Annotated in this window: 57 protein-coding genes and 1 pseudogene (2 of these 58 only partly in view); 29 read left to right on the top strand and 29 right to left on the bottom strand. The window is 45.4% G+C overall.

The genetic code is table 11. From position 1 onward, the window contains the following. Positions 1-732 carry the 5' portion of a phenylalanine 4-monooxygenase gene (gene phhA, locus AC6I8U_RS23220; RefSeq protein ID WP_394150233.1) on the bottom strand. It extends 60 nt beyond the left edge of the window, so only the first 732 of its 792 coding nucleotides appear in the window; it begins with the start codon at positions 730-732; the stop codon falls past the left edge of the window. Positions 733-955: 223 nt separating this feature from the next. Between phhA and AC6I8U_RS23215 the strand changes: the two genes are divergently transcribed. The 4 genes from AC6I8U_RS23215 (at position 956) to AC6I8U_RS23200 (ending at position 6,093) form a co-directional block, all read left to right on the top strand. Continuing rightward, positions 956-2,974 (top strand): acetoacetate--CoA ligase, encoded by a 2,019-nt coding sequence (locus AC6I8U_RS23215; RefSeq protein WP_498018709.1) that lies wholly within the window; start codon positions 956-958, stop codon positions 2,972-2,974. Positions 2,975-3,208: 234 nt separating this feature from the next. Then, a complete protein-coding gene (locus tag AC6I8U_RS23210; protein WP_498019637.1) occupies positions 3,209-3,937 on the top strand; it encodes a glycosyltransferase family 2 protein in 729 nt (242 codons plus the stop codon). A 44-nt stretch (positions 3,938-3,981) separates the two neighbouring features. Then, on the top strand, positions 3,982-5,307 hold the full coding sequence (locus AC6I8U_RS23205) for an LssY C-terminal domain-containing protein (RefSeq protein ID WP_498018708.1): 1,326 nt from the start codon (positions 3,982-3,984) through the stop codon (positions 5,305-5,307). Between the two features lie 522 nt (positions 5,308-5,829). Then, the gene (locus AC6I8U_RS23200; RefSeq protein WP_128648690.1) at positions 5,830-6,093 is read left to right on the top strand and encodes a hypothetical protein; all 264 of its coding nucleotides are present in this window, start codon (positions 5,830-5,832) and stop codon (positions 6,091-6,093) included. Between the two features lie 91 nt (positions 6,094-6,184). Here the strand turns inward: AC6I8U_RS23200 and AC6I8U_RS23195 are convergent, their stop codons facing one another. The 5 genes from AC6I8U_RS23195 to AC6I8U_RS23175 form a co-directional block, all read right to left on the bottom strand. Further along, positions 6,185-7,156 carry a calcium/sodium antiporter gene (locus AC6I8U_RS23195; protein WP_498018707.1) on the bottom strand — a complete coding sequence of 324 codons (972 nt, stop codon included), beginning with the start codon at positions 7,154-7,156 and terminating at the stop codon, positions 6,185-6,187. A gap of 190 nt (positions 7,157-7,346) precedes the next feature. Then, positions 7,347-8,387 carry a metal-dependent hydrolase gene (locus AC6I8U_RS23190; protein WP_498018706.1) on the bottom strand — a complete coding sequence of 347 codons (1,041 nt, stop codon included), beginning with the start codon at positions 8,385-8,387 and terminating at the stop codon, positions 7,347-7,349. 111 nt (positions 8,388-8,498) lie between these two features. After that, the gene (locus AC6I8U_RS23185) at positions 8,499-9,182 is read right to left on the bottom strand and encodes a DNA alkylation repair protein (protein ID WP_498018705.1); all 684 of its coding nucleotides are present in this window, start codon (positions 9,180-9,182) and stop codon (positions 8,499-8,501) included. Positions 9,183-9,195: 13 nt separating this feature from the next. Then, positions 9,196-10,074: an SDR family oxidoreductase gene (locus AC6I8U_RS23180; RefSeq protein WP_498018704.1), complete on the bottom strand. Its 879-nt coding sequence runs from the start codon at positions 10,072-10,074 to the stop codon at positions 9,196-9,198. A gap of 2 nt (positions 10,075-10,076) precedes the next feature. Beyond that, positions 10,077-10,691, bottom strand: a complete 615-nt coding sequence (locus tag AC6I8U_RS23175; RefSeq protein WP_498018703.1) for a hypothetical protein — start codon at positions 10,689-10,691, stop codon at positions 10,077-10,079. Positions 10,692-10,833: 142 nt separating this feature from the next. On the opposite strand from AC6I8U_RS23175, the gene AC6I8U_RS23170 reads away from it, so the two are divergent. After that, complete coding sequence (locus AC6I8U_RS23170) at positions 10,834-11,379, top strand: TetR/AcrR family transcriptional regulator (protein ID WP_498018702.1); 546 nt, start codon at positions 10,834-10,836, stop codon at positions 11,377-11,379. 50 nt (positions 11,380-11,429) lie between these two features. Here the strand turns inward: AC6I8U_RS23170 and AC6I8U_RS23165 are convergent, their stop codons facing one another. The 5 genes from AC6I8U_RS23165 to AC6I8U_RS23145 all read right to left on the bottom strand — a co-directional run bounded on the left by AC6I8U_RS23165 (position 11,430) and on the right by AC6I8U_RS23145 (position 15,477). Then, on the bottom strand, positions 11,430-12,593 hold the full coding sequence (locus tag AC6I8U_RS23165; RefSeq protein ID WP_498018701.1) for a MalY/PatB family protein: 1,164 nt from the start codon (positions 12,591-12,593) through the stop codon (positions 11,430-11,432). A 67-nt stretch (positions 12,594-12,660) separates the two neighbouring features. Continuing rightward, a complete protein-coding gene (locus AC6I8U_RS23160) occupies positions 12,661-13,080 on the bottom strand; it encodes an N-acetyltransferase (protein WP_498018700.1) in 420 nt (139 codons plus the stop codon). A gap of 5 nt (positions 13,081-13,085) precedes the next feature. Then, on the bottom strand, positions 13,086-13,565 hold the full coding sequence (locus AC6I8U_RS23155; RefSeq protein WP_498018699.1) for a GNAT family N-acetyltransferase: 480 nt from the start codon (positions 13,563-13,565) through the stop codon (positions 13,086-13,088). A 78-nt stretch (positions 13,566-13,643) separates the two neighbouring features. Continuing rightward, positions 13,644-14,858: an L-2-hydroxyglutarate dehydrogenase gene (gene lhgD, locus AC6I8U_RS23150; RefSeq protein ID WP_498018698.1), complete on the bottom strand. Its 1,215-nt coding sequence runs from the start codon at positions 14,856-14,858 to the stop codon at positions 13,644-13,646. A gap of 34 nt (positions 14,859-14,892) precedes the next feature. After that, positions 14,893-15,477, bottom strand: coding sequence for a TetR/AcrR family transcriptional regulator (locus AC6I8U_RS23145; RefSeq protein ID WP_498018697.1), 585 nt, complete (start codon positions 15,475-15,477; stop codon positions 14,893-14,895). A gap of 100 nt (positions 15,478-15,577) precedes the next feature. Here AC6I8U_RS23145 and AC6I8U_RS23140 point away from each other — a divergent pair, with 100 nt between their 5' ends. Together AC6I8U_RS23140 and AC6I8U_RS23135 are read left to right on the top strand one after the other, a co-directional pair. Further along, the gene (locus tag AC6I8U_RS23140; protein ID WP_498018696.1) at positions 15,578-16,108 is read left to right on the top strand and encodes a dihydrofolate reductase family protein; all 531 of its coding nucleotides are present in this window, start codon (positions 15,578-15,580) and stop codon (positions 16,106-16,108) included. 186 nt (positions 16,109-16,294) lie between these two features. Further along, entirely contained in the window at positions 16,295-16,663 is a 369-nt protein-coding gene (locus AC6I8U_RS23135; protein WP_498018695.1) for an endonuclease domain-containing protein, read from the top strand. A gap of 125 nt (positions 16,664-16,788) precedes the next feature. Here AC6I8U_RS23135 and AC6I8U_RS23130 read toward each other — a convergent pair whose 3' ends face one another. Together AC6I8U_RS23130 and AC6I8U_RS23125 are read right to left on the bottom strand one after the other, a co-directional pair. Further along, positions 16,789-18,171, bottom strand: coding sequence for an IS4 family transposase (locus AC6I8U_RS23130; protein ID WP_498016788.1), 1,383 nt, complete (start codon positions 18,169-18,171; stop codon positions 16,789-16,791). A 425-nt stretch (positions 18,172-18,596) separates the two neighbouring features. Continuing rightward, positions 18,597-19,271, bottom strand: a complete 675-nt coding sequence (locus AC6I8U_RS23125; protein ID WP_498018694.1) for a fructose-6-phosphate aldolase — start codon at positions 19,269-19,271, stop codon at positions 18,597-18,599. A 190-nt stretch (positions 19,272-19,461) separates the two neighbouring features. Between AC6I8U_RS23125 and AC6I8U_RS23120 the strand changes: the two genes are divergently transcribed. The 3 genes from AC6I8U_RS23120 to AC6I8U_RS23110 all read left to right on the top strand — a co-directional run bounded on the left by AC6I8U_RS23120 (position 19,462) and on the right by AC6I8U_RS23110 (position 23,808). Beyond that, entirely contained in the window at positions 19,462-20,361 is a 900-nt protein-coding gene (locus tag AC6I8U_RS23120; RefSeq protein ID WP_498018693.1) for a glycyl-radical enzyme activating protein, read from the top strand. A gap of 5 nt (positions 20,362-20,366) precedes the next feature. Continuing rightward, positions 20,367-22,790: a formate C-acetyltransferase/glycerol dehydratase family glycyl radical enzyme gene (locus AC6I8U_RS23115; protein WP_498018692.1), complete on the top strand. Its 2,424-nt coding sequence runs from the start codon at positions 20,367-20,369 to the stop codon at positions 22,788-22,790. 277 nt (positions 22,791-23,067) lie between these two features. Beyond that, positions 23,068-23,808, top strand: coding sequence for a DeoR family transcriptional regulator (locus AC6I8U_RS23110; RefSeq protein ID WP_498018691.1), 741 nt, complete (start codon positions 23,068-23,070; stop codon positions 23,806-23,808). Here the strand turns inward: AC6I8U_RS23110 and AC6I8U_RS23105 are convergent. Further along, complete coding sequence (locus tag AC6I8U_RS23105; RefSeq protein ID WP_498018690.1) at positions 23,805-24,437, bottom strand: flavin reductase family protein; 633 nt, start codon at positions 24,435-24,437, stop codon at positions 23,805-23,807. The genes AC6I8U_RS23110 and AC6I8U_RS23105 overlap by 4 nt on opposite strands. A 169-nt stretch (positions 24,438-24,606) precedes the next feature. On the opposite strand from AC6I8U_RS23105, the gene AC6I8U_RS23100 reads away from it, so the two are divergent. The 7 genes from AC6I8U_RS23100 (at position 24,607) to AC6I8U_RS23070 (ending at position 30,755) form a co-directional block, all read left to right on the top strand. Continuing rightward, entirely contained in the window at positions 24,607-25,554 is a 948-nt protein-coding gene (locus tag AC6I8U_RS23100) for a LysR family transcriptional regulator (RefSeq protein WP_498018689.1), read from the top strand. A gap of 145 nt (positions 25,555-25,699) precedes the next feature. Beyond that, positions 25,700-26,728 carry a DUF1254 domain-containing protein gene (locus tag AC6I8U_RS23095; RefSeq protein ID WP_498018688.1) on the top strand — a complete coding sequence of 343 codons (1,029 nt, stop codon included), beginning with the start codon at positions 25,700-25,702 and terminating at the stop codon, positions 26,726-26,728. Between the two features lie 167 nt (positions 26,729-26,895). Further along, complete coding sequence (locus AC6I8U_RS23090) at positions 26,896-27,873, top strand: helix-turn-helix domain-containing protein (protein WP_498018687.1); 978 nt, start codon at positions 26,896-26,898, stop codon at positions 27,871-27,873. A gap of 120 nt (positions 27,874-27,993) precedes the next feature. Next, positions 27,994-28,479 carry a hypothetical protein gene (locus tag AC6I8U_RS23085; protein ID WP_498018686.1) on the top strand — a complete coding sequence of 162 codons (486 nt, stop codon included), beginning with the start codon at positions 27,994-27,996 and terminating at the stop codon, positions 28,477-28,479. Between the two features lie 291 nt (positions 28,480-28,770). After that, on the top strand, positions 28,771-29,040 hold the full coding sequence (locus AC6I8U_RS23080) for a PTS sugar transporter subunit IIB (RefSeq protein ID WP_128648995.1): 270 nt from the start codon (positions 28,771-28,773) through the stop codon (positions 29,038-29,040). 12 nt (positions 29,041-29,052) lie between these two features. Continuing rightward, positions 29,053-30,309 carry a PTS ascorbate transporter subunit IIC gene (gene ulaA / locus AC6I8U_RS23075; protein WP_498018685.1) on the top strand — a complete coding sequence of 419 codons (1,257 nt, stop codon included), beginning with the start codon at positions 29,053-29,055 and terminating at the stop codon, positions 30,307-30,309. Further along, positions 30,306-30,755 (top strand): PTS sugar transporter subunit IIA, encoded by a 450-nt coding sequence (locus tag AC6I8U_RS23070; protein WP_234497166.1) that lies wholly within the window; start codon positions 30,306-30,308, stop codon positions 30,753-30,755. The genes ulaA and AC6I8U_RS23070 overlap by 4 nt, the downstream gene beginning before the upstream one ends. Positions 30,756-30,822: 67 nt before the next feature. Here AC6I8U_RS23070 and AC6I8U_RS23065 read toward each other — a convergent pair whose 3' ends face one another. The 6 genes and pseudogenes from AC6I8U_RS23065 to AC6I8U_RS23040 all read right to left on the bottom strand — a co-directional run bounded on the left by AC6I8U_RS23065 (position 30,823) and on the right by AC6I8U_RS23040 (position 37,057). Continuing rightward, entirely contained in the window at positions 30,823-31,122 is a 300-nt protein-coding gene (locus tag AC6I8U_RS23065) for a hypothetical protein (protein WP_498018684.1), read from the bottom strand. A gap of 101 nt (positions 31,123-31,223) precedes the next feature. Then, positions 31,224-32,134: pseudogene (locus AC6I8U_RS23060) on the bottom strand (EamA family transporter). 80 nt (positions 32,135-32,214) lie between these two features. Beyond that, positions 32,215-32,922 carry a phosphonate utilization transcriptional regulator PhnR gene (gene phnR, locus AC6I8U_RS23055; protein WP_498018683.1) on the bottom strand — a complete coding sequence of 236 codons (708 nt, stop codon included), beginning with the start codon at positions 32,920-32,922 and terminating at the stop codon, positions 32,215-32,217. A gap of 58 nt (positions 32,923-32,980) precedes the next feature. Beyond that, on the bottom strand, positions 32,981-34,684 hold the full coding sequence (locus AC6I8U_RS23050) for a putative 2-aminoethylphosphonate ABC transporter permease subunit (protein ID WP_498019636.1): 1,704 nt from the start codon (positions 34,682-34,684) through the stop codon (positions 32,981-32,983). 46 nt (positions 34,685-34,730) lie between these two features. Then, positions 34,731-35,837, bottom strand: coding sequence for a putative 2-aminoethylphosphonate ABC transporter ATP-binding protein (locus AC6I8U_RS23045; RefSeq protein ID WP_498019635.1), 1,107 nt, complete (start codon positions 35,835-35,837; stop codon positions 34,731-34,733). A gap of 212 nt (positions 35,838-36,049) precedes the next feature. After that, on the bottom strand, positions 36,050-37,057 hold the full coding sequence (locus AC6I8U_RS23040) for a putative 2-aminoethylphosphonate ABC transporter substrate-binding protein (protein ID WP_498018682.1): 1,008 nt from the start codon (positions 37,055-37,057) through the stop codon (positions 36,050-36,052). Positions 37,058-37,302: 245 nt separating this feature from the next. Between AC6I8U_RS23040 and phnW the strand changes: the two genes are divergently transcribed. The 4 genes from phnW to AC6I8U_RS23020 all read left to right on the top strand — a co-directional run bounded on the left by phnW (position 37,303) and on the right by AC6I8U_RS23020 (position 42,083). Further along, positions 37,303-38,406, top strand: coding sequence for a 2-aminoethylphosphonate--pyruvate transaminase (phnW, locus tag AC6I8U_RS23035; RefSeq protein WP_498018681.1), 1,104 nt, complete (start codon positions 37,303-37,305; stop codon positions 38,404-38,406). Continuing rightward, a complete protein-coding gene (locus AC6I8U_RS23030; protein WP_498018680.1) occupies positions 38,406-39,764 on the top strand; it encodes an aspartate aminotransferase family protein in 1,359 nt (452 codons plus the stop codon). The genes phnW and AC6I8U_RS23030 overlap by 1 nt, the downstream gene beginning before the upstream one ends. A 30-nt stretch (positions 39,765-39,794) precedes the next feature. Next, on the top strand, positions 39,795-40,613 hold the full coding sequence (gene phnX, locus AC6I8U_RS23025) for a phosphonoacetaldehyde hydrolase (protein ID WP_498018679.1): 819 nt from the start codon (positions 39,795-39,797) through the stop codon (positions 40,611-40,613). Positions 40,614-40,757: 144 nt separating this feature from the next. Further along, a complete protein-coding gene (locus AC6I8U_RS23020) occupies positions 40,758-42,083 on the top strand; it encodes an IS4 family transposase (protein ID WP_498018678.1) in 1,326 nt (441 codons plus the stop codon). A gap of 39 nt (positions 42,084-42,122) precedes the next feature. Here the strand turns inward: AC6I8U_RS23020 and AC6I8U_RS23015 are convergent, their stop codons facing one another. Together AC6I8U_RS23015 and hisC are read right to left on the bottom strand one after the other, a co-directional pair. Continuing rightward, entirely contained in the window at positions 42,123-42,893 is a 771-nt protein-coding gene (locus tag AC6I8U_RS23015; RefSeq protein WP_498018677.1) for an ABC transporter substrate-binding protein, read from the bottom strand. A 13-nt stretch (positions 42,894-42,906) separates the two neighbouring features. Further along, entirely contained in the window at positions 42,907-43,992 is a 1,086-nt protein-coding gene (hisC, locus tag AC6I8U_RS23010) for a histidinol-phosphate transaminase (RefSeq protein WP_498018676.1), read from the bottom strand. Between the two features lie 171 nt (positions 43,993-44,163). On the opposite strand from hisC, the gene AC6I8U_RS23005 reads away from it, so the two are divergent. Beyond that, positions 44,164-45,039: a LysR substrate-binding domain-containing protein gene (locus tag AC6I8U_RS23005; RefSeq protein ID WP_498018675.1), complete on the top strand. Its 876-nt coding sequence runs from the start codon at positions 44,164-44,166 to the stop codon at positions 45,037-45,039. A gap of 71 nt (positions 45,040-45,110) precedes the next feature. On the opposite strand, the gene AC6I8U_RS23000 is transcribed toward AC6I8U_RS23005, so the two are convergent. The 5 genes from AC6I8U_RS23000 to AC6I8U_RS22980 all read right to left on the bottom strand — a co-directional run bounded on the left by AC6I8U_RS23000 (position 45,111) and on the right by AC6I8U_RS22980 (position 50,066). Beyond that, positions 45,111-46,040, bottom strand: a complete 930-nt coding sequence (locus tag AC6I8U_RS23000; protein ID WP_234497191.1) for an SDR family NAD(P)-dependent oxidoreductase — start codon at positions 46,038-46,040, stop codon at positions 45,111-45,113. A 73-nt stretch (positions 46,041-46,113) separates the two neighbouring features. Continuing rightward, positions 46,114-46,812, bottom strand: a complete 699-nt coding sequence (locus AC6I8U_RS22995) for a fibrobacter succinogenes major paralogous domain-containing protein (RefSeq protein WP_498018674.1) — start codon at positions 46,810-46,812, stop codon at positions 46,114-46,116. Positions 46,813-46,937: 125 nt separating this feature from the next. Further along, positions 46,938-47,831 (bottom strand): AraC family transcriptional regulator, encoded by an 894-nt coding sequence (locus tag AC6I8U_RS22990; protein WP_498018673.1) that lies wholly within the window; start codon positions 47,829-47,831, stop codon positions 46,938-46,940. Positions 47,832-48,272: 441 nt separating this feature from the next. Then, positions 48,273-49,541, bottom strand: coding sequence for a glycosyltransferase (locus AC6I8U_RS22985; RefSeq protein WP_498018672.1), 1,269 nt, complete (start codon positions 49,539-49,541; stop codon positions 48,273-48,275). A gap of 6 nt (positions 49,542-49,547) precedes the next feature. Next, entirely contained in the window at positions 49,548-50,066 is a 519-nt protein-coding gene (locus AC6I8U_RS22980; protein ID WP_498018671.1) for a GNAT family N-acetyltransferase, read from the bottom strand. Positions 50,067-50,330: 264 nt separating this feature from the next. On the opposite strand from AC6I8U_RS22980, the gene AC6I8U_RS22975 reads away from it, so the two are divergent. Genes AC6I8U_RS22975 through AC6I8U_RS22960 form a run of 4 tightly spaced genes read left to right on the top strand, consistent with a single transcriptional unit; the run spans position 50,331 to position 52,843 of the window. After that, entirely contained in the window at positions 50,331-51,113 is a 783-nt protein-coding gene (locus AC6I8U_RS22975; RefSeq protein ID WP_498018670.1) for an SDR family NAD(P)-dependent oxidoreductase, read from the top strand. Between the two features lie 51 nt (positions 51,114-51,164). Beyond that, on the top strand, positions 51,165-52,160 hold the full coding sequence (locus AC6I8U_RS22970) for an AraC family transcriptional regulator (protein ID WP_498018669.1): 996 nt from the start codon (positions 51,165-51,167) through the stop codon (positions 52,158-52,160). A gap of 9 nt (positions 52,161-52,169) precedes the next feature. After that, positions 52,170-52,466, top strand: a complete 297-nt coding sequence (locus tag AC6I8U_RS22965) for a hypothetical protein (RefSeq protein WP_498018668.1) — start codon at positions 52,170-52,172, stop codon at positions 52,464-52,466. Further along, positions 52,463-52,843 carry a hypothetical protein gene (locus AC6I8U_RS22960; protein ID WP_498018667.1) on the top strand — a complete coding sequence of 127 codons (381 nt, stop codon included), beginning with the start codon at positions 52,463-52,465 and terminating at the stop codon, positions 52,841-52,843. The genes AC6I8U_RS22965 and AC6I8U_RS22960 overlap by 4 nt, the downstream gene beginning before the upstream one ends. A gap of 217 nt (positions 52,844-53,060) precedes the next feature. Here the strand turns inward: AC6I8U_RS22960 and AC6I8U_RS22955 are convergent, their stop codons facing one another. Continuing rightward, the gene (locus AC6I8U_RS22955) at positions 53,061-53,918 is read right to left on the bottom strand and encodes a LysR family transcriptional regulator (RefSeq protein ID WP_498018666.1); all 858 of its coding nucleotides are present in this window, start codon (positions 53,916-53,918) and stop codon (positions 53,061-53,063) included. A gap of 104 nt (positions 53,919-54,022) precedes the next feature. On the opposite strand from AC6I8U_RS22955, the gene AC6I8U_RS22950 reads away from it, so the two are divergent. Both AC6I8U_RS22950 and AC6I8U_RS22945 read left to right on the top strand, forming a co-directional pair. Then, complete coding sequence (locus AC6I8U_RS22950; protein ID WP_498018665.1) at positions 54,023-55,087, top strand: HlyD family secretion protein; 1,065 nt, start codon at positions 54,023-54,025, stop codon at positions 55,085-55,087. 9 nt (positions 55,088-55,096) lie between these two features. Beyond that, positions 55,097-56,095: a DUF2955 domain-containing protein gene (locus AC6I8U_RS22945; RefSeq protein ID WP_498018664.1), complete on the top strand. Its 999-nt coding sequence runs from the start codon at positions 55,097-55,099 to the stop codon at positions 56,093-56,095. 24 nt (positions 56,096-56,119) lie between these two features. On the opposite strand, the gene AC6I8U_RS22940 is transcribed toward AC6I8U_RS22945, so the two are convergent. Further along, the gene (locus AC6I8U_RS22940) at positions 56,120-57,151 is read right to left on the bottom strand and encodes an IS630 family transposase (RefSeq protein ID WP_498016718.1); all 1,032 of its coding nucleotides are present in this window, start codon (positions 57,149-57,151) and stop codon (positions 56,120-56,122) included. A 45-nt stretch (positions 57,152-57,196) separates the two neighbouring features. On the opposite strand from AC6I8U_RS22940, the gene AC6I8U_RS22935 reads away from it, so the two are divergent. Further along, a protein-coding gene (locus AC6I8U_RS22935) for a patatin-like phospholipase family protein (RefSeq protein WP_498018663.1) crosses the window boundary here: on the top strand, positions 57,197-57,325 show its 5' end (the start). Its footprint extends 1,038 nt past the window's final position; only the first 129 of its 1,167 coding nucleotides appear in the window; the start codon lies at positions 57,197-57,199; the stop codon falls past the right edge of the window.

Genomic DNA, 57,325 nt, shown 5'->3' with positions numbered 1-57,325 from the left:
GCGAGCAACATCTTGGGATAAGTTTTGTTGTTTCAATTCATAAAGTTGTCGTATGTCGTCAAGCACAAAATAGGTGGGCTGCATAATGTCGATCCGATAGGGCGTTCGAAGCACATTATCAACATTAAACGCTTGGCGAAGCGGTCTCTCATCATCGAGGGCATACAGTGTTTCACCAGGGGATGAGAGAATACCGCCGCCGTATATCTTGAGATCACCATTCTGCTCAACTAGACCAAATTCAACCGTAAACCAATATAGCCGCGCCAAATACACACGCTCTTTACTGTCCGCTTGGTAACCAAGTTGGCCATAGTGCTGAGTAAACTGAGCAAAGTCTGGGTCAGTGAGCATTGCGCAGTGACCAAAAATTTCATGGAAGAAATCAGGCTCTTGGAGGTAATCAAACTCTTCTCTAGAGCGCAGAAACGTTGCGACAGGAAACTTACGCGCCGCCAAAAGCGCGAAGAATCGATCGAAGTCAATCAACGCAGGGACAGGCTCTACTTGCCAACCGGTCTCTCGCTTTAGCACATCATTAATCTCTGTTAACTGCGGAGCACGATCTATCGGCAGATTAAGCAGTTCAAGACCGCGCAAGTACTCTTTACACGCCCTGTCCTTAACAAGATCCAATTGGCGTGCGACTAAATCGTGCCAAATACGATCCTCATCCTCACTCCAATCAATTAATCCCTGTTCATTCACAGGTTTAGATACATACTGAGTCATGCCATTTCCTTTAACAAGCTCCTTACATAAAGCCTATGTGTTCGAGTATTCTCTGACAATAACCCAGTAGATCCTGTAGTACGCCCGCGGTGTAACATAAAATTTACATTTGTAATTTTTTAACTGAAAATTCAATCAATTGAAATTCACCATTAAGTTTGACTTCGCGAGCTAAACAACCAAAACTTAGAATCAAAACAACACCCTAAAGAGTGTAAGTAAAATGTTAACGCACCCAAATCTAAACCCGCCAATGTGGATACCTGATGCTAATAAAGCATCCAAGAGCCTGTTACAACAATTTATCAACCAGCTCGACCTTGAAGGCTCTACTCCTATCGATTATCAGAAGCTACACCAATGGAGCCTCGACAACGCTGAGCAGTTCTGGGAGCGGGTTTGGGACTTCTGTGGCGTCATTGGTTCAAAACAAGGTCCAATAGCGACATTAGGTGACGCGGCATGGGGAGCATTGGTACCGGCGAGAGATACCATTTGGCTTTCGAAGTCTCGGCTCAATTATGCTGAGAACTTGCTCGCTTATGGTGACAAAAATGGTGAGAGCCTTGCGATCATATTTCAAAACGAGCAAGGCTACACTGCCGAGCTTTCATGGCGGGAGCTGCAAGACCAAGTGTCACAAATGCAGCAGTGGCTAATCGAGGTAAATGTCGGTGAAGGTGACGTTGTAGCAGGGTACTTGCCGCACTCCCCTCACGCCGTCATTGCCATGTTAGCGGCAACAAGCCTTGGGGCAATTTGGACCTCAACTTCACCCGACTTTGGTGCTGAGAGCGTCATCGAGCGCTTCGGTCAGGTAAAACCTAAGGTGTTATTTGGCGTCGATGGGTATCAGTTTGGCGGTAAGTCCTTTTCAATGAATGAAAAGAATCAAGCCATCTGTCACGCGATCGAGTCAATCACCTATATTTGCACGATTGGCTATCAGCATTTGGGTCAACAAGAACCTTTGAAGGAAAGCGCTGAGATCGTTAAAAGCGACAAGGCTAACCATGTCGATTGGAACTCTATCTTTACTCACTACAAAAAACAGCCTCTTCGCTTTAATAGGGTTGCATTCAACTCACCTCTGTTTATTCTTTACTCGTCTGGTACCACAGGTAAGCCAAAATGCATCGTCCATTCCGTTGGTGGTATCACGTTGAATCACCTCAAAGAGCACAAGCTACATTGCGATATTCGCTCTGATGACCGAGTTTTCTATTACACTACCTGTGGTTGGATGATGTGGAACTGGCATGTGTCTGCACTCGCGAGTGGGGCAACGCTTGTTATTTATGATGGAAACCCCGTTTACCCCTCTGAAGAAGTCCTTTGGGATTTGGCCGAGCGTTCATCGGTGACCTTATTTGGTACTGCAGCTAAGTATCTGGAAGCTATCGAGAAAAACGGTTTTATTCCGAATAAGAAGTTTGCACTTACCCACCTCAAAACCCTTTGCTCAACAGGGTCTGTTTTGTACCCAGAGCAATTTGATTATGTCTACCAGACAATTAAATCTGACCTCCATCTTGCCTCTATTTCTGGCGGGACCGACATTTGTGGCTGCTTCGTCCTTGGTAACCCTATCTCTCCCGTCTATCGAGGAGAATGCCAAGCTCCAGGACTTGGTCTTGATGTTAACGTGTTTAACGCCAACGGAAAGTCTGTTTCAGAAGAGCGCGGCGAGCTCGTTTGTCTTAATAGCTTTCCAAATCAACCGATTGGCTTTTGGAATGATGACGGTGAACGCTACCATAATGCTTATTGGGCTGACTTTGAGCAGTGTTGGAGTCATGGTGACGATGTATTAAAAACAGTAAATGGTGGGATGCGTTTCTTTGGACGCAGTGACGCCACTCTTAACCCAGGCGGTGTGCGTATTGGAACCGCCGAGATCTATCAGCAGGTAAACCAGCTTGATGATATCGTAGACTCTATTGCTGTAGGTCGAACCCATCTTGGCGACGAAAGAATCGTTCTGTTTGTTCAGCTTTCACCGACAGCGGTACTCAACGAATCTTTGCGCGATTCTATCAAGCAGCAGCTTAAAACACATTGCTCTCCTCGCCATGTGCCTGCAGAAATCTATGCTATCAGTGAAATACCGAAAACAAAGTCTGGAAAGTTGGTGGAACTTGCGGTGAAACAAGTGCTGCATGGTAAAGAAGTTAACAACAAAGGTGCAATTGCAAACCCACACGTTCTTGACGAAGTTGCTAAGTTTGCACATAGCGTGTAGCACCCAATACACTTTACGTATAGCACATTGCGTATAACGCCTAGGCTTCTGTTCCATAAGCGCTTTTCGATAGAAAAGCGCGTCGTTCATCTAGATGAACTGATTCTGAACTCCCCACTCATTCTTCATTCAGTGCGCCCTTAGCATACTGGCTCCATCGAATCAGCCGCGCTTCGAGAATCATGCGGCTATCTGTATCAACTGATGGACCCCACAGACAAGAGGGAAAGAATGATGAAATCACTAAGCGTAGTTGTTATCACCTTAAATGAAGAAAAACGTATAGCTCGTCTTCTTAGCGATTTGAGCTGTCAAACCTATCAAGATTTCGAAGTCATTGTTGTCGACTCAAACAGTGATGACCGTACCCGCGAAGTTGCTGAAAAATACCACGCCGCACTGCCTAGTTTAACGGTACACCAAATGTCTGATCGTGGCGTAAGCCTAGGTCGAAACAAAGGAGCAAACCTGGCTAAAAATGAGCGCCTACTGTTCTTGGATGCTGACGTTCGTTTAGATAAGGATTTTCTTCAAAAGGCTATCGACAAACTTGAAGAAGAAAAGCTCGAAGTGGCTGGTGTTTACATGGGATCACGCAAACTCGCTCCCGCTTTCAAAGCTGGATACGGTCTTTTCAACGCCGGACTATTTGCTACTCAGTTCTTCTTCCCTACTGCGGTTGGCGCATGCATTTTCTCAACCAAACGAGTGCACCAAGAGATCGGTGGTTTCGACGAGGAGATCGTACTCTGTGAGGATTGCCACTATGTTAAGAAGGCTGCACAAACATGGCGTTTTCGATTCTTACCAATGAGCTTCCAGTTCGATCCGCGTCGTCTTGAGCAAGATGGCTTCTTTAAAATGGGCTTTACCTACCTAAAAGCGAACGTTCGCCGTTTCATGTTTGGTGAAATGCGCAACAACGAGATGGAATACAAGTTTGGACATTATCAGCAGCAGTAATGCTAGCGCAAATTTGTAACAAGTAAGCTAGGTAAGGATTGGATATGTTTGAAACATTAGGACTGTTTTTTGGATCGCTGTTAGACGCACTTATAGGACCAAACCTTGTCGTGCCTGGTGAGCCTTTCATGATTGCGGCAGGCTATCAGCTCTATTCTGGTGCCTACTTAGCCGTGTTTGCGGTTCTGTTAGGAGGTCTAATTGGCGACCAACTCAGTTTTCTAATTGGACGTCGCTATGGATTCCGCACCCAAAAATCTTTACTGCGCTGGCAACCTAAAATCCGTCGCCCATTAGCCCGCTGCCGCTTACTGATTAATCGTAACGCCTTTTGGGTGATAGCTTTTGCGCGCCTACTGGGACCAATCGCGTGGGTAGTGCCCTTTATGGCAGGTGCTAATCATATCCGATGGAGTAAGTTCTCTGCCTATACACTTATTGGGCTTGTCTTAGGTGTTGGTCAGTTTGTTACTTGGGGCTTTCTATTGGCAGCGGGTGTAGACAATGTGCCGATACTGGGTGAAGCCGCGACCTTTGTGTCTGAGCATAAGTATACGCTCGGGCTGACGTTGGTATCACTTGCTCTGCTCTACTTTGGCATTAAGAAGCAGTGGCGCAACTCCTGGCTAAAAGCGTCAAGTCTATTTCTCGCGGGTGCATTAGCACTCAACTACTCGCATTTTTTCTGGTGGAGTGATGACGCCGTTGTGCCGCTTACACAAACACAAAACGTTGAAGTAAACCTTGCTGAGCTTGATTACAAAGTCTACGCAGGACAGTCGACACTGTACGCTGCACAGGCCCTTAACGTAGTTTATTTAGGAGAATCACCAGTCAAGCTAATGGACGAGTTAGGTTGGATTCAAAATAAAACCTTCTCTCGAAGTGATATTGAGCTAGCAGATTATGTTTCTCTATTACAGCAGCGCACGCCACCCGTCTCTGACTTGCTTTGGAATGGTCAGCCTCAGCATTTCGCTTTTCAGCTACCAGGGACACTGACTCATCGCTCACACATACGATGGTGGTATGCGGGTATTGATGCTCAAACCAAACAACCCGTTTGGGTTGGCGCATTAAGCTACGATGACGGGCTTAAGTTAACACCCTATGGAGGAATTGTTACCGTACTACACTCTATCTCGCCCGATGTCGACGTTGAACGAGAGCAGTTAAAAACCGACGTATTCAGATTGAATGACCGATGGAACGCGGAAAACATTCAGCTTGCTTCTGTAACGAAGAACAACAGTCAACACGACTACTTTACAGATGGCCATGTGCTGGTGGTTTCTGAACAAGCCTCTTATGTGAATAATCTACAACCATCTGAAAGTATTGAGTTTATTACCATGAACACACAATCATAAATGAGCTAAGTCACTGATATTTAGATGTCATCCGTCGATTTGTTTAGAAGCGCGAATTATATTAATTAGCCGTGTCAAACATCGACGGTTCGTTAATTAGCATTTAGCTCTGTGACTGATTGTATCAACTAATTTCAGACACATTGATGTTACAAAGCCGCATACCTTATATTCACGTTCAGCAAAGACCTTCCAAGTTTTTGTAAAGTCAGCTCAAATAATAAAGGTAAAAAAATCCATGATCACTTTGGCCCGTTTCGCATCAACAAGCGATCCAAACCAACTGCGCAGCTCAACGCGCCCACAGCCTGCAGCGCCACCGGCACAGCATGCGAACCTTTCTTTCTTCCAATTAAATGCGCTTGTTCCATCCTCTCCACGCAGTACGCGAACCGTTCTTCATACTAAGTCATATCATTCTAAAATCGCTCAGCATAATGACATAGTAACAAGACAACTATCTTCCCAATCCTGTTTCAAACACTCTTTTTCAGCTCTCTCTTCCCATTGTGGAGGATTGGCATGATAGAAATTCACTGGACGGTCGCCCTAGCTATGAGTTTTTGCAGTATGCTCGGTGTTCTACAAATGTATGGTCGTCGTATCGACCGTTTCTTCAAACGTGTAGTAGAAAACATGCTTCGCGTCGGTAAAGGCTCAATGAAAGCGTCTAGCTACTCACAGCAGCGAACAGAGACAGAGCTATACCAGATTGGACATCAAGAAAGAAAATACGAGTTTGGCGATTACATTCGCCAGCAGAGTAGAAGAAAAGAAGACGATTAATTTCGATAGGTGAGCTTTCCTGTTTCGCTAATCAAGTACGTGACTCAAGACTAACGTTGAGTCACGTACCTCTCAATCTATGTTCTAACTGCTACGCCGTTACGGACAGAACAAGCCAAATGTTGTATGCACTGTAACCAGCTAACAGCAGCGCACCCTCAACTCGATTAATTCGGCCTTGGCGACCAAATCCATACGCCATAAAGAACAGCGCCACTGTCATCGCCATCATCACCAGCCAGTCACGAGATAGTACAGCTTCAGGCACGCTCGCGATTGGTGAGATCATACCTGCAATACCAACGACAGCTAGAATATTAAACATATTGGATCCAACGACGTTACCGATCGCAATATCATGCTCCCCTTTACGCGCTGCTGCGATGGAGGCGGCTAACTCTGGTAATGATGTACCAAGCGCCACTATGGTTAGACCAATAATTAGGTCACTGATGCCAAGAGATTGAGCTATCGTCACCGCACCCCATACAAGAATGCGTGAACTGACTACCAGCAGTACAAGGCCGAGTACCAACCAGAATATCGCCTTTCCTAGTGACATCGTCTTCTCTTGTAGCTCTTGCTCGGTATCGGTTTCTAGTGGGTCGCCTTTACCCTTGATTCCAGAATAAATGCTCCAGCTTATTAAGCTGAAAAAGCCAATAAGTAGAATCGCCGCTTCACCGCGTCCTAGCACACCATTCCAAAGTAATGCCCCCAGCAATAGACTAATAGCGAACAGTAATGGTAGCTCTTTCTTAACAATCACAGATTGCACCATAATCGGTGCGATCAGTGCAGTAACACCTAAGATAAGGCCAGTGTTAACAATGTTTGAGCCTAACGCATTACCCAAAGCAAGCTCTGGGTTCCCCTCTGCCGCCGCCATCGCTGACACCACCATCTCTGGTGCAGAGGTACCAAAACCAACAATGACCATACCAATCAGTAGTGGAGGCATCCCAGCGTGACTCGCCGTTGCCGCAGCACCGTCGACAAATCGATCTGCACTCCAAACCAATAAGATAAAACCAACCAGAATCGCCAATGCGGCAAGTGTCATATCTGTGTCCTCAGTAGGGAAAGATGTGTATGTTTGACAAGCAAGTCACTGTCTCCAGTGACAATTTTAGGACGGGAATAGTGAACTTACATGATTCGCTTCGTCAAATAATGATTTTTATCGTGGCGACAAAAAACGAACCCTTAAAGACTCGTTCTTTTGGTTACCAAACAAGGTAGGACCTTGTCGATCATTCTTGATGCTCGCGTGCCTTGTTGTAAGCCACTCTCTGTAAGTTGGCATCAATCCCTTGGTCACCCAACATTCGCTCCCAAAGCACGGAAATTTGGTCAAGGCTACGCTCACTAGGATAGCGAGTCGGAGCCTCCAATAACTGCCATTTTGAGTCGGCCGTAGCTTTAGCGAAAACGAACTCAAACGCCAAGCTATCCGCCATGCCTAACCGAAGATCAGACACAATCAGCTTTTCTCCATCTTGGCGATATCCCAAAAACCCATGTGAAAAGGCTTCTAAGCCAATGAGAGTCTGCGGCTTACTCTCGAGAGGCCACTCGCCACGAGAACGCTGAATGAAGTCAATTTGACGATCAGAATCAAGCAGAGATGCTAGCCCTTCGAAATACTGATCACCTTCAACGACAACAACGCGCCAAAGCAAAGTGTTAAATGGTGATGGAGTGATCAATACTTGATCATTGCTAATGTTTTGTGCCGCGAGGTTTTCCTCGACTCGGTCGGCGATGACCTGCTGGGCTGCAAAGCCCCACAAGAGATACAAGCTCGATACTAAAACAACGCCCTGGCACCAACGCCCACCCACACGCTTGGAAAACAACGCTACGACAATACCAATAAGCAGAGGTATGGTGTAAAGCGGGTCGATAATAAACACATTACCTACTTCAAAGTAACCGGGCAGTGGCCACAGCAACTGAGTGCCATACGTGGTCATCGCATCTATTGCGACATGTGTAACCAGCACACTGAGAACTAAAGCAAAGACTCGTTTAAACGACCAAAACGCATCAGGTCTAAGACGGCAATAGAGCCAACTGACAATAAGGGAAAATATTGGAATCAGCAGCAACGAATGGGTAAACCCGCGGTGCTTTATGGTGTTGCTTACGGCATCACCATAATCGAGTACCACATCCAAATCTGGCAAAGTACCAAGTGCAGCGCCTGTAAGAAGCACCTTTACATTACAGTGTTTGCCAGCTATCGCACCAGCAACGGTTGCCCCTAGGGCCGCTTGGGTAACGGAGTCCATTGAAAATTAATCAATCCTATTTCAGTTAACTATCTGTTTTAACTTATATAACTACTTCTAGTTTACGTAACTATTTTAAAAAAAGGCCACACGGATTTAGATTGCAACGGTCTAGATCTTATTGTGGGACTTTAGCCATTTCAGCCCTTCTCGCTTGGCCAGTCCTTCAATCTTTTGAGTATCGATAAACTCAATCACTGCTGCGGCGTTAGTCTTTGAGTATTCCCTCAAGCTCCAACCAATCGCCTTTTGAATAAAGAACTCTTTGTCTAGTTGGTTTTCAGAGATGATGGTAAACAGCAAACCTTGATCGGTATTTTGCTTGAACTTCAACTGGTAGAGAATTGCAGTGCGTCTCAACCAAGTATTGTTGCTTTCGCGCCACTGTTTTATCACACAAGCGGTTTCCATAGGGAATCGCTGGTACAAGCTAGCCACAATGTGAGTGGCTAGCATATCTACCGTGTCCCACCATGACTTTGTTGTGATCCAGCGCTCGACATGTTGAAGGAAAGACTCTGATAACACTTTCTTTTGCTTGATAAGTAAATCGACAGCAACGAGTTGATATTCTCTTTGAGGTAAAGCCCAAAGCTCATCAACAATAGCAGCCAGTTCATCTAAGCTGGGCAAATGCGGTTTCGAGAACAGCACTTTTAACGCGTCACGTCTTGGCCCTGATTGAATCCCATAGAACTCATACTGGTCTCGCATGTATGCCTTCATAAAAGTGGCATTGTCACTGTTTTTTAGAGGTTCTAATACCTGTTTAACTTCAATACTCCAATCGTGCATCACTACTCCGCATTCATTGGCTGTCGCTTTGTTCCTCATTAAAACAGCGAATGTAGTAGTCGCCAAGTGTTTGTTGACCGTAACGAGGAGCGATGGCATCTTGCGCCAACATGGTAAGGAAAAACTCCGCGGGCCCTCCCCATTTCTCTGGTAGTTGTTTCGCAATGACAAGCCCTAGCTTTCTAATAAAGTCTGGCAGAACAATTATTTTCGACTCTTTGCTCTGAGCGTTAAACGCAAGCTCAATCATTTCACGCGTAGACAGTACCTCAGGCCCACCTACGGTCAACTCCAGTTCCGTGCGATCAATCGCCTCAATACAAAATCGAGCGAGATCAGCGCCATGAATCGGGTTCACACGCACACCATCCTGCCCAAAAAGATACCCTTTTCCTTTGGCAGTCATGTTGTAGATCTCTTCTAAATCGGAAAAGAAACCATTTGGGCGAATAACACAAGGCTCCAGAACGTCTGTGTTTAACAGCCTGCGCGCGAATCGCTCTTTTGCGGCAAGCAATCTGACGTTTTGATGGTGCTCAGCACCGAAGGCTGAAATGTAGATCAACTTTTTCACGCCTGATTTTTCTGCTTCTTTAAGCACATTGAGATTCGCTTGATAGTCAATATCCATATAGGTGACATCATCACGTTGTCGAGTAATACCTAGGCATGTAATCACCACATCAACATCGTTAAAATGACCTTCCAATTGCTTAGGATCCGTCACCTGAGCCTCCACTATCTGCGATGCATCTAGCCCGATCACTTCTAACTTACTGCGATTTCGAGCTAACGCCTTGAAGCGAGCTTCTCGCATCAACAACTCTTTTATGATGTGCAGACCAAGGTAACCGGTCGCGCCAACAACTAAGATATTTTGGATTCGTGACATACCTATATCTCCTCATTTGCTGTCTGCTCTGATTCGGGACGATACGGCTCTTCTCGCAAGATATGGCTAACCAGTAATTTGAGATAAAAGAGTGGCAAGAACCACTCAAGTCCCACTGGCACCGCAAACCAATACAGGGACAACAACAACGCGCCAGCATACATAACGAGCGCGATCGGTCGCTGCAAGTAGAGCGGCGTCATCAGTACCACGCAACTCGCTATCATCATATAGCCACCTGTGACTGCTACCCACAACCAGTTTCCTTGCAAAAACATGCTAGCAACCAGTGATAGTTGCACGAAATGAACAGCCACAAACGAGAGATGCTGCCTAACCCCTTGCCCTTCGCGATGAAACCATCGCTTAGCACTAGAAGTCGCATTGGTAATAATGCCGCCCACGATATCTATCGTGAGCAAAAATAGTAGTGCGAGTTGCCCTATGCCCCACGAAGAGCTGACTTCCCTGCTAAAGCCAATGGCAGCGACTCCTGCTATTACCGGAATATAGAGCTGAATTCGCTTCTCAGCTTTAGTTGCGCCGGGACCGATCAACTTATCAATGTTGCCCCAAAAACCGCCTCTCACCCTTGGGAAGTTCCAATTGATATTCATAGTAAAACCCTTTTATAGACCACTTGGTCTTTTTAAAATATAACGCCAATCCGATCGAGTAAAGATCTTTTTTGACCGACTGGTCTAAATAATAGAAACTGTGTTACTATTATTGAATTGGTTCAGAGAGTTAGAGATACAAATGCCGAAAATCGTTGATCACGATAAGAGACGCCAAGAGATAGCCCTCAAAGCGACGACCGTGTTTTTAGAGCATGGTTACAAGAACGTAGGTATGCGCCAACTATGTGACTTATTAGGAATGAGCAAGAGTGCTGTTTATCATTACTATAAAAGCAAGGATGAACTCTTCAAGGCTGCGACCGAGGCTATGGTCAGTTATGATTCGGATGCTTTAATTGATTTCCCGAAAGCGAAAGACGCCTCGCGTTCTCAACGAATAGACAATTTTATCGCCATATTTAGGCAGCTTTCACCACGGTTTTTTCAAGAAATGCAGCTTGTCGCTGATTACATTGAAGTCATTGGATATGAGAATGTATCTAGTGACCCTAGTATGAATGTAGCGAATCAAAGGTACCTAGCGCTATTAGATGACTATGTCTGCAATACACTCTCGAACGAGCTCTATACCCTGATGCTTGGGCTCTTAAACCACCAACTAATGATGGGCGCAGAGCTCGAGGATGCTTATATATCTAGCTTAATTGAAAAGCATATTGCCTAAAGTCTTCACAACGCAAAGAGAGGCGAACGCCTCCCTTATTCAATCACACGCTAAGCGAAAACACGCTGCAATCTAGCGATCGCTTCTACTACTCTTGAACGTGGTGTCGCCATATTAAACCGAAGGAACTGCTCACCTCCCAAACCAAACGTCGAACCATGGTTGGCTGCGATTTTGGCTTCACTTTGTACCTTCTCAATTACCTCACTTGGTGCCAAACCTGTTTCTGAAAAATCGACCCAAGACAGGTATGTTGCCTCCAGCGGCATCGATTTCAACCCTTTGATCGAGTTGATACCTTCATCGAATATACGGCGGTTCTCATCTAGATATTCCACTAAAGCCTCTAACCAGGCTTCCCCATGTTCATAAGCCGCTGTTGCCATCAGCATGCCAATTCGGTTGGGTCCGATACCGGCAGCGTTGAGTACAAATTGAAACTTTTCGCGAAGCTCTGTATTGGGAATAATCGCAGCGCCTGTTAGTGCCGAGGCGATATTGAATGTCTTGGTTGTCGCAGCCAGAATGACCATGTTTTGCTCATGCTCAGGAGCGGCCAGAGTAGCAACGGTATGCTGGTGAGGAGGGAAAACGAGGTCGTGATGAATTTCATCGACAACCAATACCAGATTTTGGCGATGACAGAAGTCCGCGACTTCTCGGATCTCTTCCTTACTCCAAACACGTCCGCCTGGATTATGAGGAGAGCATAAGATAACGAGCTTTTCATGGCCTTTTAAGTTCGCTTCAAGCCCCGCTATATCCATTTCGTAGCGGCCTTGGTTCTCAACCAACGGACTTTCAACAACGACACACTGATTGGCTTTGATTACCCGCGAAAACGCATGATAAACAGGCGTAAAGAGTATAACGCCGTCATCCGGTTCAGTATAAGCTTGAACGCACAGAGCCGTGCCTTGAACAAGACCAGCACAAGTTAGGATCCACTCCGGTGATACTTCCCAGTTGTGTCTTTTTTGCATCCAATTAACCACAGATGCCTTATAGCGTGAGTCGTCACCGTAATAACCATTCACACCATTCGCTGCCGCATCGAGAAGGGCTTGGTTAACTTCAGACGGCGCTTTGAAGTCCATATCCGCGACCCACATGGGTAGACCATCGTCCGCAGACACTCCAAAGCTCGCTTCCATTTCATCCCACTTTGCCGAGTGGGTTCCTCTACGCTCTACAATCTCATCAAAATCAAACATGGTCTGCCTTCGCTCTAGCTAACAATGCAAACCAGTTTAAACGCCTGATTTAAAAAGAGCTAGAGGCTTAACTCGACATAGTTAATTGCAAGTACCCCGTATGAGGGTCGGTTGATTCATCAACGATAGTGAAGCCACAGCGATGGTAGAAGCCTATGGCACGGCAGTTATCTTTGTAGACACAAAGTGACAAGGCATCGCGTTTACGCCTCGCATCTAATAACAAGCTCATACCTATGCCGCCACCTTGTAGCTGAGGTTCAACAAACAATGCGGCAAGTTGTTTATCGACGAGGGAGTAAAACCCGACCACCCTGCCAGCTTGTTCAAACACATAAGTCTCTGAGTTAGGGAGATATTGCTCGCGCATATCATCAAGCTTCTGATGCCAAAACATAGGCTCAACAAAGTCATGGGCCTCTACAGAAGCGGCCAGCCAAACCTTAAGTATGCTCTCGGTATCTGCGTCGGTGTACTCTCTGATCATCGGTCCTATTCCATGTAGTATTTGAATCCAAAATGGCTCTTTTCAAACCCAAGTCGCTCATAAAAGCGATGCGCCCTTTCTCTGACTTGATTGCTTACCAGCTGAACGATCTTACAGCCTTTGTGTCTCGATTGTTCGATGGCAAACTTCACTAGCGCCGCGCCGACTCCTTGTCCTTGCGCGTTATTAGCGATAAACACGCCTTCAATATTAGCTCGTATTTCACCGTTGTAAGTAAATTGAGGAATAAAACTCAGCTGTAATGTGCCAACTACCACATTGTCTAACGTCGCAACGTAAAGAAAATGATCGCTTGAGTGCTCGAACAGCTCGAACAGCTCGAAAATAGCATGCATGCCATCGGTTATCTCGCCATGACATGCTTGCTTCAACTCGGGTTTGTCATCCCAGAAAAGCGGTAAAATGAAAGGTAGATCTTGCTGATTTGCTAGACGGATGTTTAAGGTTGGATTGTTAGTCATCATTGTGTTTGGCTTATCTGTAAACTGTCTTCAACCAAGCAGTATGTAATAGTTTCATTACCATAGATTGACAACCACAGCTCAACAAGTCTTCGCTTCTACTTTCTCGCAAATATACTGGCCAATAGGAATTGCCGAGGTTGCTGCTGGGGATGGTGCATTACAAACATGAAGACTGCGTGGTGTTTCAGCGAAGAGAAAGTCATGCACTAGCCGTCCATCAGACATCACCGCTTGCGCTCTGATACCCGCAGGATAAGGCTCTAGGTCATGCATTTCTATTGATGGGCAGTATTTGCGCACTAACTGCAAATAGCCAGGGCGCCAGAGTGAGTTTTTAAACTCTGTTAATCCTGTTTTGAAATGAGCGGCCGTTACTTTCCAAAAACCTTTAAAACGAAGCATTTGTAACGTGTCTTCGAGACTGACATTGAAGTCACCGTAGCCTTCTCGTTTAAAGCCTTGAACGGCATTGGGTCCAACCGTCACAGAGCCGTCAATCATTCTGGTTAAATGAACCCCCAGAAACGGCAATTCGGGGTCTGGAATCGGATATATCAAATGCTTGACGATTTGATTGTGACGCGCCGCTAGGCGGTAATATTCACCGCGATAGGGAATAATTTGAAAGTCTGGTGTTATACCGATCATCGTCGCGAGGCGGTCAGCCATTAGCCCGCCACACACAATTAGCTGTTTGCACTTCAATATCGATTTAGATGAACTCGATACACATTCGACCTCCACACGCTCTTTATGCTCGGTGAGATTGGTAACACGACTTGATAGGTAAAGTTTGCCACCCAATTTGGTAAACGCCTGCGCCATCCTTTCAGTGACTAGCCGATAGTCAACAATACTGGTCGAATGAACCTTTATTGCACCCAAGCCGCTGATCGCCGGTTCCATATCTCGGAGCTCATTTTCATCAATCAGATCGACATCGATTTGGTTTTCGTGGCAGCGCTGATACAGATCCTCCATTCGTTGCTTTTCGATCTCATTAGTCGCCACCAGCAACTTTCCACAGTTTTCGACCGCGATACCGTGCTCGTCGCAAAATCGTTTCGTTGCCTCAGCACCTCTGCGGCAGAACTCAGCTTTAAGGCTTCCCGGCTGATAATAGACTCCGGCATGAATCACTCCGCTATTATGACCTGTCTGATGCGCCGCCAGCGTCGACTCTTTTTCTACAATGGCTATTTGAGCACCAGGATGCCTCTGCTGTAGTTGCCAAGCCGTTGATACCCCAACAATACCACCACCAATAACGATATAGTCATAAAGCTCTGTCATCACATCCCCTGTGAAATATCCTGTTTCTAATACCTTACTCTCTGTTTTTCGCACAAGAAAGTGTCGGCCTCACTGCTTTCAAATAAAGAGATATCGAACCTTGGTAAATAGCGCGTTTATCTTCTTCGCTGGCAGAAGAGAATTGCATTGAAAAGGCAAAACCATGTAGGTAATCCGCGAGTAGATTGACCGCATTTTGGCGCTCGCTTTTCGTCAAATTGATAGCGTCTACAATCTCATTGAATCTTGACATGAATACGTCTGCAGGGCCGCTGCTTTTCATCTTAAACAAGGTTTCCAGAAGTCCCGGATACTCACCAAGCAATTTAAGATAACTCCAGCCCAGCTCTAATACCTCATCTTGCCATCGAGTAGTGCCAGTTGGCTCGTAAATTCCCTCAACGAGAGAAATTGCAACCGCCTCGAGAACGCTATCTTTATTGTTGAAATAGTGATAAATCGCCATGGCATCGATATTAAGTTCTTTCGCTAACGCTCTGATGCTTGGGATCTTTCCGTCAGCCTTCATCATAGCTTTTGCCGTATCGACAATACGCTCTTTGCTCAGTCCGTCTTTCCCTTTCTCGGGACGTCCTCGTTTCTTCGGCTTGACAGTCATATGAATTCCTAGCTAAACTTCATTTAATTTCTACACTGTAGAATTTTAGCAAAGATAGACTAGATTGAACACATTTTCTGATATGAACTAGGAGCTCACCATGGCTAACATCGTTTACATTGCTACCAGCCTCGATGGTTACATCGCCGACAAAGATAACGGCGTTGAATGGTTGCATGACATTCCAAATCCAGAGGGTTCGGATTTTGGTTTCGCGGAGTTCATGGACAGAGTTGACGCACTCATAATGGGTAGAAACACACTAGAAATCGTATTGAGCTTTGATTGCGATTGGCCCTACTCGAAGCCTGTCTTTGTACTGAGCAACACAATGACTGAAGTACCTAAAGGGTTAGAGGGCAAAGTGTTTTTGGTCAACGGTGAACTCAAAGATATCGTAGAAGACCTTGCTCAAAAGGGCTACCAAGACCTGTATATCGATGGCGGCAAAACCATTCAGAGCTTTTTAAAAGAAGACCTGATTGACGAGCTGATTATTAGCACAATTCCAGTGTTACTTGGTAGCGGTATATCTCTATTCGGTGAGCTAGACAAGCCATTGAAGTTTAAACATGAGTCTGCGGAAAGGTATGCTGATTGTATCGTTAAGAATCGGTTTGTGAGGGTTTAAGTCGACTTATCCCAGCCTAACTATCACCTCTTGCTCAGACTGTTAGTGAGCAAGAGGTACTCAAGCCTTTCAAACTTCTCAATTACACCTTTCTCCCACAAAGTACACATTGTTTCCAAGTTGCGATGGCAATGATCCTGTTGTTTCCTCCAATGTCGAGTATCACTTATCAACGTGGCAAAGGCTATGAAGAGACACTTGTATAATGACTCCCAACAAACTGGATTTCGAAAACAGCTTAGAAGTAATCCAACACTTACCGAAGCAAGGCTTTGGTATTACCTACGGAGGGGGCAACTTGGTGCCAAATTTCGGAGACAATATGGTGTTGGCCAGTATGTTTTAGACTTCTATTCAACTGAGGTGAGGCTTGCTATTGAAGTAGATGGGGATAGTCACTACTCCGAACGTGGGTTGGTTTCAGACATGAGGCGGAGTGAGTTTTTAGAAAGCGTTCGGATACGTGTGGTGAGGTTTTCGAATCGAGAGGTTTTGGAGGAAACCACTACGGTTGTTGAGATGATTAAAGGGATTGTAGCGAAGTTAAAGCATTAGGCGGCGCGCAGCGTTTACTCCTCCCCTGATAAGGGGAGGTTGGGAGGGGTAAAACGCAGAAGCTACATGCTAACTCCGACTCAAACTTGAATTCCGTTTTACCCCCTCTAGCTCCTGTCTCTTGATCACAAGTCTGGATCAAGAGACTTTGCTAGATCATACCCCTCAACAATATCTTGCAGTCTAAACCAACCTTCCCAGAGTCGTTCCCATCCAACTCGGCCAGTTCGCTTAGTGTCATGCCAGTTGGCCAGTTTCCCCAGATTGAGGTATGCCCAGTGTAAGTGTGGTGGCTTCTTTGGGAGACGTTTTTTCTCTCTTTTTAACCAAAGTAATTTCCAAGCCTTGGGGCTTAGTATCTGTTCGCAACTCACTTTCTTAGCTCTATCTTTTTCTAAACCCAAGTATCGAAGTTGCTGAATTCGGCATGCTATAAAGCTAAGTAAAACAATCATTTTCTCTAGATTGGCTCTGCTTTGCATACGTAGGTTTTCAACTTGAGTTCCTCCTGTCTTCCACGACTTATGGAAGTCTTCAATTAACCAGCGTCGCTCGTAATATTCTAGGATGGTGATGGCTTGTTTTTTGGTTCTCACAGGTTCAGAAGTCAGAATATGCCAGCACAACCCCTTGCTATTACCTTGTTCAATGCAACTTACGTAATTAAGTTGAACCGGCTCTCCCTTCTTGGTCGATGGAACTTTGAGCGTCACAGGTGCGTAGCGAATATCACATATCGCTTCTCGTGCTTTTCGCCCACCTCTCTGCATCACTGGAACCGTTCGCTCACCTGCACTTTTAAGCGAAGAACCGAAAGAGTAGAGTTTATCGTCTGACTCCTCTATACAACGAGCCTGCATGGAGCGAACAATAAATCTCTGATTATTTTCTGTTTTATACGTCAGGTACTCATACAGATCTGCTTCTCTATCACATACAGAAATGACGTGCTCCATTGTATCGCCCAGTCGTTCTGCTACTTTGCGAGAGGCTTGTTCCCATTTATAGCTTTCTTTCTCTTTATATGGACGCTTGGGCTGCGTTTCACTTTTTCCTTTCTCAGCTAAATTTCGGGTCCAGCGGTGCTGTTCAATCAAGCCCACAACATGGTGTTGCTTAGGAGAAAAAAGCAACACTGAGTGAGCTTGAAAACCTTTCGATTTCTCGTAACGAGTCGTGTGCCCTAGCTCTTTAGATACAGTTTTGTGGGTAAAGCTTAACGAGGTTGTGTCTTCAAGGGCAAGCAATGTCCCTAAGCCTTTCGCAGACTCAGCAGTCGCAGAGAAACCTGCTTCTGCAATGTCGTCTGCTTTGATGTCTTCGTTTCGAATGAACCGATAAGCGGCTTCAATATCGGCTGGATTAGAGAGAGATTGCAACACAGATTTCCCTATATGGCTGGCTATTGAGCTCGCAAGAGAAACAAGCCGACGGGTACGTCGTGGGTCACCAAGCTGAGCATCATTAAAAGTGGCTTTGGCCCATTTTGCAGTATCTGTGATGAACATGTCGATATCCGTGTTGTTTTAGATATCGTTTAGATCGCAGTTAAATCAATAAGTTTAATAAAATAGCGCAAGGATTAACTTGCGCTATTTGTGTATGAAAGACAGCTCTAGCTCCCCCTTAGCAAGGGGGAGAACTTCGGGCTAGCTCCTTTCGTCGCATCGCCTATTTTAAAACAGCGATGCGCTGCAAGCTCTTTGCTCCTCCCCTGATAAGGGGAGGCTGGGAGGGGTAAAGCGCCGGAGCTACATGTTAACTCCAACTCAAACTTGAACTCCGTTTTACCCCCACTAGCTCCCCCTTATCAAGGGGGAGAACCTCGGGCTAGCTCCTATCGTCGTATCGCCTATTTTTAAACAGCGATGCGCAGCATGCTCTTTGCTCCTCCCCTGATAAGGGGAGGCTGGGAGGGGTAAAATGCTCAATCTTAGCTTTCAAATGAAAGCTTACCCCCAAACGCCCCACTCCAGTCCTTATCAAACTGTTCAACCGCTGGTTCAATTGCTGGATGAGAGAACATCTGCGCTGCAACATATACTGGCAATGTAATAGCACCAATCCCTAACTTCATAACATCCATCGCTTGTTGAACATTCTTGAAACTTGCTGCCAAAATTTTTGCTGGTAAGCCGTTTTTCTCGATCAATGTTTGGATATCACGAACAACCGCCACTCCATCACCATTCATCGCATCGATACGATTTACATAAGGTGCCAAATAATCAGCGCCACATAGCGCTGCCATAAATCCTTGTTGAGCGGTGTAAATCGCGGTAGCGAGAACCTGAATACCTTCTTTTTTCATTAGCTTAATCGCAGCGAGACCCTTCTCCGTCGCTGGTACTTTCACGACCATATCGTAAGGAAGTTCATTAAGCATCTTAGCCTCTGCCACCATGCCAGCGACATCTTTACTGACGACCTGTGCGTGAAAGCGAGCTTCTTTACCTAAAACGTCAGACATTGCCTTTAGCGTCTCGGTGAGACCCGTACCTGAATTCGCAACAATAGTCGGGTTGGTTGTAATACCTTTTAATGGGAAACACTGGTTAAAGCGAGCGGTTTCATTTACATCGGCTGTATCTAAATAGAGTTCAATCATAGATATCTCTCGGACCTTTCTTTGAGCAATCTCAAGTTGTGAACAATATAGATCCAGCGAATGTTTCAGATCTTGACCCTGATCAAAACAAACTTCAAATGAAACCTTTAAATTTCATTTAACGAAAGCAATAAACTTTCAAAAACGAAACCTATGAAGAATGTGAGATTCGAATTAGAGAGAGGCTAGCATGTACTTCAACATACAAAGATTTTCAACTCACGATGGCGATGGCATTCGCAGAATCCTTTTTTTAAAGGGCTGCAGCTTGGCGTGTCCATGGTGTCAGAACCCTGAAAGTCGTAGCCCAAAGCACTCGTTACTATTCGATGAGCGCAGTTGCCTCGAGCAATGTACATCCTGTGTCGATGTTTGCCCTTCAATTGAAAGAACGAAAGACACCGTCACTATCAACAGACAGACACTGGATGAAGCGCAGATCATCGCGCTGAAAAATGTCTGTCCGACACAAGCGCTAAGCGTCTGCGGCGAAGAAGCTCAAGAAGGCGTACTCATTGACACGCTGATGAAAGACAAGCCGTTCTACGATCAAAGCGGTGGCGGCGTAACGTTTTCAGGTGGTGAGCCTTTAATGCAATCTGATCTCGTGACGTCAATCGCAACCGAGTTGCACCGACAAAGTGTCAATACTGCTATCGAAACCTGCATGCATGTGCCATGGAAAAATGTTGAACAAGCTGCGCCTCACATTGATTGCTGGCTAGCAGATCTCAAACACACCAATGAAGAGAAGTTTCTCGAGTGGGCGCAAGGCTCTTTGAAACGAATCAAAGCCAACTTTCAAAAGCTCGCTCCTATCGCTAAACGCATTGTCATTCGTGTGCCTGTAGTACCGGGATTTAACGATACCGAAGCTGAGCTTGCTGACATCATCGACTTTGCGGCTTCACTTGAAAGCTGCAACGAAATTCACCTGTTGCCCTACCACACCTTGGGCATCAACAAATACCGTCTGCTTGATATGCCTTACTTATGTGCAGACAAACCACTGAACAACCCTGAACTGCTTGAATACGCGCTACAGCACGCTAAGCAGTATTCGCATATGAACGTGATCGTACGAGGTTAATTACTATGGAACTCAACTATTTACCAAAGCGTATTCAAGACCATAAGACAGCACTAGTGAACATTGTCACGCCACCAATCTGTACTGAGCGTGCCGTTGCTTACACAAAAGCTTATCGTGAAAACGAAGACAAGCCGGTTATCGTTCAGCGCGCTCTTGCGCTCGAAGAACACCTTAGAACGCGTACCATCTGGATTGATAATGGCGAGCTAATTGTCGGTAACCAGGCAAGTAAGCTACGCGCTGCTCCTATCTTCCCAGAGTACACTGTGCGTTGGATTGAAGCTGAAATTGATGATCTAGCGGATCGTCCAGGTGCCGGCTTTGCGGTAACAGAAGAAGACAAAGAAGTTATTCATTCACTCACTCCCTACTGGCGTGGTAAGACAGTACAAGATCGCTGTTACGGTATGTTCACACAAGAGCAGCAAGCCATTCTTGCGACCACGATTATCAAGGCGGAAGGCAATATGACCTCCGGTGATGCACACTTAGCGGTCGACAATGAAAAGATCCTTGCGCTCGGTCTTGATGGACTCATTACAGAAGTTGACGACTTCCGTCAAAGCAATGATATTTCAACCTACGAAGGGCTTAAAAAAGAGCAATTTTATAAGTCGGTCGACATCGTTCTGCGTGCTATTCAACAGCATATCCTGCGCTTTGCTGAGTTAGCCTCTGAGATGGCAAAGAATGAGCAAAATACGAAACGCAAAGCCGAGTTAGAAACCATCTCTGCAAACTGTGAACATATTGCTTATCACGCGCCAACGAGCTTCTGGCAGGCCCTTCAGCTCAGTTATTTTGTTCAGCTTATGCTGCAAATTGAGTCGAACGGTCACTCGGTGTCGTTTGGGCGTATGGACCAATACCTAAACGACTACTACGTAAATGATATCTACAACGGCACTTTGGAACTTGGGTTTGCGCTTGAGCTACTGCAAAGCTGTTGGCTCAAGCTTCTCGAGGTCAACAAAATCCGCTCTGGTGCTCACTCAAAAGCGTCAGCAGGCTCTCCGCTTTATCAAAACGTCTGTATTGGTGGCCAAAGGCTTGATAACCAATGTAACCCGGTAGATGCGGTAAACCCGCTATCTTGGGCAATACTGGAGTCTTGTGGGCAGCTTCGTTCCACTCAACCAAACCTAAGCGTTCGCTACCATGAAGGGCTAGACCAGGAATTTTTAATGGGCTGTATCGAAGTCATTAAGTGTGGTTTTGGTATGCCAGCCTTCAATAATGATGAGATTGTCATTCCCGAGTTCATCAAGCTTGGTGTCGAGCGTGAAGATGCCTACAACTATGCCTCAATTGGTTGTATCGAGACAGCTGTACCTGGTAAATGGGGCTATCGCTGTACAGGTATGAGCTTTATCAACTTTGCTCGGATCTTGTTAGCCGCTCTAAATGAAGGCAAAGATGCGACAACTGGCGAGTGCTTCCTACCACACGACAAATCTCTAGCGAAGGGTAACTTTGCCGATATGGATGAAGTCATGACTTCGTGGGCAGACCAAGTTCGCTACTACGCAAGAAAATCGATCGAGATCGATACGGTAGTGGATAGCGTCCTAGAGCATCAAGCGCAAGATATCTTCTGCTCATCGCTAGTGGACAACTGTCTGCCGAGTGGGAAAACAGTGAAAGAAGGGGGAGCCAAGTATGACTGGGTATCAGGTCTGCAAGTGGGTATCGCCAACCTAGGGAACAGCTTGGCAGCAATCAAACACTTGGTATTTGAAGACAAACAAATCAGCCAACCCGAGCTAGCGAAAGCACTAGAAGAGAACTTTGAAGGCGCTGAGCAAGAGCAGCTTCGTCAACGTATCCTTAACTTCGCACCAAAATACGGCAACGATGATGACTCCGTTGACCTACTACTCGCAGAAGCTTACAGCGTGTATATCGATGAGCTGAGCAACTTCGTCAATACTCGTCACGGTCGCGGTCCAATCGGTGGTGGTTACTACGCGGGCACGTCTAGTATCTCGGCAAACGTTCCGTTTGGGGCTTCAACTATGGCAACGCCGGATGGGCGAAAGGCAACAACACCTCTAGCTGAAGGCGCAAGCCCATCTTCGGGCTCTGACCGCTTAGGTCCGACTGCGGTATACAACTCTGTCGGTAAGATCCAAGCTGATAAAATCTTAGGGGGTGTGCTGCTGAATCAGAAATTATCACCAGCAGCCGTGGCGTCTGAAAGCGACAAACTCAAGCTATCCAAGTTGATTCGTACATTCTTCAACCACCATAAAGGTTGGCACGTGCAATACAACATTGTATCGAGAGACACCTTGCTCGCGGCGAAACGTAACCCTGAGCAATACCGTGACTTGGTGGTACGTGTAGCGGGGTACTCAGCCTTCTTCACTGCGCTTTCACCGGATGCTCAAGACGATATTATTGCGCGTACTGAGCACGAACTCTGATAGAGGCTAACAGCTACACTTCGCAGTTTTTTGTGAAGAGTTTAGCTTTCAAATGAAACATAAATGAAAGAGAGCTATAATGGCTCTCTTTTGGTTTGGTGAAGAAGCTAGATAGAGATGGCGTTAGTCTCGGCAAGATTCCTGCCTGCGCAGGAATGACGAATCCAATTACTAGCATCTCCAAAAATGGCGTCATCCCTGCGCAGGCAGGGATCTACTCAAAGCGATCACCAATCCACACCATAAAACTCAACCCCCTGTTTCCCAAGGACTAACTATGAACTCCAGACAATCTGAAATCCTTAACCTCGTCAACGACAGAACCCGAGTCCAAGTCAGCGAGCTTTCTGAACTCACAGGTGTGTCTGGCGTCACTATTCGTCAAGACCTTAATTTCTTGGAGAAAAACGGTTACCTCAAACGGGTTCATGGCGCCGCAGTCGCACTACAGAGTGATGATATTGAGTCGCGTCTTGAGGTGCACTTCGATATCAAGCAGCAACTCGCGAATAAAGCGGCGGATCTTGTAACGCCAAATGAAACCGTGCTAATTGAAGGTGGCAGCGCCAATGCTCTGTTAGCGAGAACACTCGCAGAGCGTGGTGATGTCACCATTATCACACCATCAGCTTATATCGCCCATTTAATCCGCCACACGTCTGCCAACATCATTTTGTTGGGTGGCGTTTATCAACATCAAGGGGAGAGCTTGGTCGGGCCGCTCACCAAGCTTTGCATTGAGAACATCCACTTCAGTACTGCGTTTTTGGGGATTGACGGCTTTGATGTCGATACCGGCTTTACCAGTCGAGATATGATGCGCGCCGATATCGCTAGTACCATACTTGCCAAAAAGCGTCGTAATGTTGTACTCACCGATTCAAGTAAGTTTGGTCAGATATTCCCCTCCTCAATCGGCAGCACCAACGAAATTTCTGTGCTCATTACAGATGAGGCTGCGCCTCAGGATATGCTCGAACATATGAAATCTAAAGGTGTTGAAGTCTTTGTCGGCTAGCCAAATATTTCTGGTTTGGTGTGAGGTTTGGCATAAGTGAGCCTCCCCAAACTGTCTGTCACATGGTAGTTGTCCAAACCCGATACGGCGACACTGCCTAGTGATTCGATATCAATATAACCGCCTTCAGCGATTGCCTCTCGCTCGACATGCAGGTTAGTGATCTCTCCAATCAGCAATACGACACCGTTTAGGTCGATAGTTTGACTGCTCTTTAGCGCAAGCGAATACTTTAACCGACTCTCGGCAACAAAAGGGGCACGCACACCCTCTTGCCATTCAGGTGTTAATCCGACCGCCTCAAATTCAGAAACTTCTCTTGGGTAGCGTGACGACGTCTGGTGCGCTCGTTTCCAGATATCATTGTTAACGTGATTAATGGTGTACTCGCCGACAGACTCAATGTTCTCTAGCGTATCTCTAGCGACTGAGTGGGGCCTTGAAATCATTCCGATTAATGGAGGGTTAGCGCCCAAATGAAATACCGAACTCACAATGGCTAAGTTGGTGTTTCCTTCGTGATCTGCAGTGCCTACAAGATTGGCACTTTTAAAGCCCGATAAACTATTAACGAAGTTAGCTCTATAACGGTCTTCTAAGCTAAGTATATCTTGATGAGTAACATGCATGTGTCGATACCTGGATTAGCGGAATATTGATATAAGTTACTCAAACTCAGTGGTTTTCGATCACCGTGATGCCCATCTCAAGCCAACTCTGGATTAATTATTAATGCCATGCACTTTGCCAATATAGTGATATGCTTTGAGGTAATAAGTGTGTTTGTGGAGTGAGCGGATGAAAACCCTTGAACAAGAACTGTCTCGAATTGACTTAAACTTACTCGTCTCCCTTAGTGTGCTAATTAAAGAGCGCAACGTCTCTCGTGCTGCTGAGAAGCTTTATTTGTCTCAACCAGCAATGAGCCGAACGCTTGCCAGACTCAGAGATCTGTTTGACGATCCACTGTTCTACCGTGAGTCCAATGGATTACAGCCCACAGCGAAAACACTTGAGCTTGAAGCATCACTGGATAGTATTCTGCTCTCAATTGACACCTTATTGAATGGGCTTAGTTTCTCCCCTCTCGAATGTGAACGTGCTTTTCGTTTATCCGTTCCCCCACTGATGAGTCGATTCCTAACCGCGCCTTTAGCTAGGGCGCTTCAAGACGTTGCACCTAAGGTCACGCTAGAAGAGTACCCATCATCACGCGAACCGATTCAACTGCTAAAAGATGGACAGGTCGACTTTTCGATTCATGTTGAAGAGCCACCTCAAAGTGATGAGTATCAATTCCAAAAGATCGGTAGTACCTACCCTGTTATCTATGGCTCTCGAACTCATCCGTTAACGCAACATACCGATATCACCATAGAAGACTGCCTTAACTATCAATTTGTCGATCTATCCCTGGATGTTCGCTCTAATCATAATTACCTAAACCCAATCGATGTAGAGTTGGCTAAACAAGGTCAGAGTCGCACCATAGCTCTGAAGTCCGGGCAGCTTTCCACGCTTTTGGATTCTCTTGCAGGGACGGACCGATTAATGATTTCAAGTCATGCGTTAGCGGACGACCTACTCAACCACGAAGATCTGCAAGTGATTAAGGCATTTAATCGTGACGACTACTACGTCGGCTTGTATCTGATTGAACACCGAAAAACGGAAAGTAGCCCAGCTCATCGTTGGTTTAAGCAGCTTGTCGTCGATTCATTGTCCGAGCGAATCTCAACGACTTAAACATGATATGCACCTCAAGCATATCAGCTATAAGTGCATATCATTGGAATAGATAGGGCTATCTTCGTAAGCTATTCATCAACAAGCAACGCTATTAAATACAGGGCGAGTTAATAGTGACAATGAATCCACTTCGGAGATAGCTATGACTTTCAAGAAATCACTCATTACTTGTTCAATCCTTGGCCTTGGTTTTGCGCTCACCGCTTGCAGCACAACATCCACCGAAACTGCAAATCAAGCCTCTAGCACTATAGAGATCACAGAGCAAAATTACGCTCATGCGGAAACCGCTCGTAACTATCGCAACTGGGTAGCGCTTGGTGCAAACCAACACATCACGCACATGCGTAACCTGCCTCCGAGAGGTAAAGACGCACCAACAGTCCAGATGAATGACGACACCTTATACTCTGTTGCAGTCGTTGAGGCAGTGGACGGAATGGTGACATTTGAAATTCCAGAATCTGACGTTTATATGGCGGTGCAGGTTGTGAACGAAGGCGGTCACGGTGAACATTACGTCGTTGGTGAGGGTTCATATACCGCGGCGATCGAAACAGATTATGCATTTCTCATCTATCGTACAGGCACAGAAAAAGGGCTAGAAGCAGCGCGCACAGCTCAAGATAAGATCGAAACAGATACACTCAAGTTCGGCACTTATGAAGTGAAAAACTACGACTATCAAGAAGTCGAAGCGTGGACGTCTACCCTCACTGCCGAAACACAGGGACAAGTATTTGCTTATACCTTCCCTCGCACTTCTAAAGAGGTGACGGATTTGCATCAGTGGAACTTGGAGAACGCCAATGGCTGGGGCGGTTCATCGCCTGAGGTTAATGTCGCGAACCTGTACACCAACTCTGTCATGCTTGACGCGGAGCAGTGCCAAACCACAACCTTTGAGGAACCCGAGTCAAAATACTTTACCTCATTAACACCGTACGATGAGTCTCGCTACCTTATTGCTGGGGCTAACCATATCTCATCAAACGATTGGGTAACGAATGGCGACGGCACGGTCACTGTGTCTTTTAACTGTGGCTCGAATGCCATCAACAACATAGATACCAACGGACAAGATTTCTCATTTACGGTGCGCTACTACGGCGTGAGCCAGAAGGTAATGAACGGTGAAATTGCTCCAGAGAAATCCGTTATCAAATCATAGGCGACAAACAGGTGAGAATGCGATTGCCATTCTCACCTAATAACTCTTTGATAAACCGCAGATATACAGTTCGCACATATCCTTTATCCAAACCTATCATTTCTAAAGCACATCTCGATTAATTATATTAAACACACAACCTAACACACCACCTCGAGGAGACTCTCATGTTCCCAGTCGTTTATAGTGATTATGCCACCAGCATTCTGTCACACTTAAAACAGCAAGGTATTGATGTTAGTGATATGGTCGCGGCTTCTGGTCTTCCTAGTGATTATCAGCAGACAGAATCTACATTCTTGCCACTACGTGCACTATTTAGGTTGCTAAAATTGACCTATCAAGAACTAGGAGAAGAGAAAGGAACCTCAATCATTCGACAGGTACTACGCACTCAAATTGTCCCAGCACTCCTTGCTGAGCTAAATGATTGCGAAACTGTTGAGCAGGCAGTACGCAATCTTATTCTGTTGATTCAAGCTCAAATACCACAATCAGAGATATCATTGACCCCGTATGGAGAAAATTTCATCTTCACGCGCTACAAAGCAAACACAGGTGAGGACTCTGCGTTTATTTGGTCAGAAGTTTTCTCATTATGGACTATGGTCGAACTCATTCAGGCTATCACTCAATCAAAGTGGCTTCCCAAACAAGTGCACATTCAATCGCAATCTTGCAGTGATGTGATTGGGTGTTTCCCACGCCAAATTCAGTTTATTCAGGCACGTGAGATGTCTGGTGTGATCATTGAATCAGCACTGCTATCGCAACCTGCGTCCTTCTCAAATGCGCGAAGGGATGAGGATGAAGAAGACTACGGTATGCACTACAACGTCATCAGTCAAACCTACAGCGCCCTTCGACCTTATGTCCTTGAGCTTAAGTTTGACTTAGAGCGAGCGGCTCAGATTATCGAAGTGAGTAAGCGCACACTGCAAAGACGCTTGAGTCAGCATGGCATCACTTTTCGACAGCTAAGAGATAACTTCATTGCTGACATTGCACTGGAGCAGTTACAAAAGGGTGAAGCGGTTTCGAGGGTAGCGGTCAATGTTGGATTTGCCAGCGTATCTCAGTTCTCAAGGTCCTTTAAGCGCATTACAGGACTGGCACCATCACGCATTGCACTTCGCCATATCTAGGGCTAGCTTTACCAAAAGTAACAGTGTTTAGCGTCAACATGTACCTAGAATATTTCTTTAAAATTCTTGAGTGTGTATACTTAATAGGTTGAACTTGCGAAGTTGTACTCTGGATTGTAAATGCAAATAAAGAAAATGGATGCGCCACACGATATGCAAATAGGCGCTAGGTTCGAAACAAAATCTCATGGTTATGTTACCGTTGTAGAGTATTACAATACGCATACCGTCATTGTCGCATTTGAGAACACCGGTAATATTCGCTCTACTACCGCGTCAAAATTACGTGGCGGGCAAATTAGCGATCGTGCCGCACCCATTCAATCTTCCATGGTTGGAGAGACGGTATTATCTCCAAAACATGGAATGCTAACGATTACTCAAGTCGAATCTGAAAATGTTATTCTATTAGAAACTGAAGACGGTGAAGAAATTCGCATGCTTCGTCCCGCCGTGCAAAAACTTCGTGAAAAAATCAATGATGAAGAGCTCAACAACGAGCAACCTAAACTACCGACTTCTTTGAGTGCACTTACCAAGAGAAATAAGAAAACCAAAGACGTTAATAAACTACTCAAAAAGATGCTTACTGACTATGGTAAATAATCACTTACTGCAATGCCATTATATTCATAACACAAAATACTAATAACAAGTCTTTCATTTAAACTACAAATACCACTCCTTTTTCCTAGACTTCTCAATGGGCCATAACACTAAAGAGTTAAAGTCCCCTAACTTGGGACTTTAACTCAAATTAATGCGATCTGCGTCACAAGGTCAATTTGGTTTTGTGACGCAGGTCTATTGTTGTTTTGGGCAGTTTGGATATGATTTGTACCATCCAATAGCGAGGAAAACCCTTCCTCCCCTATAAACTCACAAGAGAATGATGATATGAAAAAGATTATGGTTGTATGCGGAAATGGTCTTGGTACTTCACTAATGATGGAAATGGCTGTTAAGGAAGTAGTAGGTAAAATTGGTCTGGATGCCGAAGTTGATCATGAAGATCTATCATCTGCAGCGTCAAGTACTGCTGATATTTGGGTTGCTGCGACTGACGTTGCGAACCAATTAGCTGATGCTGGTAAAGAAAACATTGTTAGCCTTGCGAATATTTTTGATAAAGCTTCTATCGAAGAGCAATTGAAAAAATTCATGTAAGGAAAATATGTAATGCAAAATTTCTTCGAGTTTATGCTGGGCTTATTAAAAGAGCCCGCAATCATGGTAGGTCTTATAGCTTTCGTGGGCTTAATTGCCCAGAAAGCTGACGTATCGACTATTCTTAAAGGCACAATTAAAACCGTAATGGGTTTCCTAATTTTAGGTTTTGGTGCTGGCGCTCTAGTTGGCGCACTAAATAACTTCTCAACTGTATTTACAGAAGCATTTGGCGTAAGTGGTGTTATTCCAAATAACGAAGCAATTGTTGCTCTAGCACAAGAAGCTTTCGGTTATGAAATGGCATTAATTATGTTCTTCGCATTCTTAGTTAATATTCTTTTGGCTCGTTTCACGCCATTGAAGTTTATTTTCCTTACAGGTCACCACACCATGTTCATGTCAATGTTGGTGGCGGTAATCCTGTCTACTGCGGAGATCCAAGGTGCAGCATTAGTTGCAATGGGTTCAATTATCGTTGGTTCACTAATGGTAATCATGCCTGCTCTTGCGCAAAAATATACCGTGAAAGTAATGGGTACTGACCAGCTTGCTATGGGTCACTTCTCAACGTTTTCATACTTAATCGCAGGCTATGTGGGTAGCAAATTTGGTGACCCATCGAAATCAACAGAAGAGATCAACGTACCTAAGAGCCTTATGTTCTTGCGTGATACGCCAGTTGCAGTTGCAACAACAATGGCTATCTTCTTTATGATTGCATCTATCTTCGCTGGCGGTGAGTTTGTAGAAGGCGTATCTGGCGGTCAGAACTGGGTAGTATTTACCTTCATGCAATCTCTGGTATTCGCAGGCGGTGTTTACATCGTTCTTCAAGGTGTGAAAATGTTGATTGCGGAAATCGTTCCAGCATTTAAAGGCATCTCTGACAAGCTTGTACCAGGTGCGAAGCCAGCTCTAGATTGTCCTATGGTGTTCCCAGTAGCGCCTAACGCAGTATTGATTGGTTTCCTATCTTCATTCGCTGCAGGCCTAGTGTCTATGGGTATCCAAGGTGCTTTTGACTGGACAATCATCGTAGCAGGTGTTGTACCTCACTTCTTCGTAGGTGGTGCTGCAGGTGTTTATGGTAACGCGATGGGTGGTCTACGCGGTGCAATCCTTGGTGCATTTGTTCAAGGTCTATGTATCTCGTTCCTACCGATGCTACTACTACCAGTTCTAGGTGGTCTTGGTCTTGAAGCAACAACATTTGCTGACTTCGACTTCGGTGTAGTTGGTCTGGTTCTAGGTTGGATTGTTCAATGAGTATTTTTAATCTAATTGGCGATAACGGCATTGTTATCTGTAACGAAGAAAACTTGTCTGTCGACGCTGCACTCGACATCACCTGCTCAAAGCTATTAGAGCAAGGTAAAGTAGAAGCCAGCTACCTTGAAGCAATCAAGGCGAAGCATAAAGAAATCGGTGCGTACTACGTACTGGCTCCTAAAATTGCAATGCCACACGCTCGTCCAGAAGACGGTGTTAACGAAGCAGCGCTTCAGGTAACAGTATTCAAAAATGGTGTCGATTTAGAATCAGAAGATAACGGTGACGTTTACTTCTCAATCACACTGGCGGCAATGGATTCAGACAGCCACATTCAAACCATTATGGCGTTAGCTGAACTGTTCCAAAACGATGATGACGTTGAAGCCATTATCGCTGCTGAGAGTGAAGCTGCAATCATCGAGATTCTGAAGAAATACTAATCTCGAAACAAAAAACAAAGCCCTTGTATGAAAATACAAGGGCTTTTTTAGTTTGCTATGAATAACATTATGTATTAGAGAAAGCACTCGCCTTATGCTTATCAACCGCTTCAGCTTCATCAAACAGCTCAGCGTTGAATACAATATAGCCATTCGACAACATCCCTTTGGCGACTTGAGGGCGACCTTTACACCCTACCCCCATCAATCTCTGACACAAAGCATCTGGTGCGGATTGATACACGATATCCAAAAACGGCAGTTGAGCGTCGGTCACAATGCCATGCACATTAAACTGCTCTATCGCATCTTCAAAGAGATCTGAATCAGTATGTTCGATGATTTCTATCACGTGTTCCAATCGCATCTATTACTCAATTCCATTTTAATCATGTACTTATTGCGAGAGTGTACACTAGTTTCCATCGGTATAACACGGGTTGGATCAATGTCACTCTTACCACTTTGCTATAACGCCAAAGCGATAATGAGACCCGAACAGACCAAAAGTACCCCAAGGATGCGACTATTCAGCCAAGGTTCTTTAAGAAACCACATCCCCATAAAGACGCCAAAAATAATACTCACTTGGCGAAGGGCAACGACATAACTCACATTCTCGACCATTGTCATCGCATACAATACGATGCCATACGTCAGCCCCATCATCAGCCCTGCTGCCGTCGAATGATAGCGATACTTCCAAGCGAGTGCGATCTCATGAGTCTGTTTGGTAAAGACTAGCCACAAAACCAACATCAAGGTGATGCCTGCGGTTTGCAATCCCAGATACAACACGGCGATATGGAGCGAAGTCAGCGCTGTCGTTTCAGACACCAACCAATTGATCCCTTCTTTATCGACAATTGAGTAAATCGTAGTGCCAATAGCCGCGATGAACGCCCAAAAGACTCCGCGATTGGCATAGGCACTCACGCTCAAGCCTTTGAGCGTTTTCAATGGCACGAGCAAACAACCTAAGGTCAAAATAGCGAAACCAATCCAAGCGGTGAGGCCTAACGATTGCCCTAGTGCCCAAGTGCCCAAGCCCCCAACCCAACCATTAACACAGGCAAAGCGCGCGCGATTGGGTAAATAACGCCGATGTCCCCGTTCTTGTATGCCCTGAGTAACCCAACTAAGTAGATAACCTGACCAATAGCGCTGATCCCAAGCAACCACCAAAAATGTGCAGAGATATTGCCCATTCCAACCTGAATGAAACACCAAACAATAAACGGAGAGAGCAGCAAGAACTGTGAAAGAGAAGCGCCTAAAGTGAACGAGTAGCCTGAGCCATTATTAGACTTACCAAGAATGTTCCAACCCGCATGAAGTAGCGCCGAAAAGATAACAAGAAGAGCAGCGTAGAGTGTCACAACAAGATCCGATAAAAAACAACCGACACCACTTGGGTGTCGGCTGGTAAGAAGATAAATCAAAAGAAGTGTATGGAAACCTATCTTTCGAGCTGAGCGATTGACTCGATACTGATAGCATCGTGACGCCAATATTCAATATCACAATCAATAAGCTCGCCATGCTGATTGTAATTAATACGCTCGACCATCATTGCAGGAGTACCTGAAGTTGCACGCAGCGCTTGTGCCACCTCGCCCAGCAGTGAGGTTGTGGTGACTCGGTACTTTACCTTATCGTAGACAACACCGTATTTCTCACGATAGATATCCGTCAATGACGCACCAGCCATATCCACATCTAGGAGGTCTGGAAACTTTTCGGTTCGAATGAAGTTGGTCACATAAACGACTGGGCGCTCTTCAAGGTAACGCACGCGATCTACTCGATAAATATCTGAGAAAGGTGGTAATTCCAAAAGCTGAGCCGCTTGTTTTGTTGTCAGGATCCCTTTTGCTGCAATGAGCTCAGTACGAGGCTGTCGATTCTGAGAAATCGCCATATTAGTAAAGTTAAGGGTCTGCGTAGGGTCATAACGGAGCGGCTCTGGAGATATAAACCAGCCACGACGATCTTCACGATAAATGCGCCCTTCTGCTTCAAGCAGTGACAGTGCTTCACGAAGCGTGACACGAGTAGTGTCGAACGATTCAGCAAGCTTGCGTTCTGCTGGCAATTTTTGCCTCGGAGCAAGCATGCCCGATTCGATTTGCTCAACAATGGCGTCTTTTATTTTTACGTATTGCACTTGGCATCCTTAATTCAATCGTTATCCAACACGATTATTAATCGAAATATCTCGTCTATTAGCGTTTACGCCAAGCTTGAGTTTTGCCTTCAAATAGCTTTCCAACGACCATGTGAACCAGTTTGGCAACGGCTGCAGAGAGCATGATCATTACCGCCATTGCCGCTGCACTGCCCGTCTGACCGGCATCATCCATGTTAAGTACCGCGACAGACGCTGGGATCGTGTTTGTTGAATACAAGAATACTACCGCAGACGTGGTTGTTAAAGCATTGATAAATAGATATATCGCGATATCTAACACAGCCGGCAAACAGCATGGCAAAGAAACTTTGAAAAATAGCTTATATTGCGGCAGCTTAACCGACGCAGCCGTCGCCTCAATTTCTGAAGGTAGCTGCTTGAGTGCCGTCAACGCCGTCATATGCCCCACCGTGTAATAATGCACAACGGTATTGATAACCAAGAATGCCATGGTGCCATACAACACACCGAGGGGGTTATTAGCGTCATTAAAGTAGAAGATGTAACCCAAACCCAGTACCAACCCAGGAACGGCCATTGGAATCACACTCATCATCTGCATCGCTTGACGAACCGGACCAAACGCACGCCCTTTCTCAATACAGTAAGCACCGATAAAGATAACCACCGAGCCTATGATTGCTGTCCATGTCGCCAATTTCAGGGAGTTAAAGTACGGGCTCCAGCCATAAGTACTCATCTCAGCGAAGTTATAGTTATTGAGAGTGAGGGCTTTGTTCCAAGGCCAGAAAGTAACGAGAGAACCATACACTGCCATACCAAGCACAGCTAACACCGCCAGAGAAACCAGCAGGCAATAGACAAAGCAAAGGGAGTCACGCAGCTTATTGGGAGATGGCTGATATGGCACGGAGCGACTATCTAGCATGCTCTTCTGTTTTTTCTGTACCCAGCGGTCAACAGTAAACGCCAGAACAGCCGGAAGAAGCAACAAGATACTGGTTACCGCCCCCATAGAAAAATTCTGCTGACCAACGACTTGCTTGAATATATCGGTCGCTAACACGTTGTAGCTGCCACCAATCACTTTAGGTACACCAAAATCACAAACCACCAGAGTAAACACGACGATGAGTGTGCTGATCAATCCATACTTAGCCGCAGGTAAAGTAACGGTGAAGAAAGTTTTAGCCGGCGATGTTTTGAGTGCACGTGCCGCCTCGTAGAGACGAGCATCTGAGGTGCGCAGTGACGTAGTTAAAATCATCAAGGCATGGGGAAAGGTCCAAAATATTAGACCCAGTGAAACACCAATCAAGCCATAAACAGAGTGTCCTTGCAGTAGTTCTTTCGCCACGCCTTGATTACCAAACAAGAAGATCAAACTAATCGCAGGGAGTAGCGACGGCGCTAAGATCGGTGCCGTCCCCATCAAGTTAAACAGACCTTTCAATGGCATACACGAGCGAGTCAACGCATAGGCGTAACCGAATGCTAAAAAGCCAACCACCACAGTAACAATAAGCCCGAGCGTCATCGTATTACTCAGTGAATACCACAGACTGTCGGTGGCAAAATAGGTAGCGAAATTCTCAAGACCAACGAACTCACCGGCACTGTTCTGCACACTCTTTTTCATCATTGCCCACAAGGGCATCAAGATAAACAGTGTCATAGCGACGAATAGAAACGTTAGCAGTCCAAAAAGTACCATATTGTCTTTACTAAACTTAGCACTGACTTTTTGAGTGGTGAGTAACGCCAGACGTTGTTTCATTGTGCCACCAGAATTTAGAGTTGAAGTAACTTGCATTGACCCTTCCCTATGCCGCGGCTTTTAGCTGACTTTTTTCTCGGCGATAGCCAAGCAATCCACTCTCGGAAAACTCGACGTAACGAATGTCGTTGCGACGGAGTTGAAGCTCGTTGGCATGTTTGACTGGAACGTCAATGTATATAGGGGCGGCAGTTGGTGCATGCTGCATCATCACCTCGACACGATAGAACGCGCCTTGAAACTCTTTTGCCAGTACTTTAACTGGAATCGCATTGGCAGCATGCTCGACAAACTTCAGGCTCTCAGGACGGACAGCAAGGTCAAAGATATCTCCTTGCTCTAACGTCATGTTTTCCAAAGTCGGTAATGACAGCATACTTTCCGCGATGCGAAGGCTCGTCGTTGATGCTACTGAAGCTTCGATAAAGTTCATGCTGCCGACAAAATCAGCGACGAAACGCGTTGCTGGTTTCTCATACACTTCTTGCGGCGTGCCTACTTGCTCAATCACGCCATGGTTCATCACCACAATACGGTCAGCCATGGATAAGGCCTCTTCCTGATCATGCGTTACCATGATGGTGGTAATGCCAAGCTTTCGCTGCATTTGGCAGATCTCTTCGCGCAGGTGAGTACGTACTTTCGCATCAAGAGCTGACAAAGGTTCATCGAGCAGAAGCAGACCTGGAGACAGTGCCAACGCGCGTGCTAGCGCAACACGCTGCTGCTGACCGCCAGAAAGCTGGTTAGGGTACTTATTGCCAGACGTTGGTAGACCAATCATTTCTAGCCAGTGTTCTACTTTCTCCAACGCCTCTTTATTCGACATACCTTGGTTCTTTAGACCAATGGCGATGTTCTCTTGAACCGTTAAGTTAGGAAATAGTGCATAAGATTGAAATACAATGCCAAAGTCGCGTTTTTCTGGTGGAAGAAAAGTAATGTCTTTGTCTGCTTGATGGATTTCACCCGTAGTTGGTAAATCCAAGCCCGCAATGGCGCGAAGTAATGTGGTTTTGCCACAACCCGATGGTCCAAGAAAGCAAACGAACTCGCCCTTGTTGATGGCGAGGGAAATCTGTTTTAATGCCGTGAACTGACCGAACTGTTTCACCACATTTTTAATATCTAGATAAGGGTTGGATACTGTCATCATCGTCTCTCCAATGGTATATACCAAATTTAAATCTGGTTTGTTTCAGCGGGATGACAGTTTTGTAGCAGGTAGATTGCAATCGACAATTTTCGCGATGACGGTATCTCAGTTTGCTAAAAACAACGAAGGGAAGATTCTAAGAACTTCCCTTCTTTAATACATCATCAGTTAATACGTGACTGATGTATGCAGCAGTCAGCCATCATTGACTACGATCGTGGCTCCGACTTACCGTCAAATTTTTGAGACCATGTTTTTAGCACTTCAGCGCGATCTGCACCCATTTTGCTAAAGTCCATGTCAGCCATAGCACCTTCTACCTCTGGGTAGTTTGACACATTGCCCGTTACCGCCTTATGAGCAACCACTGGATAGGACTCAACATAAAGCTCGTTTGCTGCCTTGGAGATTGACCAGTCTACCACTCGCTTAGCGGCATCAGACTCTTTAACCAAACCGACTGCTTCAGACTCCCAACCGATGCCTTTTGGCGTGATGACCGTTAGTGGCGCACCTTGGTTGATGAGCTTAGCACCGCGCACAGCCATTGAGATACCGATAGCGACTTCTCCCATACCCGCCTGAACACATGGTTTAGAGCCAGAGTGCGTGTAATGCGCAATGTTGTTATCTAGCTTTTTCATATAGTTCCAAGCTTGATCTTCACCCATGTTTTGCAGCCACGCTGATACTTGCATGTAACCCGTGCCTGACGACGCTGGGTTTGGCATCGCGATATGACCTTGATAAACCGGCTTAGTCAGATCTTCCCAAGACTGTGGTTTCGGCAGGTTAAGCTGTTTCGCCACTGCTTCGTTGAAACAGATAGCATTGAAGAACGCGTCGTTACCAAACCAAGCTTGATTCGTCTGAGGATCGTTAAGGCTCTCATTCAAGTCTTCTAAGCCTGTTGGTGTATATGGCTTAAGAATGCCTTCTTCCTTAAGCAGAGCCATTGATGAGCCTGCCAAACCCCATACAACTTCCGCGTGAGGATTGTTTTTCTCCGCGAGAAGTTTCGCCGTCATGATACCTGTCGAATCACGAACCCATTTGATCTTGATGTCTGGGTTTTCTTTCTCAAACGCGTTCTTGTATTTAGCAAGAATGTCAGTCTCGAAAGCGGTATACACGGTTACTTCTGTCGCTGCTAGTGCATTAGTGGCTAGTAGAGAAACCAGTGTCGCCAGTGTTCCCTTCATCAAACGGTTTTTCATCTTCGTCTCCAGTTAGATTTGGTCTGTACCAGTTGATAGAGCCCACCTTAGTTTTGTTATATGACGATTAAATGAACAAAAAATGGCAGTTTTACTAAATAAAATCGACTTTACCGACTAGTTTTACGCTCAAAGTGCAGTTATGAAACTTTTGTGAAAGTTGGATTCCGCCCTTTGCGTTTACAAAATTTGGTTGCTAGAGTGATTACAACAATTGGTATAGTCCAAAAAAGACGAGACGCAAAATGAAAAACGAATACTTGTTGCTTACGCCCGGTCCATTATCGACTTCCGAAACCGTACGTCAGGCAATGTTGAAAGACTGGTGTACTTGGGATGACGATTACAACAAAGAGATCGTCGAAGTGATTCGTGCCAAATTAACAAAGCTAGCGACTGAGCACGATGGCTATACAAGTGTCCTCATGCAAGGTAGTGGTACTGCTTCTGTTGAAGCCACGATTGGCAGCTCTATTGGTCCGAATGACAAGCTACTGGTGGTCGATAATGGCGCCTACGGTGCGCGTATCGCACAAATTGCCAACTACTTAAACATTGCTACCCATGTTGTTGCCCCTGGTGAGGTAAGCCAACCAAGCCTAGACAAGGTAAAAACCGCACTAGAGCAGGACGCCTCTATCACTCACGTCGCGATCGTTCACTGCGAAACGACCACTGGCATGCTCAATCCAATTGAAGCAGTCGCCACGCTAGCAAAAGAATATGACAAAACCGTGATTCTCGATGCGATGTCGAGCTTTGGTGGTATTCCTATGGATATTGGCGATCTGGGCATCGACTTTATGATCAGCTCTGCCAACAAATGTATTCAAGGTGTCCCAGGCTTTGGTTTTGTGGTTGCTAAACAGTCTGAGTTAGAAAAATGCAAAGGCCGCGCACGTTCACTAAGTCTTGACCTATATGACCAATGGCACTGCATGCAAGCTAACCATGGTAAGTGGCGTTTCACGTCTCCTACTCATACAGTACGTGCATTCTATCAAGCCTTGATTGAACTAGAGCTAGAAGGCGGCATTAGTGCTCGTCACCAGCGCTATAAAACCAATCAAACAACCTTAGTACAAGGAATGCGCTCTTTGGGTTTCCGTACCTTGCTCAATGATGATCTGCACTCACCCATCATCACATCGTTCTACTCGCCAGAGCATAGCGACTATCAATTCAAAGAGTTCTATGACCGATTGAAGGCGCAGGGTTTTGTTATCTACCCAGGTAAAGTCTCAAATGCTGACTGTTTCCGCATAGGTAACATTGGCGATGTTCACCCAGCAGACATTGAACGTCTAATCGGTGCCATTAAAAACGCTATGTATTGGGAGCTTTCATAATGTCGAGCACAGCGACTCACCTTCGCAGCGAAGGGGATGTGAACAACACCCCTGCTCGCCAAGAATGGAACAACAAGATTCAAGACGAGGCGACACAAACGCTACTTAAACGCGATGCTGACGTATTCTTACATCAATCTATGTCTACGCCATGTCTTGATTCTCTGGAAGCCGCCGAAGGCATCTACATTCAGGACACGCGTGGCAAGCGTTATATGGATTTTCATGGTAATAACGTGCATCAATTAGGCTATGCGCACCCTCATGTGATCAAACGAATCACTGAGCAGATGCACTCATTACCATTTTCGCCACGCCGTTTTACCAATGAAACAGCAGTGCAATGCGCTGAAAAACTGACTGAAATCTGCGGTGGTGATTTAAACCGAGTTTTGTTTGCGCCAGGCGGTACATCCGTTGTTGGAATGGCGCTTAAGCTTGCTCGCTACATCACTGGCAATTACAAGGTTGTTTCACTCTGGGATTCATTCCACGGCGCTTCTCTTGACGCGATTTCTGTCGGGGGCGAAGCGTGCTTCCGCGAAGGTATGGGACCTCTAATGGCAGGTGTCGAACGCATACCACCAGCAGTTTCATACCGAGGCGCGTTCCCTTCTCAAGATGGTAGCGACGTCCACTACGCCGACTACCTAGAGTATGTCATTGAGAAAGAGGGCGGTATCGGTGCATTTATCGCAGAAGGCGTTCGCAATACCGATGTCCAGGTACCAAGCAAAGCCTACTGGCAGCGTATTCGTGAAATCTGCGACAAACACAACGTCATGCTGATCATCGATGACATTCCCAATGGCATGGGACGAAGCGGCGAATGGTTCACCTATCAAGCATTCGACATTGAGCCAGATATTTTATGTATTGGTAAAGGCTTCGGTGGTGGCTTAGTCCCTATTGCTGCCATGGTGACCAAAGACAAGTACAACACTGCTGCCGAGATATCGCTCGGTCACTATACCCACGAAAAAAGTGCTCTAGGGTGCGCAGCTGCGCTGGCAACGATGGAAACCATCGAACAAGAAAAGCTACTCGAAAAAACACGTGAAGACAGCGAGTTTGTGAGAGCGCGCCTGCAACAGATGCAAGACAAATACTCAATCATTGGTGATGTGCGCGGTATTGGCTTGTTGTGGGGTGTTGAGTTGGTGACAAACCATATCACCAAAGAGCGTGCTTACGATGAAGCGGAGCAGGTGTTATACCAGTGCTTGAATCAAGGACTGAGCTTTAAGGTTTCCCAAGGAAACGTCATTCAGCTAAGTCCACCTTTAATTATCACCCGAGAAGAGCTCACCAAAGCGCTCGATATCTTTGAGCACGCCATTGCTCATGTTTGTCACTAAACAATAAGTTAGAAAATAAGGAATACCACTATGACTCAACCATCCCCTATCCAAGCTGTTGTTTTTGACTGGGCTGGCACCATTGTTGACTTTGGTTCATTCGCACCGACGAGCATCTTTGTCTCTGCGTTTAAGCAAGGCTTCGACTTCGACATTTCATTAGAAGAAGCCCGTGAGCCGATGGGTATCGGTAAATGGGACCACATTAAAGCCGTTGGTCAGATCCCAGCAGTAAAAGCACGTTGGGTGGCTCAGTTTGGCAAAGAGATGGACGATGCGGACATTGATGCAATTTACGCGGCATTTATGCCTCTGCAGAAAGCGAAAGTCGCAGATCACGCAGCGCCAATTCTAAATGCTGTCGAGGTCGTGAATAACCTAAAACAGAAAGGCATTAAAATTGGTTCATGTTCAGGTTATCCGCGTGAAGTCATGGACGTTCTTGTTCCTGTTGCGGCCGATTACGGCTACCAACCTGATTACGTAGTAGCGACAGACGATCTTCCACAAGGCGGTCGCCCGGCACCATTCATGGCACTGAAAAATGCCATTGAGCTAAGTGTTACAAGCGTAGGCGCGTGCGTCAAAGTTGACGATGCTGCTCCTGGTATCGAAGAGGGTCACAATGCAGGAATGTGGACTGTGGGTCTATTGCTATCGGGTAACGAGGCGGGACTCACGTTTGAAGAATATCAAGCCGCTGATACTGAAACTCTCGACGCAGCACGCGAACGTGCTCGTGTTAAACTGGGTAAAGCAGCCCCGCACTACTTGATTGATACTATTGCCGATCTGCCTGAAGTGATTGCTGATATTGAGAAGCGATTAGTCGCAGGCGAACGCCCTTAATCAAGCTGCGGTTAAGGTTACTTCATATATGAAAAAGGAGAGCTTATCGCTCTAATGCCGATCAGTTAAACATTAATCGGCAGATCAATTGAATGATCCCTCCAGTGTGTAAAAATCCGATAGACCCTGTTTATCGGATTTTTTATGCACGTTTCTCAAGCCCTCGATATCATAAATAACTACAAACCGAATCAAGTCGAAACTCTCGCAGACCTCCTACCGATTGAGCTAATCAAAGATGCCTATGAGCTGACAGACACAGTCACTCTTAGAAAGCGAAAACTGACTTTGGAATCGATGGCATGGCTTTTGGTCGGAATGGCTATTTATAACGACAAATCTATGGCTGATATCGCCAATATGCTTGATATTGTCGACCGTTCAGGTAAACCGTTTGTTGCCCTGAGTGCATTGACACAGCGTAGAAAAAATCTCGGTGAATCCGCGGCTAAAGCCCTATTTAAGTGTACGCAAAGGCATTGGTTTGAGCATGCAAGACTACCCAACTGGAACGGACTCACACTGCTTGGTGTTGATGGGGTTTTGTGGCGAACAGAAGATACTAATGATAACGCCGAGGCTTTTGCAAAGCCTACCAATCGTGATGGTAAAGAAACACAGTACCCTCAGCTACGTATGGTGTGCCAGATGGAACTAAGCAGTCATCTAATAACAGGCAGCGCTTTCGGCTGTTATACCGTGAATGAAATGACGCTGGCCGAGCAACTAATAGAAACGACTCCCGATAACAGTCTAACCCTTTTCGATAAAGGCTTTTACTCTCTTGGGTTACTTCAAGAGTGGAGCGCTAAAGGTGTAAATCGACATTGGCTCATCCCAATGAAAAAGGGATTAAATTACGAAGTCGTTCAGTCCCTTGGTCGACAAGATAAACTCATTAAACTGAAGAGTAATCCGCAAGCTCGCAAGAAATGGCCAACGCTAGAACGAGAAGTTGTTGTCCGTCTAATCACGAAGGTCAAGAATGGCAAGTCATATGATGTTCTTACCTCAATGACCGACCCGATGCTTTACCCAAAGTCAGACATAGTTGGTCTTTATGGATACCGCTGGGAAATTGAGCTCGGATACAGAGAACAAAAACAATATATGCTTGGCAACCGACTTACACTAAGAAGTCGACTTCCAGAATTAGTGAAGCAGGAGCTATGGGGGATCTTGCTAACGTATAACTTGGTCAGGTATCAAATGGTTCAAATGTGTCACACGTTGAATGGAGATTACCTGCCATACCAACTAAGCTTCAACGGTGCATTAGCCCATATTATGCGCTTACTAGTAGGCCTTCCATATTCGTCACCAGGAGCAATACCTAGGCAACTCCAGAACTTTTACTCAATAAGCGAGAGTTTAATATTAGAGCCAAGACGGGAAAGATCCTTCCCTAGAGTAGTGAAGAAAAAACCATGCCGATACCCTAGAAAAAACAATGCCGCTCACCTTAAGTGAACGGCATTAGAGCTTATCGCTCTCCTTTTTAGTGCGCGCTTATTCCGTACCATAAATATCAAAATTGAAGTACTTTGCCGCAATCTTGTCATAGGTTCCGTTACTGCGGATATCTTTAATGGCTTGGTTAAATTGAGCGGCGAGTTTCTTGTCTTGCAGTCTCAACGCCAGCGCCGTTCCTTCACCAATGTAAGCTTTATCAGTCACTGCCTTACCTTTAAATTCGAAATTAGCACCTTCAGGCTTATCTAATAGTGCCAGAGCCAATTGATCAGAGTTCCCGAATGTTACATCTAAGCGACCATTCTGAAGATCAAGGTAAACCTCATCCTGACCGTTATAACGTTTGATTGTCGCGATAGAGCCAAAATGGTCAGTCACATAGGTATCATGGATAGTGCCTTGTTGGACACCAATCGTCTTCCCTTTCAGACCTTCTTTATCCATTTCAAAATTCGCGCTTTTTGCGGCGACAAAGCGAGCAGGTGTTTGATAGTACTTGTTGGTAAATAGCACTCTCTTCTTACGCTCTTCTGTAATTCGCATGGATGCCATAATCACGTCAGACTTACGAGATAGCAGACTCGGGATCAAAGAGTCCCAGCTCTGCGTGACCCAAACACAATCAAGCTCAGCTTGAGCACACAAGGCGTCGGCGATCTCAATATCGAACCCTACTGGCGTTCCTTGGCTGTCTTTATAGTTAAAAGGTGGATAGGTAAAATCTGAAGCCAGCCTCACCTCTTTAGCCTGTACCGAGCCCATGAATAGTGCTGATATGCAAACGATGCTAGTAATAATTTTCTTCATTGGTAAATCCCTTTTATGACAGCTCTACACACTGCTCTTCTGAATAGGTTGTTAATACGTCAATGACTTCAAGCATGCTTGCTTTAGAGCCAATGGTAATTCTTACACACTGCTGCAAAGCAGGTTCGTGAGTCTGGTTTCGAGTGACAATGCCTTTGTTTTTCATCACATCAAACAAATCAACGCCCGCGCGCGCCTTCACCAAAACAAAATTGGTTGATGACGGATACACTTCAGACACAATATCGAGTTTCGCCAGTTCTAAACTGAACCAATCACGCGTTGCGATAAGCTGCTCAGTGACTTGTTTCACTTGATCAAGTCCCTGCTCAGAAAGCGACTTGAGGACAATCTTGGAAGAACAATCCGGCATTGGATAAGGTGGAATGAGCTTGTTTACAAACTCCATCACTGCACTACTTGCAACAATAAAGCCACAGCGAACCGCCGCTAATCCGAACGCTTTCGACAATGTACGAATGACCACCAAATGTGGGAACTGCTCTATCAGATCCGCTGTTGAAGCCCCTAACTCAAATTCTATGTATGCCTCATCAACCACGACTAATGAAGACTGTTGTGTTCGTTCAAGTACTGAGATGATATCTCCACGTGGAATCACATTACCGGTCGGATTGTTCGGTGAACACAGAAAGACCATGTTGGCATGCTTAGCTTCCTCGACCACCTTGTCTACATCCAAGTTAAAGCATGGCTTAAGCGGTACATCCCGCACTTCAATTGCAAGAGACTCAGCACAAAACTCATACATAGCATAAGTTGGAGAACAGATGACAATACTGTCCTTACCTGGCTGACAAAAGGTTCTGACCAACAGGTCTATCGCTTCATCGGCACCGCGTACAGCGACGACATCGGCAGAGGTGCGTGCATAGCGCTGGTACGCTTTCGCTATATCCTGAGGTAGAAAGTCTGGATATCGATTAAACTCCATATCAGCACTATCGTTTTGCACTGGGTGTTCAAGTTCATTGGCATTTAGCCAAACACGGCCACTTCCTCCGATACGCCTTGCTGACTGGTAAGGTATTAATTTTTTTACGGCTTGAGGCACAAGCTCTGCGATAAACTCACTCAAAGTACTGCTTTTCCGTTTTATAGTTATAAGTCAAATCAGCTTACAATTGCACTATCAATTGCCATATATGACTTTTAATTCACTTTATTGGGCTATTTAATCAAATGACGCTTGATTTAAGAAACGAAATATACACATACTAGCCATGAATTAATTGCATGGCTTAATTGAATGAAAAAAACGTTGCCCTCCATCAAATCAATGCAGGCGTTTCTTGCTACCGCCTCTCATCTCAACTTCACCCATGCAGCAAGTGAGCTCAACCTGACACAAGGGGCGATTAGTCGACAGATTCAATCGTTGGAACAGCATTTAGGTACAGAACTCTTCTATCGCCATGCAAGAGGACTATCGCTTACGCCAAAAGGTGAGCAACTTTCACCTCTTATTGAAGAGTCGCTCAATCAACTTCATTCAGCACTAGAAAAGGTCTCTGGAGGAGAGTCGAAGATCAGGCTAAATGCCCCAAGTTGCATCACATCATGGCTACTACCAAGATTGATGGACTTTCAGCAACAGTATCCTGATATTGATGTAGAGCTAACATCAACGATCAAGCACGCCCTAGAGCCTAACTTTGATTCGTTTGATATGGTCATCGTTTATGGAAAGGAAAATGCGAATCATCGGCTTCATAGCCAATGTTTGTTTGAAGAAACACTCGCGCCAATCTGTCGCCCCGACAAAATTCCGGCGAAAGAGCTAAACCAACAACCAGTCGAAGCACTCAAAGACTACACTTGGCTTCATGCCAACCCTCAGCAGAGTGACTGGAAACTATGGCTTGAACAAACGGGTCACCGTGGGCTGAGCAGCCACAATAACCAACACTTCGCAACGCTTGATCAAGCCATGAACGCCGCTTTACAGGGCTTTGGTATTGCAATTGGTGATACCACCCTAGCGCAACAGGACCTCGCAATCGGGCGGCTAGCCCAACTCAGTCCAACTACCGTCAAGTCCGGCAACGGGTATTACCTATTGCACCCTAAGAGTCGACAATCAGAGACAAAACGTTTTTTGGAGGAATGGCTCTTCAAAGTATAAAAGCCGAACAGGTCTAGTAGACTCTATTCGGCTAATCACATACACGCAACTCTATTACGCTAGGCCATCTGTCACTTTATGAAGTTATGAATAACGGCATTAGCATTGTCTTGGGCAGATTCCTTGCCAATGATCTCAGGCCAATGTGTAACCTGGTTAGCCAGTTTTCCAGTTAGTCCTTTCTCACTACCCCACCAAATACCAGATGTAAAGCTATCATCGTTCAACAGAACATCCACGTAACGCTTTGCGCCTACATCCACAGAGTGTGCTTTACCAAGTAATTGCATAACCCACATAGCGGTATTCATAGTCCAACGCTGGTGCCAAGGAAGTGTCGCCGTTCCAGCAGTGCCTCTCGCCATTCCAGGATCAACCGTGACAAAACGCATTTGAGGGTACTGTCTAGCCATACTCATTGTCCACATTGCGCCCATGAGCTTAACGGAACCGTAGATGTCAGTATACGTTTTGTTATCAGCAAACTTTTCTCCGTTTACAACTGACGTCCATTCCTCGATTGAGCCGTCATGAATTGGCGGTTTCGCTGCGCCAACCTCAGAAGCGCCTCTTGCGGCAAAACTAGCCACATACATCACTGACCCTTGTTTGGATAACTTACCATTCTGCATTAGTAGGTCAGTAAAATGGACATGTCCCAAAACGTTGGCTGAAAAGATAAACGTCGATCCGTCCTTTGTCAGTTTAGTCGGCTCTGTTCCACCGCCACCACCTGCATTCAAAATCATGCTATCGATATTTGTGCTGAGGTTTTCAGCCGCTGTTTGGCATGACTCTAAACTACTCACATCGACAATTAATATTTCAAATATATTCCTGCCGGTAAGTTCTTCTAACCTATGTAATGCTTCTTCCGCTCGCGTTTGATTACGGCAAGCCAGAACAATTTTTGAAACACTTTCTTGCTGAGCAAGTTGTCTAGCAGCCTCGAACCCAAGTCCTGAGTTAGCACCTGTAATTAGAATTGAAGAATGAGTCATATTGATTACCTACGATTGGAAATGGAACAGCTATCGAAACAACTGGCGAAGTTTTTTACTAAGAGAAAGCGCGTTAAATCTTCACGCAGCGAACAGTGAACATATATTCTTTTGAGCTGGTTGCACGGCGTATTTCACCTTTATGTGCGTTCCACCAAGAATATGCCAGCGTGCGAATAATACCTTTGCTTTCAGAAGCGCTACTTGCGGTCCAAAATTCGGTATACGCTCCCTCAGTGATATACCAACCATTCCATTTAACCCCGGCAGGTCTAGCAAAGAAGTTATGCTTGTTAACGAGTGATTGATCTACTTTCTTAAATGGACCATCCGTTTGTGCTTCTTTAAGCTGTAAGCCTAAGTCTTGGTCACCTCCGCGCCAGCCTTCTTGGTCAAGCTCTGCTTCGGACATGCCAATGGTTCGCTCAAGCGTCTTCCAATCCTCGTCGGTCGCGACTCTCCAGCCTTCTGGACATAAACGTCTTTCATCCGCAACATCGTGCCAGTTATAGAGTCGGCCATATTTCAATAAGTTTGTTTCATTATCTTTTGGAATAGCACCTGACCTGACGGTTGTGCCATCTTGAAACTTAGTGCTTCTTAGGTTTTCAGCCATCCAAACTTGATCACCAATTTGCACAGTTCGATAGATGTTGCCTTCATTATCCTGAACGGTGTCATCTAGTTTGTTCAGCTCAGAATTGATGTCATTCGCAGATGAGTTTGCAGCGAGAACCATAGCGACTCCTATAGATAAAAATAGCTTCTTCACGACGAGTTACCTTCGTTGTTGGTATGTCTATACTTTATCTCTCAAATTGAACATAAACTAGGCTACATAGTCTCTAAAAATTGCCTATTTGTATCAAATGGCAAATATGACGAGGTAATCGCTCATTACGCAATGTTCTTAGGTAGGTCTTTAGACTGGCTCCACTGTTTCGCCGATACGCCATAAAGGCGCTTAAACTCTCGACTGAATTGAGAAGAGCTTACATAACCAACGGCCATCGCTGCTTCACTCACATTCATGCCACTCGCAATCTTCATCGCCGCGTTGTTAAGGCGCATCGACTTCATAAACTGGATCGGTGACATCCGAGTGGCTTGTTTGAATTTTCGATGGAACACCGCCCTGCTCATTCCGACTAACGATGCAAGTTCATCTATGGTGACATTCTTACTAAGGTTAAGAGACAAATACTCAATTGAGCGCGCAATTTCGTTTCCAACGCCAAACGCTCTTCGGGCAGAAATTCCCGCCTCCCCTTTAAGCACTGCGTAATAAAGCTCGCGCAATCGACTACCACCAAGTATGGACAGATCAGCTTTATCATCGCCAAGCTGAAGAAGCCTCAACAAGGCATCGGAAAATGCGTCATCCCAGTTTGCTAGAGACATCCCTGGCGGCTGGTTACTGCTCTTAGGAAGCTTAACGGCACCCGCCGTGCTTTCCATCTCAATCGCTAATTCCGTCATCAGCTTGGTATCGAGTGAGATATAGACGCCAATCAGTGGCTCCTCTGGGGATGCTTCTGGCGTACCTGCCTCGACCGGAATCGATACGGTGCAGCACATGTACTGGCTATTGTCATAAACGTAGCGTGCACCTTCGAGTATCGCTTCTTTCTTGCCACCCAAGATCACAATGACCGTCGGTTCATATACGGCGGGAACACAAGGAACTGCCGTCGTGACCTTAAACAGGCGAACCCCTTTTATACCGGTATCAAACATACCGTCTTCAGTGATTCGCTCTTCAACAAGCTGTTTGATCTGTTGCTTTATCATTTCAGCACCTTACACTGACATTGACACAAATAGGCAATTAAAAGAGACAAATCCGCCTATTTACACACCGCAGTGAGAGTTATAGTAAAATTCAGACAACGATACTACTGCTAATGTCAACAAGCAACTTGATTTGCCGCGTTACGAAAAGCCCCGCAAACAGACAATGGTAAGAAATTAGCGGAATGGGTGAACAGCCAAGTCGACTATGACGATAGTTCGAAGATGCCTATCTCGCTTGCTGTAACTGCAACAACATGACAACAAGAGAGACCATAATGATCTGCTCAGGAAACCCTGTGCACGCGGTAAAGACATCATCATCTCGCCAACATACGAACCTAATGGAGGTGAAGCGTTTGACGATAAAGCGGAGTCCATTAAAGCTGGTTACTTAGCGGCGAAACAAGCGATGCCAAAGATCAAAGCGCTGCTTGCTCTCTAGTCCTTCAGAATACCCCTTTGTTTCATCCATTCGATTGCATTGTCTGCACCATTTTCACTGCGCAATGCAATCGATAGCCGTTGTGCATTCTCTTTAAAGCGCTCATCTTCAACTAATTGACGGAGTGCGCAGGCAAGTTTATCGGCGGTGAGTGCACTTTGTTTGATTGGCGTGGGGCCAAGCTCTTTACGAGCCACTTCAGCCCCCCAAAAAGGTTGATCAGCAAAGAATGGGCAAATAAGCGTAGGTTTACCTGCCATCAAACCGGCAGCTGTGGTTCCCGCCCCACCATGGTGTACCACTGCTGTGACTAGTGGGAATAACCAACTATGGGCTACCGAGTCCACATTGAGAATGTTGCTTGGCAAGCTGCCAGCTTTTAGCCCTCCCCAACCTGTCGCGATTATCGCTCGTACACCCGCTTTTTGTACCGCTTCAATGATAATCTGGGTCGTCCGTTCAGGATCCTTCCCAGACATACTTCCAAAACCAATATAAACAGTCGGCTTGTCAACGGCCAAAAAATCAGTCAGGGATTGAGGCGGTTGGTATGTTTCATTATCAGCGGTGAGTTGGCAGTAGCCTGTTATCGCACTGTGATTGGGCCAATCAAGGGGACGAGGTACAAGGTGCTCACTAAACGCATGCAAGACAGAGACAGGTCGACAATCACTGTGGCTAAGTATCCCTTTGTCTTTCTCTAATGGCGGTAGGTCCAATAACACCTCTCTTTGGGCGTTAAGGTCTGAAAGATATTGACGATAGCCAAGATTAATTAAGTGGTAGCTAAGGCGATTAATTATAGACCCAAAGTTAGGTATACCTGCCGGTGGAAACGAGCGCGTCTTCACTATCATAGGTTGAAGCGCTAACACGACAGCCGGTACGCCAAACTTCTCGGCAATCGAGACCGCAGCTAGGCACTTGGGGTGATAGATGACAAGTTCTGGCTCTGATTCAAGACCGGCTTGAATGCTATCGACTATCAATTGGCGATTGATAGGTTTCGCTAACTTCATCAAACGCAACGCAGTTTTAACGCCACTCACAAGACTCCCCATCTTCTCAAACGTCCCTCCTTCCACCAGCTGAAATAAATCATCGGAAAGTGGTTTATGAGAAAGCCCATGAGCCTCAACTAAGCCTTTAAAACGCTGCGCTGCGCAAAGATCAATATAGTGACCTCTTTGCTTTAGCGCCTTGCCAAGCGCTATGTATGGCTCAACATCACCGCGAGAGCCTATTGTCATTAAGAGTATTTTCAAACAAACTCACTCCTGCTCACAACATGGCTGCACGATAGAAAAGGTCACTAAATCCACACTGTCATAAAGCACCTCTGATGACGGTGTCATGCCCAAATTCTGCAAGATACGAACAGAAGGAAGGTTATCAACGACAGCCACACCAAACACCTCTTCAACCAAACGATTACTGAAAACAAACTCGATCGACGCGCGAGCGGCTTCACTAGCAAAACCTCGCCCTTGAAACCTTGGCAAAAAGCCATATCGGATATCATGAAATGGAGAATCAGGTAACCGCTCAACACCCGCATAGCCCACAACGACCTCTGGATTTCCCTTTAACGCGACCGTAAAAGTACCAAAGCCCTTTTTCCAATGCGCCACTCTGTTGGACACATAATTGGAAATATAGTCACTGCTATATGGCTTGCCTCCTGGGAGATATCGAACGATGTTAGGGTCCTTGAACATCACCTCATAAAATTGCAGATCATTGCTTGTCGTCGGGCGAAGTATCAACCTCTGTGTTTCAATCATATCCATTGCCACCACACTTCATGATAATTGGCGCCATCCGATGAGCTCAAGAGGCGACCTCTCCAACCATATTGCAAATCCATAGTAGTAATATCAAGTAATATTAGTCACTTAACCATTCAACAGTATCCAAGCGTTCGTTTTCTGATAAGTTGGCGCGATCGGAATTCATCTTGGCACGATCGGATGTCTCTTGGCGCTATTTGATTATCTATACTCTCCTCATCAAATAACGACACGTACCTACAACCTCACTCGGAGAGTATCATCATGGCAAATACAGCACTTATTACCGGCGCATCAAGTGGCATTGGACTAGAACTGGCGAAAATTCATGCTCAAAAAGGTGGTGATTTGGTTCTTGTAGCGCGCTCACAAGCTAAACTTGAAGAGCTCAAGCAAGAACTCGAAAACGAGTTCAACGTTACTGTAACCGTGCTTCCTTCGGATCTCTCAAAGCCGGAGTCAGCGCAGCAACTCTTCGAGCAAACTGAGGCAGCAGGGCTACAAATCGATACACTCATCAACAACGCGGGCTTCGGTGGGCATGGTAACTTCCACGAGCGCTCTCTTGAGGATGAACAAGCAATGATGCAGGTCAACATGGTGACATTGACGAACTTGACGCATCTTTACCTAACCGGGATGGTCGAGCGCAACAGAGGTAAGATTCTTAATGTGTCATCTACTGCTTCATTTATGCCTGATCCACTGCAAGCGGTCTATTACGCAACCAAGGCTTATGTGACGTCATTCAGTCAAGCCGTCGCGGAAGAAGTGAAGAATCACAACATCACGGTTACGGCTCTGTGTCCGGGTGCCGTGGCGACCGGCTTTGTGGCTGCTGCTGACCTTCAGGGTGTTGAGATCTTCGATAAGGCTAAAACGCCAAAGTCGGTTGCGGAGTGCGGCTATCAAGCGATGGAGAAAGGCGAACTGGTTGCTTTTAATGAGTCTGGATTGAAGTTCATGTTGAATTGGATTGTTCCATTCCTTCCTCGTAAGGTGGTACTTAAGATCTCTCGCCAAGCGATGGAAAAAACCGCCAAGTAACCTTTAACTATTAGGTAAACTTCTGTTATTCGACAAGGTAGAAGCATTGAGATGAGAAGAGCTAACAAATTTGTTATCCCACCAAACTGGAAACTGTTGTTCAGTGATCTTGGACTTAACATTGAGGAAGTACTCGCTTACGCGGGACTTCCCAAAGGATTGTTCTCGCAAGAAAAAATCCAGCTCTCTCCTTCTCAATACTTTCAGTTGTGGCGCGGCGTCGATCTCGCAGCACACGGTAAAGAGATGCCTCTAGAGTTTGCAAAAGTAATGAGCTTGGAGTTCTTTGATGTGCCAATATACGCGGCTATCTGTACACCAAACCTCAACGCTGCTGCCAAGCGCTTACAGGAATACAAGCCATTGATCGGCCCAATGCTGCTCGATATTAAGAGCACCACAGATTTTACCGATTTAGAGATCAGCTGTTACGGATACGAAGAGCCGCTACCGCTCTGCTTAAACCTGTCAGAGCTTATCTTCTTTACCCAGCTCACACGGCTTGCCACTCGTCAGCACGTCAAGCCACTAGAGGTGGAGCTGCCTGCGCTACCTAGCGACATTGCTGCCTATGAGTCCTATTTCGGCTGCTCAATTACCAAAGGCGACTCGACGCGGATTCGATTCTCGGCTAAAGATGCGATCACCCCTTTTCTCACGAGCAATCAAGTCATGCTTACCTGCTTTGAGAATGAACTTCAGAAGCAGTTAAATGAGATAGTTGGAGAAAAACAACTCACTGATCGAGTGAAATCGGTTTTGCTTGACGCCTTGCCTCAAGGACAGAGCAGCATCGACTTCGTCGCACGCGAACTGGCGATGAGCAAACGTACGCTGCAACGTAAGCTGTCAACAGAAGCGCAGAGCTATCAAGATGTATTGCAAGAAGTGCGTCAAAGCCTTGCTCAAGACTACCTCACCAAGTCTGACCTACCCGTAAGTGAGATTTCGTTTTTGCTTGGATTCCAAGAGAGTAACTCTTTTATTCGTGCCTATACGACTTGGAATGGTCAATCACCAAACCAGCTGCGCGAACGCTTAATCTAGGTCATGACTATGAGAAGCTCTCAAATGCTAACAAGTGATGAACGGACTCTAATTGTAGCGCTATTTTCAACACTGGAGAGCCACTATGGATGGTTTGATTGGTGGCCAAGCGATGACCATTATGAGGTGATGCTGGGATCGATTCTGGTACAAAATACTAATTGGCGAAACGCACAAAAAGCACTGGATAATTTACAAGAAGACTTGTCCCCACTGGCTATCGAAGAGATGGATCTTACCCTGCTCGCTCAAAAAATTCGCTCTAGCGGCTACTACAATCAAAAGCGAAAAAAATCAAAGCGGTGACGCAGTGGTTTTCAAACTATGAGTATCAAATTGAAAAAGTCCGACAATGTTCTGTTGAGCAGCTTAGACCTGAGTTACTGAGTATCAACGGTGTCGGCGGCGAAACTGCGGACGTCATACTTACCTATGCGATTGGCAAGCCTTCGTTTGTTATTGACGCCTATGCTCGCAGGATATTTTCTCGCTTTGGTCATCAAGTTCCAAAAAGCTATGAGACGTTTCGCAATCAGATGCAACAAGCGATACAACCAGAAACTAAGACCTACGCTCATTATCATGGACTTATGGTTGAGCATGGCCAGCAGTTTTGTCTGACCAAGCCCAAATGTGAGTTCTGTCCTTTGGTAGCGAATTGCCGCAGAGTGGGCGTCGACTAATTAAAGCGCATTCAAGGCAAGCGCTTTAGGCATATTTGGTACGTAACGCAATCAAATACGTCTTTCTCACTCTCCATTTCCATCACAAATATTAGTAGCTAACTGTTTTAGTCTGCTACTTTATGTCCATGACGAACATATCTTTGAATTAATCGCTATCCTTTCATTGCCTAAATGTTACTTTTTGATCTGGCTTGTTTTTGTGCTCACCCACGTGTTACAGACTGAACTCACTACGGAACATTTCAATTAGAACCTTCACCTTACTCGGAAGAAAGTCATTCGATGCATATAACATAGTCAATTGAAGTTCCCTGTGTTTGAAAAGTGGTAAAATGCTTACTAACTCACCATTTTTGAGGTGAGACCGAGCATGAAGCTCGGGCAAAAACGCAACCCCAAAACCATTTATTGCCATAGTTCTCAACATATACAGGTCATCTGACTTCAAAACCACTTGGCAGCTATCACTAAGCAAGTGCGAGTGATATCGATTTACTAATAAACGATGCTGATTGAGATCCTCAACTGTTCGTATCTCGGGATGTGTATCTCTATATACTCTGGAAGCGACAAAGCAACACTTATAGGGTACTAAACGAAACTGAACATAGCTGTCATCAGAGATTTCAACTGCATTTGGAAGAATCTGCAGATCTATTTTGTTTCTCTTTAAATCGACACTATCTTGATGGTTTTCTACCTCAAGTTGGATATCTGGAAATTTTTGGCTGTATTCGGTTATCACTGAACTAAACACTGATGATGTCATTAGAGCCGACGGAATGGCCAAACGGATATGTCCTGAAAAATCTTGTCGGTCAGATTTCATTCTCTCCAAGCCGTCTTTAACGGTATTTAACGACTCGGCAGCCAAAGAGTATAGTTGCTTACCCGACTCAGTCAGTTCCAGTTTTCTAGTAGAACGAATCATCAGTTCGGTACCCAGACTTGATTCAAGTTCTTGCAACCTTCTACTCACCTTTGAGCGTTGAATATTATGAGCCTTAGCTGCGGCACTAATTCCCTTGTGATTCACGGTTTCCACAAATAGCCAAGTATCATCTAACTTCAATTTATTGTCCTAAAAATAGCTCATATACGACCTAATCTCGATTCTAGTATGAACCTCGCGAAATAGCTAAAGTTACACCACATTTTTTGGACACTGGATTTACGATGGTTAATAGTAAAAAGTTTAAACGCGTCATGTTTTCGCTAACCTTACTCTTCTTGCTTATTTTCGGCTACATAGTAGTTGCTGACCGCCAAGCTCCCATGACAACCGAAGGTCGCGTTCATGGAATCGTTGTTCAAATTGCTCCAGAGGTCCCAGGCCGAGTAACTAACGTACTAGTTACCAATAATCAGAAGGTTAATAAGGGTGACGTGCTGTTTGAGATTGATAACGAACCCTATCAACTGGCGCTGAACGACGCTTTACTTTCTTTGGAGCTTGCCAAAGATAACCAGTTATCGTTGATTGCCCAGAGAAACGCCAGCCTAGCCGGAATAAGGCAAGCAAAAGCTCACTACGAAAATGCAAAAATCGAGTTCAATCGAGCTAAAGAACTAGAGCGAAAAAAACTGATATCAAAGTCAAACTTTGATGCAGCAAACAGCCTATATCTAATCGCAGATGCAGCGCTAGAAGTTGAAATACAAAAGTTAAAGTCAATTGATATCCAACTGGGTGACAATGGTTCTGCTACCAACGAAGTAAAAATGGCCAAGAACCGCCTAGAAAAAATTAAATTGGACATGACAAACACGCAGGTGAAAGCAAAGGTTGATGGCATAGTAACGAACCTAAGGTTGGATGTGGGAACTTTCGCCAATGGCCAGTCACCGCTCCTTTCTCTTGTATCCACTAACTCACTATGGGTCGCGGCAGATTTTCGCGAGAAATCAGTGACTCACTTTGATAAGGGTGCGCTAGCTTATGTCACGTTTGATGCGTATCCAGGGGAAGTTTTTTCTTATGTCGTCGAAAGCCGAGACCAAGGCGTCCTGTCTGCACAGCAGTTACCCAATGGCACACTAAGTAATATAGAGGTAAACAATCGATGGGTTCGCGATGCACAGCGCGCAAGAATTAACTTAGCAAGCGAAGAACCTCTCCCTGAGTCTCTCTTTGTCGGTTCGAGAGCAACACTGACTCTCTATGCTGAACCAAAGAGCTTTTGGCAGAAAATGGCTAAGATACAAATAAAACTAGTTAGTTGGCTTCACTATATTTATTAAGGCTGACAAATGAAAGTATATCGTATTTGGTTTGGTTGCTCACTGGGTTTATTGCTCAGTATGGTTTTTAACTGGGACTATGGTTTTCTCGCAGTCCTACTTCCTATGTTTGTACTGACAAAATCTGACACGATGAACATAAAGCTCTTCATCCTAGTTATCGTATCTGCCATATTTGTCACACTTACAGCAACGTTGATTTGGGAGTGGACCAAGCACTCACCTATTCTCATGTTCTTGGTAGTTGCTCCGATTATGCTGCTTTACTGTCTAGCCATGTTAAAGCAAGAAACCTTCGTGCTTGGTTATATTGGTATTCTCGTTGGTTCAGTAGTGTTTAACCTAGCAAGTCACGAGTTCATCGACATTACAAACTTTAACATTAATTTGTGGATTATATGCACAATAAATATATTGATATGTGCCATATCATATTGGCTTTTTCCAGATAGAGAACAAGAAAATCATATTAAAGGCTCTCATAATACGGTGAGTAATCTATCCATAAAGGACGCTTTAATCATCTGGTTATTGACTATGATCGCATTTGTCATCTTCCAGTCTGCAGATTTATATGACTCTGCCTCTGCTAATGCTTCTATATTTGTCATGCTCGCTCCTATGAGTATGCTTGGCGTGTTAATGATGGCGAAGGTTCGGATAGTGGGTACTGCCATTGGTTGTACGCTCGGATTGATAGTCCAGCTGGCTCTTGGCGTGTGGGTCAATAACCCCATTTTGTACTGGTTGCTAATGAGTCTATCCATTGGTTTTATCTGCTCTATGCTTGTGCAAGATAAGGCACTGGAAGCGATTGGCTACTCCGCCATGTCAGCACTGTGCATCCCGCTGACAACCGCTCTTGTTCCTGGCGCCAGTGACGCGGTCTTCAATACACTTTATAGGTTTAGTTCTATTTTCGTAGTCGTGTTGGTAAGTTCGTTTGTTTTTCTTACAGTGCACGCGCTATTAGATACAACAGCCCGCAACCTGAAGGTAGAAACATGACAAACTTCTCGTTACTATACCCAATCAACTTGAAGATGCAGGCTTGAACACCTGAAAATTATCATTGATTCGAGACGTCAGCGAGCCTGCAATCTCTGGAAGAGTCACCGTAAAGAATTGGGTAATGGCTTCCTTGAAATCCCGTTTACTTTTGAAGTAAACGTTATTCCTTGACTTCTCGTTCATAACCTTCCAAAGCCGCTCTATTGGGTTAAGATTCGGGCTGTAAGGTGGGAGATAATGCAGTTCAATATTAAGGACAAATGCCGCATCTCTGACTAAATCACTGCGGTGATATCCAGCTCCATCTAAGATGACATGGAGCTTGTGATTTAGCGGGTAGCTCTCTCTGAGTTTGCAGAAAAATCGAACCATGTTTTCACTGTTAATGCTGTCGTATTCGCTAACAATGGTCGCTCCAATATCTGATAGGTTCAGAGCACCAACAATGTTCAATCGGCTACGATTACCTGTTGTGTCCAGAACTTTACTTTGACCTGTACGTATCCAACCATGGGAGAGTTTGGTTGACAGTGTGGGGTGAACGGCATCGATAAACACTATCGATTCATCCTCGCCACAGCTTGCTTTCAGTGCTTCATAAGCCTCTATGAACGCTTGCTGTTTTTCCTCATCGAACTTATGTGGAACGCCTTTCGGCTGCTTGTAGCTGAAACCATTGTGATGAAGCCATTTGTTCATGCCAGGAACACTATAGTGAATCTGAAACCTTTCAAACACGTACGCAATAATCTCGGACGAATGGTGGTATGTATTTTCAGTTAGATGCTGAACCAACTCTTGGGTTTGCCGAGCCGATAGATAGCTTTGTGAACCGCCATTTTCAGGCTTGAGCTTGTTCGACTCTAGGTAATCTTTGATATGTTGTCGAACAGTGGATTCATGAATAAGAAGTGCGTCTGCAATTTCTTCGGGGCACCAACCATTACTCGCATGAATAACCGCTTTTATACGGTCACGAACTCGTCCGTCACGCGTTGTGCTGTGCTGGATTTTTAGTTCCTGCTTTTGTTCATTGGTCAGAGTAATTTTCATAGTTGCTAGCATGATCCTCTATTCAGGAAAAATCAAGCGTCTTCAATGATCACGGGTATAAATAAGGGAATAACGTGTCTACTTATCACCGTTTTAGTTGGCTTTGCCTCTGGTTGTACAGTCTCGTCAAAAAGAGTCACCGACCCAAACAGTGAAAATTTCAACCCGCTCAAC

The sequence above is a fragment of the Vibrio sp. KUL80 genome (assembly GCF_059725495.1).
This window is presented reverse-complemented; position numbering and strand designations above follow the sequence as displayed.

What these genes read in the sequence shown, in the direction of transcription:
- AC6I8U_RS23135 (WP_498018695.1), top strand. Translation starts at nt 16,295, where the DNA reads ATGAAGAGACACTTGTATAATGACTCCCAACAAACTGGATTTCGAAAA.
- AC6I8U_RS23170 (WP_498018702.1), top strand. Translation starts at nt 10,834, where the DNA reads ATGCCGAAAATCGTTGATCACGATAAGAGACGCCAAGAGATAGCCCTC.
- AC6I8U_RS23115 (WP_498018692.1), top strand. Translation starts at nt 20,367, where the DNA reads ATGGAACTCAACTATTTACCAAAGCGTATTCAAGACCATAAGACAGCA.
- AC6I8U_RS23155 (WP_498018699.1), bottom strand. Translation starts at nt 13,565, where the DNA reads ATGATGACTAACAATCCAACCTTAAACATCCGTCTAGCAAATCAGCAA.
- phnX (WP_498018679.1), top strand. Translation starts at nt 39,795, where the DNA reads ATGACTCAACCATCCCCTATCCAAGCTGTTGTTTTTGACTGGGCTGGC.
- AC6I8U_RS23215 (WP_498018709.1), top strand. Translation starts at nt 956, where the DNA reads ATGTTAACGCACCCAAATCTAAACCCGCCAATGTGGATACCTGATGCT.
- AC6I8U_RS23120 (WP_498018693.1), top strand. Translation starts at nt 19,462, where the DNA reads ATGTACTTCAACATACAAAGATTTTCAACTCACGATGGCGATGGCATT.
- AC6I8U_RS22990 (WP_498018673.1), bottom strand. Translation starts at nt 47,831, where the DNA reads ATGATAAAGCAACAGATCAAACAGCTTGTTGAAGAGCGAATCACTGAA.
- phnW (WP_498018681.1), top strand. Translation starts at nt 37,303, where the DNA reads ATGAAAAACGAATACTTGTTGCTTACGCCCGGTCCATTATCGACTTCC.
- AC6I8U_RS23050 (WP_498019636.1), bottom strand. Translation starts at nt 34,684, where the DNA reads ATGAAACAACGTCTGGCGTTACTCACCACTCAAAAAGTCAGTGCTAAG.
- AC6I8U_RS23160 (WP_498018700.1), bottom strand. Translation starts at nt 13,080, where the DNA reads ATGATCAGAGAGTACACCGACGCAGATACCGAGAGCATACTTAAGGTT.
- AC6I8U_RS23020 (WP_498018678.1), top strand. Translation starts at nt 40,758, where the DNA reads ATGCACGTTTCTCAAGCCCTCGATATCATAAATAACTACAAACCGAAT.
- lhgD (WP_498018698.1), bottom strand. Translation starts at nt 14,858, where the DNA reads ATGACAGAGCTTTATGACTATATCGTTATTGGTGGTGGTATTGTTGGG.
- AC6I8U_RS23065 (WP_498018684.1), bottom strand. Translation starts at nt 31,122, where the DNA reads ATGCGATTGGAACACGTGATAGAAATCATCGAACATACTGATTCAGAT.
- AC6I8U_RS23100 (WP_498018689.1), top strand. Translation starts at nt 24,607, where the DNA reads ATGAAAACCCTTGAACAAGAACTGTCTCGAATTGACTTAAACTTACTC.
- AC6I8U_RS22975 (WP_498018670.1), top strand. Translation starts at nt 50,331, where the DNA reads ATGGCAAATACAGCACTTATTACCGGCGCATCAAGTGGCATTGGACTA.
- ulaA (WP_498018685.1), top strand. Translation starts at nt 29,053, where the DNA reads ATGCAAAATTTCTTCGAGTTTATGCTGGGCTTATTAAAAGAGCCCGCA.
- AC6I8U_RS22940 (WP_498016718.1), bottom strand. Translation starts at nt 57,151, where the DNA reads ATGAAAATTACTCTGACCAATGAACAAAAGCAGGAACTAAAAATCCAG.
- AC6I8U_RS23085 (WP_498018686.1), top strand. Translation starts at nt 27,994, where the DNA reads ATGCAAATAAAGAAAATGGATGCGCCACACGATATGCAAATAGGCGCT.
- AC6I8U_RS23125 (WP_498018694.1), bottom strand. Translation starts at nt 19,271, where the DNA reads ATGATTGAACTCTATTTAGATACAGCCGATGTAAATGAAACCGCTCGC.
- AC6I8U_RS22965 (WP_498018668.1), top strand. Translation starts at nt 52,170, where the DNA reads ATGAGAAGCTCTCAAATGCTAACAAGTGATGAACGGACTCTAATTGTA.
- AC6I8U_RS23190 (WP_498018706.1), bottom strand. Translation starts at nt 8,387, where the DNA reads ATGGACTCCGTTACCCAAGCGGCCCTAGGGGCAACCGTTGCTGGTGCG.
- AC6I8U_RS23130 (WP_498016788.1), bottom strand. Translation starts at nt 18,171, where the DNA reads ATGTTCATCACAGATACTGCAAAATGGGCCAAAGCCACTTTTAATGAT.
- AC6I8U_RS23210 (WP_498019637.1), top strand. Translation starts at nt 3,209, where the DNA reads ATGAAATCACTAAGCGTAGTTGTTATCACCTTAAATGAAGAAAAACGT.
- AC6I8U_RS23180 (WP_498018704.1), bottom strand. Translation starts at nt 10,074, where the DNA reads ATGTCACGAATCCAAAATATCTTAGTTGTTGGCGCGACCGGTTACCTT.
- AC6I8U_RS23095 (WP_498018688.1), top strand. Translation starts at nt 25,700, where the DNA reads ATGACTTTCAAGAAATCACTCATTACTTGTTCAATCCTTGGCCTTGGT.
- AC6I8U_RS23070 (WP_234497166.1), top strand. Translation starts at nt 30,306, where the DNA reads ATGAGTATTTTTAATCTAATTGGCGATAACGGCATTGTTATCTGTAAC.
- AC6I8U_RS23040 (WP_498018682.1), bottom strand. Translation starts at nt 37,057, where the DNA reads ATGAAAAACCGTTTGATGAAGGGAACACTGGCGACACTGGTTTCTCTA.
- AC6I8U_RS23045 (WP_498019635.1), bottom strand. Translation starts at nt 35,837, where the DNA reads ATGACAGTATCCAACCCTTATCTAGATATTAAAAATGTGGTGAAACAG.
- AC6I8U_RS23145 (WP_498018697.1), bottom strand. Translation starts at nt 15,477, where the DNA reads ATGACTGTCAAGCCGAAGAAACGAGGACGTCCCGAGAAAGGGAAAGAC.
- AC6I8U_RS23200 (WP_128648690.1), top strand. Translation starts at nt 5,830, where the DNA reads ATGATAGAAATTCACTGGACGGTCGCCCTAGCTATGAGTTTTTGCAGT.
- AC6I8U_RS23015 (WP_498018677.1), bottom strand. Translation starts at nt 42,893, where the DNA reads ATGAAGAAAATTATTACTAGCATCGTTTGCATATCAGCACTATTCATG.
- AC6I8U_RS23005 (WP_498018675.1), top strand. Translation starts at nt 44,164, where the DNA reads ATGAAAAAAACGTTGCCCTCCATCAAATCAATGCAGGCGTTTCTTGCT.
- AC6I8U_RS22970 (WP_498018669.1), top strand. Translation starts at nt 51,165, where the DNA reads ATGAGAAGAGCTAACAAATTTGTTATCCCACCAAACTGGAAACTGTTG.
- AC6I8U_RS23105 (WP_498018690.1), bottom strand. Translation starts at nt 24,437, where the DNA reads ATGCATGTTACTCATCAAGATATACTTAGCTTAGAAGACCGTTATAGA.
- AC6I8U_RS23030 (WP_498018680.1), top strand. Translation starts at nt 38,406, where the DNA reads ATGTCGAGCACAGCGACTCACCTTCGCAGCGAAGGGGATGTGAACAAC.
- AC6I8U_RS22950 (WP_498018665.1), top strand. Translation starts at nt 54,023, where the DNA reads ATGGTTAATAGTAAAAAGTTTAAACGCGTCATGTTTTCGCTAACCTTA.
- AC6I8U_RS23165 (WP_498018701.1), bottom strand. Translation starts at nt 12,593, where the DNA reads ATGTTTGATTTTGATGAGATTGTAGAGCGTAGAGGAACCCACTCGGCA.
- AC6I8U_RS23000 (WP_234497191.1), bottom strand. Translation starts at nt 46,040, where the DNA reads ATGACTCATTCTTCAATTCTAATTACAGGTGCTAACTCAGGACTTGGG.
- AC6I8U_RS23185 (WP_498018705.1), bottom strand. Translation starts at nt 9,182, where the DNA reads ATGCACGATTGGAGTATTGAAGTTAAACAGGTATTAGAACCTCTAAAA.
- AC6I8U_RS23080 (WP_128648995.1), top strand. Translation starts at nt 28,771, where the DNA reads ATGAAAAAGATTATGGTTGTATGCGGAAATGGTCTTGGTACTTCACTA.
- AC6I8U_RS22945 (WP_498018664.1), top strand. Translation starts at nt 55,097, where the DNA reads ATGAAAGTATATCGTATTTGGTTTGGTTGCTCACTGGGTTTATTGCTC.
- AC6I8U_RS23195 (WP_498018707.1), bottom strand. Translation starts at nt 7,156, where the DNA reads ATGACACTTGCCGCATTGGCGATTCTGGTTGGTTTTATCTTATTGGTT.
- AC6I8U_RS23175 (WP_498018703.1), bottom strand. Translation starts at nt 10,691, where the DNA reads ATGAATATCAATTGGAACTTCCCAAGGGTGAGAGGCGGTTTTTGGGGC.
- AC6I8U_RS23140 (WP_498018696.1), top strand. Translation starts at nt 15,578, where the DNA reads ATGGCTAACATCGTTTACATTGCTACCAGCCTCGATGGTTACATCGCC.
- AC6I8U_RS23090 (WP_498018687.1), top strand. Translation starts at nt 26,896, where the DNA reads ATGTTCCCAGTCGTTTATAGTGATTATGCCACCAGCATTCTGTCACAC.
- AC6I8U_RS22980 (WP_498018671.1), bottom strand. Translation starts at nt 50,066, where the DNA reads ATGGATATGATTGAAACACAGAGGTTGATACTTCGCCCGACGACAAGC.
- AC6I8U_RS23205 (WP_498018708.1), top strand. Translation starts at nt 3,982, where the DNA reads ATGTTTGAAACATTAGGACTGTTTTTTGGATCGCTGTTAGACGCACTT.
- AC6I8U_RS23110 (WP_498018691.1), top strand. Translation starts at nt 23,068, where the DNA reads ATGAACTCCAGACAATCTGAAATCCTTAACCTCGTCAACGACAGAACC.